Source organism: Erythrobacter sp. (genome assembly GCF_036351135.1).
Taxonomy (GTDB): domain Bacteria; phylum Pseudomonadota; class Alphaproteobacteria; order Sphingomonadales; family Sphingomonadaceae; genus Erythrobacter.
Genome location: NZ_JAZBON010000025.1, coordinates 115,344 through 172,218 on the forward strand (window position 1 = coordinate 115,344; position 56,875 = coordinate 172,218).

At 64.4% G+C, this 56,875-nt stretch carries 53 protein-coding genes and 1 tRNA gene (2 of these 54 only partly in view); 22 read left to right on the forward strand and 32 right to left on the reverse strand.

Annotated elements, in window-relative coordinates; all coding sequences use genetic code 11:
* The 3 genes in view from V2I30_RS07530 to V2I30_RS07540 are tightly spaced (at most 58 nt apart) and all read right to left on the reverse strand, a layout consistent with a single transcriptional unit that may run on beyond the window.
* Positions 1 to 786: the 5' portion of an MFS transporter gene (locus V2I30_RS07530; protein WP_330661499.1), read on the reverse strand. It extends 423 nt beyond the left edge of the window; the window shows 786 of its 1,209 coding nt (coding positions 1-786); its start codon is at positions 784 to 786; its stop codon lies beyond the left edge, outside the window.
* 11 nt (positions 787 to 797) lie between these two features.
* Positions 798 to 1,709: a haloalkane dehalogenase gene (locus tag V2I30_RS07535; RefSeq protein ID WP_330661500.1), complete on the reverse strand. Its 912-nt coding sequence runs from the start codon at positions 1,707 to 1,709 to the stop codon at positions 798 to 800.
* 58 nt (positions 1,710 to 1,767) lie between these two features.
* The gene (locus V2I30_RS07540; RefSeq protein WP_330661501.1) at positions 1,768 to 2,631 is read right to left on the reverse strand and encodes a mechanosensitive ion channel family protein; all 864 of its coding nucleotides are present in this window, start codon (positions 2,629 to 2,631) and stop codon (positions 1,768 to 1,770) included.
* A 125-nt stretch (positions 2,632 to 2,756) separates the two neighbouring features.
* Here V2I30_RS07540 and V2I30_RS07545 point away from each other — a divergent pair, with 125 nt between their 5' ends.
* The 9 genes from V2I30_RS07545 to V2I30_RS07585 all read left to right on the forward strand — a co-directional run bounded on the left by V2I30_RS07545 (position 2,757) and on the right by V2I30_RS07585 (position 11,533).
* Positions 2,757 to 3,929: an acyl-CoA dehydrogenase family protein gene (locus tag V2I30_RS07545; RefSeq protein ID WP_330661502.1), complete on the forward strand. Its 1,173-nt coding sequence runs from the start codon at positions 2,757 to 2,759 to the stop codon at positions 3,927 to 3,929.
* A 101-nt stretch (positions 3,930 to 4,030) separates the two neighbouring features.
* The gene (locus V2I30_RS07550) at positions 4,031 to 4,330 is read left to right on the forward strand and encodes an FtsB family cell division protein (protein ID WP_330661503.1); all 300 of its coding nucleotides are present in this window, start codon (positions 4,031 to 4,033) and stop codon (positions 4,328 to 4,330) included.
* Positions 4,331 to 4,516: 186 nt separating this feature from the next.
* Entirely contained in the window at positions 4,517 to 5,677 is a 1,161-nt protein-coding gene (gene pdhA / locus V2I30_RS07555) for a pyruvate dehydrogenase (acetyl-transferring) E1 component subunit alpha (protein WP_330661504.1), read from the forward strand.
* The gene (locus tag V2I30_RS07560; RefSeq protein ID WP_330661505.1) at positions 5,677 to 7,062 is read left to right on the forward strand and encodes a pyruvate dehydrogenase complex E1 component subunit beta; all 1,386 of its coding nucleotides are present in this window, start codon (positions 5,677 to 5,679) and stop codon (positions 7,060 to 7,062) included. Before pdhA ends, V2I30_RS07560 begins: the two co-directional genes overlap by 1 nt.
* Before the next feature lie 153 nt (positions 7,063 to 7,215).
* A complete protein-coding gene (locus V2I30_RS07565) occupies positions 7,216 to 8,988 on the forward strand; it encodes a pilus assembly protein TadG-related protein (RefSeq protein ID WP_330661506.1) in 1,773 nt (590 codons plus the stop codon).
* 5 nt (positions 8,989 to 8,993) lie between these two features.
* Positions 8,994 to 9,572 carry a TadE/TadG family type IV pilus assembly protein gene (locus tag V2I30_RS07570; RefSeq protein ID WP_330661507.1) on the forward strand — a complete coding sequence of 193 codons (579 nt, stop codon included), beginning with the start codon at positions 8,994 to 8,996 and terminating at the stop codon, positions 9,570 to 9,572.
* An 89-nt stretch (positions 9,573 to 9,661) separates the two neighbouring features.
* A complete protein-coding gene (locus V2I30_RS07575) occupies positions 9,662 to 10,258 on the forward strand; it encodes a TadE/TadG family type IV pilus assembly protein (protein ID WP_330661508.1) in 597 nt (198 codons plus the stop codon).
* A gap of 87 nt (positions 10,259 to 10,345) precedes the next feature.
* Positions 10,346 to 11,023 carry a hypothetical protein gene (locus V2I30_RS07580; RefSeq protein ID WP_330661509.1) on the forward strand — a complete coding sequence of 226 codons (678 nt, stop codon included), beginning with the start codon at positions 10,346 to 10,348 and terminating at the stop codon, positions 11,021 to 11,023.
* A 45-nt stretch (positions 11,024 to 11,068) separates the two neighbouring features.
* The gene (locus V2I30_RS07585; protein ID WP_330661510.1) at positions 11,069 to 11,533 is read left to right on the forward strand and encodes a hypothetical protein; all 465 of its coding nucleotides are present in this window, start codon (positions 11,069 to 11,071) and stop codon (positions 11,531 to 11,533) included.
* A gap of 69 nt (positions 11,534 to 11,602) precedes the next feature.
* Here V2I30_RS07585 and trmFO read toward each other — a convergent pair whose 3' ends face one another.
* Positions 11,603 to 13,003, reverse strand: a complete 1,401-nt coding sequence (trmFO, locus tag V2I30_RS07590) for a methylenetetrahydrofolate--tRNA-(uracil(54)-C(5))-methyltransferase (FADH(2)-oxidizing) TrmFO (protein ID WP_330661511.1) — start codon at positions 13,001 to 13,003, stop codon at positions 11,603 to 11,605.
* A gap of 68 nt (positions 13,004 to 13,071) precedes the next feature.
* On the opposite strand from trmFO, the gene V2I30_RS07595 reads away from it, so the two are divergent.
* Entirely contained in the window at positions 13,072 to 13,728 is a 657-nt protein-coding gene (locus tag V2I30_RS07595; RefSeq protein ID WP_330661512.1) for a lysoplasmalogenase family protein, read from the forward strand.
* Here V2I30_RS07595 and gyrA read toward each other — a convergent pair whose 3' ends face one another.
* On the reverse strand, positions 13,729 to 16,449 hold the full coding sequence (gene gyrA / locus V2I30_RS07600) for a DNA gyrase subunit A (protein WP_442896916.1): 2,721 nt from the start codon (positions 16,447 to 16,449) through the stop codon (positions 13,729 to 13,731).
* 432 nt (positions 16,450 to 16,881) lie between these two features.
* Here gyrA and V2I30_RS07605 point away from each other — a divergent pair, with 432 nt between their 5' ends.
* Positions 16,882 to 18,261, forward strand: a complete 1,380-nt coding sequence (locus V2I30_RS07605) for a hypothetical protein (protein WP_330661514.1) — start codon at positions 16,882 to 16,884, stop codon at positions 18,259 to 18,261.
* A gap of 72 nt (positions 18,262 to 18,333) precedes the next feature.
* On the opposite strand, the gene V2I30_RS07610 is transcribed toward V2I30_RS07605, so the two are convergent.
* From V2I30_RS07610 to V2I30_RS07625, 4 genes are read right to left on the reverse strand one after another with little or no spacing between them, the layout of a single operon-like run.
* Entirely contained in the window at positions 18,334 to 19,056 is a 723-nt protein-coding gene (locus tag V2I30_RS07610) for an NYN domain-containing protein (protein WP_330661515.1), read from the reverse strand.
* A 55-nt stretch (positions 19,057 to 19,111) separates the two neighbouring features.
* Positions 19,112 to 19,753 carry a carbonic anhydrase gene (locus V2I30_RS07615; protein WP_330661516.1) on the reverse strand — a complete coding sequence of 214 codons (642 nt, stop codon included), beginning with the start codon at positions 19,751 to 19,753 and terminating at the stop codon, positions 19,112 to 19,114.
* Between the two features lie 30 nt (positions 19,754 to 19,783).
* On the reverse strand, positions 19,784 to 20,095 hold the full coding sequence (locus V2I30_RS07620; RefSeq protein ID WP_330661517.1) for a P-II family nitrogen regulator: 312 nt from the start codon (positions 20,093 to 20,095) through the stop codon (positions 19,784 to 19,786).
* Positions 20,092 to 21,078: a sodium-dependent bicarbonate transport family permease gene (locus V2I30_RS07625; RefSeq protein WP_330661518.1), complete on the reverse strand. Its 987-nt coding sequence runs from the start codon at positions 21,076 to 21,078 to the stop codon at positions 20,092 to 20,094. The genes V2I30_RS07620 and V2I30_RS07625 overlap by 4 nt, the downstream gene beginning before the upstream one ends.
* Before the next feature lie 183 nt (positions 21,079 to 21,261).
* Between V2I30_RS07625 and lipA the strand changes: the two genes are divergently transcribed.
* Together lipA and V2I30_RS07635 are read left to right on the forward strand one after the other, a co-directional pair.
* A complete protein-coding gene (lipA, locus tag V2I30_RS07630) occupies positions 21,262 to 22,218 on the forward strand; it encodes a lipoyl synthase (RefSeq protein WP_330661519.1) in 957 nt (318 codons plus the stop codon).
* Complete coding sequence (locus tag V2I30_RS07635; RefSeq protein ID WP_330661520.1) at positions 22,218 to 22,679, forward strand: type II toxin-antitoxin system RatA family toxin; 462 nt, start codon at positions 22,218 to 22,220, stop codon at positions 22,677 to 22,679. Before lipA ends, V2I30_RS07635 begins: the two co-directional genes overlap by 1 nt.
* Here V2I30_RS07635 and V2I30_RS07640 read toward each other — a convergent pair.
* The 3 genes from V2I30_RS07640 to V2I30_RS07650 are packed head-to-tail and all read right to left on the reverse strand — an operon-like array spanning position 22,640 to position 24,890.
* Positions 22,640 to 23,152, reverse strand: coding sequence for a CinA family protein (locus V2I30_RS07640; protein WP_330661521.1), 513 nt, complete (start codon positions 23,150 to 23,152; stop codon positions 22,640 to 22,642). The genes V2I30_RS07635 and V2I30_RS07640 overlap by 40 nt on opposite strands.
* Positions 23,149 to 23,712, reverse strand: a complete 564-nt coding sequence (locus tag V2I30_RS07645; RefSeq protein WP_330661522.1) for a hypothetical protein — start codon at positions 23,710 to 23,712, stop codon at positions 23,149 to 23,151. Before V2I30_RS07645 ends, V2I30_RS07640 begins: the two co-directional genes overlap by 4 nt.
* Positions 23,709 to 24,890: a bifunctional 2-C-methyl-D-erythritol 4-phosphate cytidylyltransferase/2-C-methyl-D-erythritol 2,4-cyclodiphosphate synthase gene (locus V2I30_RS07650; protein WP_330661523.1), complete on the reverse strand. Its 1,182-nt coding sequence runs from the start codon at positions 24,888 to 24,890 to the stop codon at positions 23,709 to 23,711. Before V2I30_RS07650 ends, V2I30_RS07645 begins: the two co-directional genes overlap by 4 nt.
* 105 nt (positions 24,891 to 24,995) lie before the next feature.
* Here V2I30_RS07650 and dusB point away from each other — a divergent pair, with 105 nt between their 5' ends.
* The 7 genes from dusB to hflX all read left to right on the forward strand — a co-directional run bounded on the left by dusB (position 24,996) and on the right by hflX (position 34,608).
* Positions 24,996 to 26,018 (forward strand): tRNA dihydrouridine synthase DusB, encoded by a 1,023-nt coding sequence (gene dusB / locus V2I30_RS07655; RefSeq protein ID WP_330661524.1) that lies wholly within the window; start codon positions 24,996 to 24,998, stop codon positions 26,016 to 26,018.
* A gap of 2 nt (positions 26,019 to 26,020) precedes the next feature.
* On the forward strand, positions 26,021 to 27,136 hold the full coding sequence (locus V2I30_RS07660; RefSeq protein ID WP_330661525.1) for a two-component system sensor histidine kinase NtrB: 1,116 nt from the start codon (positions 26,021 to 26,023) through the stop codon (positions 27,134 to 27,136).
* A 12-nt stretch (positions 27,137 to 27,148) separates the two neighbouring features.
* Entirely contained in the window at positions 27,149 to 28,573 is a 1,425-nt protein-coding gene (locus V2I30_RS07665; RefSeq protein WP_330661526.1) for a sigma-54-dependent transcriptional regulator, read from the forward strand.
* 186 nt (positions 28,574 to 28,759) lie between these two features.
* Positions 28,760 to 30,967, forward strand: a complete 2,208-nt coding sequence (locus tag V2I30_RS07670) for a sensor histidine kinase (RefSeq protein WP_330661643.1) — start codon at positions 28,760 to 28,762, stop codon at positions 30,965 to 30,967.
* A gap of 70 nt (positions 30,968 to 31,037) precedes the next feature.
* On the forward strand, positions 31,038 to 32,426 hold the full coding sequence (gene ntrX, locus V2I30_RS07675; RefSeq protein ID WP_330661527.1) for a nitrogen assimilation response regulator NtrX: 1,389 nt from the start codon (positions 31,038 to 31,040) through the stop codon (positions 32,424 to 32,426).
* Positions 32,427 to 32,614: 188 nt separating this feature from the next.
* Positions 32,615 to 33,292 carry an RNA chaperone Hfq gene (gene hfq / locus V2I30_RS07680; protein ID WP_330661528.1) on the forward strand — a complete coding sequence of 226 codons (678 nt, stop codon included), beginning with the start codon at positions 32,615 to 32,617 and terminating at the stop codon, positions 33,290 to 33,292.
* A 17-nt stretch (positions 33,293 to 33,309) separates the two neighbouring features.
* Complete coding sequence (gene hflX / locus V2I30_RS07685) at positions 33,310 to 34,608, forward strand: GTPase HflX (RefSeq protein ID WP_330661529.1); 1,299 nt, start codon at positions 33,310 to 33,312, stop codon at positions 34,606 to 34,608.
* A 13-nt stretch (positions 34,609 to 34,621) separates the two neighbouring features.
* On the opposite strand, the gene mazG is transcribed toward hflX, so the two are convergent.
* From mazG to V2I30_RS07730, 9 genes are all read right to left on the reverse strand, one after another.
* Positions 34,622 to 35,410, reverse strand: a complete 789-nt coding sequence (gene mazG, locus V2I30_RS07690) for a nucleoside triphosphate pyrophosphohydrolase (protein WP_330661530.1) — start codon at positions 35,408 to 35,410, stop codon at positions 34,622 to 34,624.
* Between the two features lie 89 nt (positions 35,411 to 35,499).
* Entirely contained in the window at positions 35,500 to 35,682 is a 183-nt protein-coding gene (locus V2I30_RS07695) for a hypothetical protein (RefSeq protein WP_330661531.1), read from the reverse strand.
* Positions 35,679 to 36,461, reverse strand: coding sequence for an MBL fold metallo-hydrolase (locus V2I30_RS07700; protein WP_330661532.1), 783 nt, complete (start codon positions 36,459 to 36,461; stop codon positions 35,679 to 35,681). The genes V2I30_RS07695 and V2I30_RS07700 overlap by 4 nt, the downstream gene beginning before the upstream one ends.
* Positions 36,458 to 37,234 (reverse strand): TatD family hydrolase, encoded by a 777-nt coding sequence (locus tag V2I30_RS07705; RefSeq protein ID WP_330661533.1) that lies wholly within the window; start codon positions 37,232 to 37,234, stop codon positions 36,458 to 36,460. The genes V2I30_RS07700 and V2I30_RS07705 overlap by 4 nt, the downstream gene beginning before the upstream one ends.
* Positions 37,234 to 38,805: a methionine--tRNA ligase gene (metG, locus tag V2I30_RS07710; protein ID WP_330661535.1), complete on the reverse strand. Its 1,572-nt coding sequence runs from the start codon at positions 38,803 to 38,805 to the stop codon at positions 37,234 to 37,236. The genes V2I30_RS07705 and metG overlap by 1 nt, the downstream gene beginning before the upstream one ends.
* Positions 38,795 to 39,790: a DNA polymerase III subunit delta' gene (locus V2I30_RS07715; RefSeq protein WP_330661536.1), complete on the reverse strand. Its 996-nt coding sequence runs from the start codon at positions 39,788 to 39,790 to the stop codon at positions 38,795 to 38,797. Before V2I30_RS07715 ends, metG begins: the two co-directional genes overlap by 11 nt.
* Positions 39,787 to 40,440 (reverse strand): dTMP kinase, encoded by a 654-nt coding sequence (gene tmk / locus V2I30_RS07720; RefSeq protein ID WP_330661644.1) that lies wholly within the window; start codon positions 40,438 to 40,440, stop codon positions 39,787 to 39,789. Before tmk ends, V2I30_RS07715 begins: the two co-directional genes overlap by 4 nt.
* Positions 40,437 to 41,558 carry a D-alanyl-D-alanine carboxypeptidase family protein gene (locus V2I30_RS07725; RefSeq protein ID WP_442896912.1) on the reverse strand — a complete coding sequence of 374 codons (1,122 nt, stop codon included), beginning with the start codon at positions 41,556 to 41,558 and terminating at the stop codon, positions 40,437 to 40,439. The genes tmk and V2I30_RS07725 overlap by 4 nt, the downstream gene beginning before the upstream one ends.
* A 125-nt stretch (positions 41,559 to 41,683) precedes the next feature.
* Positions 41,684 to 42,736 (reverse strand): lytic murein transglycosylase, encoded by a 1,053-nt coding sequence (locus V2I30_RS07730; RefSeq protein WP_330661538.1) that lies wholly within the window; start codon positions 42,734 to 42,736, stop codon positions 41,684 to 41,686.
* Positions 42,737 to 42,880: 144 nt separating this feature from the next.
* On the opposite strand from V2I30_RS07730, the gene V2I30_RS07735 reads away from it, so the two are divergent.
* A tRNA-Ser gene (locus V2I30_RS07735) sits at positions 42,881 to 42,970 on the forward strand.
* 21 nt (positions 42,971 to 42,991) lie between these two features.
* Here the strand turns inward: V2I30_RS07735 and lpdA are convergent.
* Positions 42,992 to 44,425, reverse strand: coding sequence for a dihydrolipoyl dehydrogenase (gene lpdA, locus V2I30_RS07740; RefSeq protein WP_330661539.1), 1,434 nt, complete (start codon positions 44,423 to 44,425; stop codon positions 42,992 to 42,994).
* A 298-nt stretch (positions 44,426 to 44,723) separates the two neighbouring features.
* The gene (locus V2I30_RS07745) at positions 44,724 to 46,223 is read right to left on the reverse strand and encodes a 2-oxo acid dehydrogenase subunit E2 (RefSeq protein WP_330661540.1); all 1,500 of its coding nucleotides are present in this window, start codon (positions 46,221 to 46,223) and stop codon (positions 44,724 to 44,726) included.
* A 189-nt stretch (positions 46,224 to 46,412) separates the two neighbouring features.
* Between V2I30_RS07745 and V2I30_RS07750 the strand changes: the two genes are divergently transcribed.
* Positions 46,413 to 46,865: a universal stress protein gene (locus V2I30_RS07750; RefSeq protein WP_330661541.1), complete on the forward strand. Its 453-nt coding sequence runs from the start codon at positions 46,413 to 46,415 to the stop codon at positions 46,863 to 46,865.
* A gap of 24 nt (positions 46,866 to 46,889) precedes the next feature.
* Here V2I30_RS07750 and V2I30_RS07755 read toward each other — a convergent pair whose 3' ends face one another.
* The 9 genes from V2I30_RS07755 to radA all read right to left on the reverse strand — a co-directional run.
* Entirely contained in the window at positions 46,890 to 47,405 is a 516-nt protein-coding gene (locus V2I30_RS07755) for a peroxiredoxin-like family protein (RefSeq protein ID WP_330661542.1), read from the reverse strand.
* Positions 47,406 to 47,475: 70 nt separating this feature from the next.
* Positions 47,476 to 49,791: a ribonuclease R gene (gene rnr / locus V2I30_RS07760; protein WP_330661543.1), complete on the reverse strand. Its 2,316-nt coding sequence runs from the start codon at positions 49,789 to 49,791 to the stop codon at positions 47,476 to 47,478.
* A gap of 145 nt (positions 49,792 to 49,936) precedes the next feature.
* Positions 49,937 to 51,481 (reverse strand): proline--tRNA ligase, encoded by a 1,545-nt coding sequence (proS, locus tag V2I30_RS07765; RefSeq protein WP_330661544.1) that lies wholly within the window; start codon positions 51,479 to 51,481, stop codon positions 49,937 to 49,939.
* Positions 51,482 to 51,537: 56 nt separating this feature from the next.
* Entirely contained in the window at positions 51,538 to 52,122 is a 585-nt protein-coding gene (phaR, locus tag V2I30_RS07770; RefSeq protein WP_330661645.1) for a polyhydroxyalkanoate synthesis repressor PhaR, read from the reverse strand.
* A gap of 160 nt (positions 52,123 to 52,282) precedes the next feature.
* Positions 52,283 to 53,320: an alanine racemase gene (gene alr, locus V2I30_RS07775; protein WP_330661545.1), complete on the reverse strand. Its 1,038-nt coding sequence runs from the start codon at positions 53,318 to 53,320 to the stop codon at positions 52,283 to 52,285.
* Positions 53,307 to 54,971, reverse strand: a complete 1,665-nt coding sequence (locus tag V2I30_RS07780) for an MFS transporter (RefSeq protein ID WP_330661546.1) — start codon at positions 54,969 to 54,971, stop codon at positions 53,307 to 53,309. The genes alr and V2I30_RS07780 overlap by 14 nt, the downstream gene beginning before the upstream one ends.
* A 57-nt stretch (positions 54,972 to 55,028) precedes the next feature.
* Entirely contained in the window at positions 55,029 to 55,496 is a 468-nt protein-coding gene (locus tag V2I30_RS07785) for an iron-sulfur cluster assembly scaffold protein (protein WP_330661547.1), read from the reverse strand.
* Positions 55,493 to 56,026: a CvpA family protein gene (locus V2I30_RS07790; protein WP_330661548.1), complete on the reverse strand. Its 534-nt coding sequence runs from the start codon at positions 56,024 to 56,026 to the stop codon at positions 55,493 to 55,495. Before V2I30_RS07790 ends, V2I30_RS07785 begins: the two co-directional genes overlap by 4 nt.
* A gap of 14 nt (positions 56,027 to 56,040) precedes the next feature.
* On the reverse strand, positions 56,041 to 56,875 hold the 3' portion of the coding sequence (radA, locus tag V2I30_RS07795) for a DNA repair protein RadA (RefSeq protein ID WP_330661549.1). It continues 548 nt past the right edge of the window; the window shows 835 of its 1,383 coding nt (coding positions 549-1,383); its start codon lies off the right edge, out of view; the stop codon is at positions 56,041 to 56,043.

Here is a 56,875-nt window from a genome sequence, read left to right on the forward strand (position 1 = left end):
GCCGACCGTGTCGACCCCGTAGCCCAGCGCCGGGCTGGTCAGATGCAGCGCCAGCGCCAGCCATACGGCGGTGAAGCCGGCGAAATTGAGCCCCTGGATCACGCCAGAGATCAGCATATCGCGATTGGCTCTGGCGAGCGCGAAGACCGACACGAGCAGCGCGCCATAGCTCGCCTGCGCGCTTTTCGGCTCGGCCCGCTCCGCGCGCAGGCTGAGCGGCAGCAACAATGTCGCTCCCGCCATCAGCGCAAAGGCGCACCAGTAGACCGCGCGCCAGCCGAATTGCGCCGCGACGAAACCCGCCCCCAGGCGCGCCACCAGGATGCCGAGGATCACGCCCGCTGTGAGCAAAGCGGTAACCTGGCCCAGCCGCTCCGGCGCGACCCGCTTCGAGGCGAAGGCCGGGATCAGATAGGGCGCGATGGTGACGAAGCCGAGCAGCGTCGAAAACAGCGTGAACAGCGCGAAGCTTTCCGCCAGCGCCATGCCAAGCATGAAGAGCGTCTGCGCGGCGACGAAAAGGATGCACAGCGCCTTGTTCGAATAGCGATCGCCCAGCGGTAGGAGCAGGGAAATACCGAGCGCCAGCGCCAGTTGGTTGAGCGCCGGAACGATGCCGATCCGCGCATCGCCGACCGCGAAACTGTCGGCCACTTCGCCGATAATCGGGTGGATGTAGTATGCATTGGCGGTGACGACCGCGACCGTCACGGCAAGCGCGAGTTCCTGCGCCCGCGTGAGGGTGGAAGGGGTGGGGGCGGCTGCGGCCTGATCGGATGCTCGCAAGCCCGGCCTGCTCAGAAAACACCCGCCTTTTTCGCCGTATCGATCACGCCCTGCGCCAGTTCCGCCGGGCGGTCCTCCTGACAGAAATGGCCGCATTGGGGCAGTGTCGCATGCGGCATGTCCTTGGCGCCCGCGATGCGTTCGACAAGGTGCGGGGCAAGGCCGCCGGTGACCGGATCGTCCTCGCCGAAGAGGGTGAGGAACGGTTTGTCGAAGCTCTCCAGGCCCTTCCAGGCCGCCTTGTTCTGCTCGATGCCGTCCATCCCGTCCTCGACCGGCACCAGCGCGGGGAAAGCGCGCGCGCCCGCCTTGCTCGGCTCGTCGGGGAAGGGCGCGTCATAGGCGGCGATCTCGGCCTCGGTGCGCTCGGTTGCAGTGGCGCGCTGGAGCAGTTCGCCGATCTTGAAATCGGGCGAGGTCTTGGCGAATTCGCGCCAGGCGAGGAAGGCGGGCGACGGAGTGCCGCCGGTGGGCAGAAAGGTATTGCTCGCCACCACATAGTCGAACCGGTCGGGCTCCTCACCCACCATGCGCAGGCCGAGAAGTCCGCCCCAGTCCTGACAGAACAGGCCGGCATTTTGCGGGCAAACCGCATCGCGCCACTGTTTCAGCCAGCTTATGTGCCGGTCATAGGTGTAGAACGCGATGTCATTGGGCTTGTCGCTCTTGCCGAAGCCGATGAGGTCCGGCGCGAGACAGCGAAAGCCCGCCTCGAGCAATGGCCGGATCATCTTGCGATAGAGGAAGCTCCAGCTCGGCTCGCCGTGGAACAGCAGCACGACAGGCGCGTCGCGCGGCCCCTCGTCGACATAATGCATCCGTCCCGAACGCCCTTCGCCAAGGTCGACCGTAGTCCAGTGCTCGGCGAAATCGTAGTCGGGAAGGTTCGCGAAGCGGGCGGGATCGGAAGTCAGTATTTTCACGGGGCCGATTCTCCTCTCGTCGAGGCGGCGGTAGCATGAATGCGCCTATGCGAGCGCGCTAAACTTCCTCGCCCGGTGTCTCGCCCAGCGGCACCTTCTCCTTGAAGGTATGCGTGACGTAGGGGAACGGGATTTCGATCCCCGCATCGTCCAGTCCCCGCTTGATCGCGCGTACCACCTTGTCCTTCGATTCCCAGCCGGCGCGCGGGGTCGATCCCGACCACCAGCGCACCAGGAAATCGACCGAGGACGAGTTGAATTCCTGCGCGAAGATATCGAGCCCCTTCTCGGTATCGACGTCTTCCACCGCAGAGACCGCCTTGCGGATCACCTCGGCGGCCTCGTCGAGATCGGTGTCGTAGGAAACCCCTATCACGACATCGTGGCGGCGCTTTTCGGTATCGGTGAGAATCTCGACCGGGTTCTTGAACAGGATCGAATTGGGCACCACCGTCAGCTCGCCCGACAGCGCGCGGATGTGCGTTTCGCGCAAGGTGATGTGTTCGACCTTGCCGATGATTTCCTGGCATTCGATGACGTCGCCGATGCGCATCTTGTCGCGGATCATGATGAGGACGCCGGCGAGAAAGTTCTCGAAGATGTCCTGAAAGGCGAAGCCGATCGCGACCGCGCCGATACCGAGCCCGGCGACGAGCGAGCCGACCGTGAGGCCGGGGAACACCACAATCATCGCGATGAGGATGCCGAGCAGCCATACCGCGAGCTTGACCAGCGTCTCGATCAGATTGCGAAGGCTGGGGCGCAGGGTCGTTTTGCCGACAATCGCATCGGCGATCTTCACCGCGAAGCCCGCAATGATCGCGGTGATGATGAGGATGACGAGAGCGATGCCGAGCGAGGGCAGGGCGCGGACGAATTCCGAACCCATGTCGTTCAATTGATCGGTGAGTGTGCGAAGCATGCGCGGCCCTTATTCCGGTTTTCGTGCGCTTGGCAAATGTCGTTTTCCACCGCCGGTTCCCGCGATTGCCGCTCGGTCCGTGAGCGCGGTGGACTTCGCACGCCGCCCACGGCACACAGCGCGCCATGCGAAACGAAAGCGAAGAACTGGGCGAAATTCGCCGCGCGGTGCGCAATCTGTGCGCGGACTTCCCCGGCGAATACTGGCGGGCGAAGGATGCGAGCCGCGAATATCCATCTGAATTCGTCGACGCGCTGACCAAAGCGGGCTTTCTCGCGGCGCTCATTCCGGAAGAATATGGCGGCAGCGGCCTCAGCCTCCAGGCAGCCTGCGTGATCATGGAGGAGATCCAGGCCTCGGGCTCGAACGGCAGTTCGGCGCACGCGCAAATGTACATCATGAATACGTTGCTGCGTTACGGGTCTAAGGCGCAGAAGGCGGAATACTTGCCGCGCATTGCCAATGGCGAATTGCGGCTGCAGGCTTTCGGCGTTTCCGAACCTACCAGCGGCACCGACACGCTCAGCCTGAAGACCCGCGCGGTGCGAGATGGCGACGAGTATGTCGTCACCGGACAGAAGATCTGGACCAGCCGCGCCGAGCATTCGGACCTGATGCTGCTGCTGGCGCGGACCACACCGCGCGAGGAAGTCGAGAAGAAAACCGATGGCCTGTCGATCTTCCTGGTCGACATGCAGGCGGCGCTCGCAAACGGCATGAGCATCAAGCCGATCCGCACGATGATGAACCACTCCTCCTGCGAGGTCTTCTTCGACGATCTGCGCATTCCGGCCAGCGCGCTGGTGGGCGAGGAGGGGAAGGGCTTTCGCTACATCCTGTCGGGCATGAATGCCGAACGCATCCTGATCGCGGCGGAATGTATCGGCGATGCGAAATGGTTCATCCAGCAGGCGAAGGACTATGCCAGCGATCGCAGCGTGTTCGCTCGGCCCATCGGGCAGAACCAGGGCGTCCAGTTCCCGATCGCGCGCTGCTATGCGCAGATGTGCGCCGCCGAGCTTATGGTTTATCATGCGGCGCAGGTCTACGACGAAGGCGGCTCCGGATCGGCGTCCGGGGGCGCGGAGGCGAACATGGCGAAGCTGCTCGCCTCGGAGGCAAGCTGGGCGGCGGCGGATATGTGCGTGCAGACCTTCGGCGGGTTCGGCTTTGCCGAGGAATACGATGTCGAGCGCAAGTTTCGCGAAGCGCGGCTCTACACCGTGGCGCCGATCTCGACCAATCTCATCCTGTCCTATCTCGCCGAACATGTTCTCGGTCTCCCGCGATCCTATTGACGGCGGCGCGCCCCGCAAAACCGCGTAGAAAGCGCATTTTCCTTGCAACCGGCGCGCCTGTGTGATTCTGTGAGGGTGAGACGAGAGATCGCGGGGACACGATGCGCAAGCCGATGCGGGAACAGGTGAGACAAGGCGCGGCGCTTGCGCTGCTCGTCGCCCTTACGCTCGCCGCCATCGCCGGGCCGACCGGGCTGCTCGCCTGGGCCGAAAGCAGCGAAGTGCTCGAACAGCGCGAGGCGCGCATCGCGGTGCTGACCGAGAAACGCGATGCTCTCGCCAACCGGGTCGAGCTGCTCGATCCCGAGGGCGCCGATCCCGATCTGGTGACCGAACTGGTGCGCCAGGAACTGGGCGTGCTCCATCCCGACGAGATCGTCGTCGTGATCGAGGACGAGTGACGCACCACTCGCTCGGTAAGCGGTTTCCCAATATCTCTCCATTCCGGTTAAAAGCGCCGCGCCGCGCGGCTTGACGTTGCGTCGCTGCGGGCTGCGTGCCTATAGGCGCCTTCGAGAGTTGTGACCGGCCGGTTCGTCCACCTCCGGACGTTGGCGGCCCGTCCGATCGGAGAGGATCGAACGCCCGTGGCCAGAAAACCCGCCGCCAAGAAAGCCCCCGCCGGAAAGGCGCCTGCCAACAAAGCCGGTGCGAAGAAAACGCCCGCCGCCAAGCGAGGCTCGAACAAGGTCCCGGCCAGCCCCGCGAGCGCTCCGTCGGACGACCCCGATTTCACCCTTCATTCGCTTCAGGACGAATTCGAGAAGAGCAAGCGTTTCGACGCCAGCGACGATCAGATGCTCGAATTCTACCGCCAGATGCTTCTCATCCGCCGGTTCGAGGAGAAGGCGGGCCAGCTTTACGGTCTCGGCCTGATCGGCGGCTTCTGCCACCTCTATATCGGTCAGGAAGCGGTCGCGATCGGGCTGCAATCGGCGCTCGACAACGACAAGGACAGCGTCATCACCGGTTACCGCGATCATGGTCACATGCTCGCCTACGGCATCGATCCCAAGGTCATCATGGCGGAGCTGACAGGCCGCGAAGCCGGCATTTCGAAGGGCAAGGGCGGGTCGATGCACATGTTCTCGACCGAGCGCAAATTCTACGGCGGCCACGGTATCGTTGGCGCGCAGGTGGCGCTTGGCGGCGGGCTCGCGCTGGCGCATCAGTATAACGAGGATGGCGGCGTGTGCCTTGCCTATTTCGGCGACGGTGCGGCCAACCAGGGGCAGGTTTACGAGACCTTCAACATGGCCTCGCTCTGGAACCTGCCGATCGTTTTCGTGGTCGAGGACAACCAATACGCCATGGGCACCGCGACCAAGCGGTCCTCCGCCGAAACGCGTTTCTATCGCCGCGGCACCGCCTTCCGCATTCCGGGCATGGAGGTCGACGGCATGAACGTCCTCGAAGTTCGCGCCGCCGCCGAGGTCGCGTTCCAGCATGTGCGCGACGGGAAAGGCCCGGTGCTGATGGAGTGCAACACCTATCGCTATCGCGGCCATTCCATGTCCGACCCTGCCAAGTATCGCACGCGCGAGGAAGTGCAGGAGCAGCGCGAGCAGAAAGACCCGATCGAGCGCCTCAAGAAGGCCCTGATCGAAGCCGGACACAGCGAGGACGATCTGAAAGCCATCGACAAGGAAATTCGCAAGATCGTCGCCGAAGCGGCTGATTTCGCGGAGAATTCGCCCGAGCCGGACCCGTCCGAACTCTACACCGACGTGCTGGTGGAGGACTATTGATGGCGATTGAACTCAAGATGCCCGCGCTTTCGCCGACGATGGAGGAGGGCACGCTTGCCAAGTGGCTCAAATCTGAGGGCGATGTGATCGAGCCGGGCGACATCATCGCCGAGATCGAAACAGACAAGGCGACGATGGAATTCGAGGCTATCGACGAAGGCACGCTCGCCAAGATAATGGTCGAGGAAGGCACGGAGAATGTCGCCGTTGGCGCCGTCATCGCCATGATGGCGGGCGAGGGCGAAGATGCGGGTGATGTCGAAGCGCCTGCCGAAAAGGACGAGGCGCCGGTCGACGACAAGCCGGGCGAGGGCAAGGACGAAGGCCGTGACGAGCCAGGCGGCGTGAGCGCCCCAAAGGCCGCGCCGCGCTCCGATGATCCCGAGATACCCGAAGGCACCAGCTTCACTTCGATCACTGTGCGCGAAGCCCTGCGCGATGCGATGGCCGAGGAAATGCGCGCCGACAAACGCGTCTTCGTCATGGGCGAGGAAGTCGCCGAGTATCAGGGCGCCTACAAGGTGACGCAGGGCCTGCTCGACGAATTCGGATCGAAGCGCGTGATCGATACGCCGATCACCGAATATGGCTTTGCCGGGATCGGGACGGGCGCGGCGATGGGCGGTCTGCGCCCCATCGTCGAATTCATGACCTTCAACTTCGCGATGCAGGCGATCGACCATATCGTGAACTCGGCAGCGAAGACGAACTACATGAGCGGCGGCCAGATGCGCTGCCCGGTCGTCTTCCGCGGACCCAATGGCGCTGCGAGCCGCGTGGGCGCGCAGCACTCGCAGAATTACGGACCGTGGTATGCGAGCGTACCCGGCCTCATCGTCATCGCGCCCTATGACAGCGCCGATGCCAAGGGCCTGATGAAAGCCGCGATCCGCACCGAGGATCCGGTCGTCTTCCTTGAGAACGAGCTGGTCTATGGCCGCAGCTTCGAGGTGCCCGATCTCGACGACCATATCCTTCCGATCGGCAAGGCGCGGATCGTGCGCGAGGGCAAGGATGCGACCATCGTCACCTATTCGATCGGCGTCGGCTTCGCGCTCGAAGCGGCGGAGAAGCTCGCGGAAGAGGGGATCGATGCCGAGGTGATCGACCTTCGCACCCTGCGCCCGCTCGACAAGGAAGCTGTGCTCACCAGCCTTGCCAAGACCAACCGCCTGGTGGTCGCCGAAGAGGGCTGGCCGACCTGTTCGATCGCGTCGGAAATCATCGCGATCTGCATGGAGGAAGGCTTCGACGATCTCGACGCGCCGGTCCTGCGCGTCTGCAACGAAGACGTGCCGCTGCCCTATGCCGCGAACCTCGAAGCACTCGCGCTGATCGATGCCGAACGGATCGTCCGCGCGGTGAAGAAGGTGTGCTACGCCTGACAGTGCGCGAACGTCGCTTTTCCGCGCGCTGCGAACCGGCACAGCGCCGGTTCCGCACCCGCGGCGGGACCCCGTTATTAACCATGTCACTTTAGGCGATAGTAAAGGAATCCGCGCTAGCTGACGCTCTACCTCTACCGTGGAGCTACGTACATGCTGGGACCGTACCAGACTACTCAGGCAGAAAGCCATCGCCCCACGGGGCTCGCGCGCGCTATCTCGCACCTTCGTCGCAGTACACGTGCCAGCGTGCTGCCAATCATGGCCGGCGCGCTCATCCCCACCATGGCGATGATCGGCAGCAGCATCGATTTCGGCCGCGCTTATCTCGCGCAGTCGAAGCTCCAGGGCGCCGTCGACGCAGGCGCGCTCGCCGCCGTCCGAGCCAAGCAATTGTCAAGCAATTCGATCAACGCATCCGAGAATATCGGACAGGACTATATCGTCGCCAACTTCCCGGTCGGCTATGTCGGCGCGACGATCACGACTAGCGACGTTACCGTAACCGCGGAAGACGATACGATCGTCGTCGATGTCGACGCCAGCGGGACGGTCGACACGACGCTTTTGCGCGTCATCGGTATCGATACTCTGCCATTCGCCGCATCCGCGACCGCGCAGGCGTCCGAAACGCTACCCAATTCGGTCGAGGCTTTGCTGGTGCTCGACAATACCGGCTCGATGCGCGGCTCGCGCATGTCCTCACTTAAGACCGCGGCAAAGAACTTTATCGACACGATCTATGGCGACAGCAACACGCGCGAGGGCTTCGCCGTCGGCATCTTGCCTTACAACACCATGGTCAATGTCGGGCGCCTGGTGCGCATGCACGATGCCAGCATGGTCCAGTCCTATCCCGGTTTCACCGACAAGCCGGTGACCGACACGCTGGGTTGGAAAGGCTGTGTCTTCGCCGATGAGACGATCCGCGACATTTCGTCCGATCCCCTCACGATCGACACCGGCGCCTACGATATCGGTGACGAGATGCCGGGCGATCCAGGCAGCTCGATGCCCAAGATTGAGCCGTTTGTCTATCCGCCGATCTACGTCGATTCGTTCCAGGACGTGAACAATCGCTACAACGTGCCGAGCGGCTATGAAGGTATCCTCGAGATACCCACCGTGCGCAACGCGCTGATCCGGCTGCACGGCGACGACATCTGCGTTCACAAGAGCAGCGGCAATGATCGCAACTGCTCGCAGCCAAATTCGCGGATTTCAATCGCCCGACTGCCCGATTCGGGCGATTTCGTGAATGCCCGCTATTACAGCCACCATTCGGGCGAGAGCACTTCGGCGAGCCCCAACAACATTTGGGGTGCATCGCCGAATTACCAGTGCCCGGCGCAGGCGCTACCCTTGTCCTATTCTAACACGCGCAACGGGCTTAGGAATTACATCGACGACGAAAACTATGCGCTGCGCCCCGGCACCGGCACGTTCCATAATGCGGCAATGACCTGGGCTTACCGCCTGATAAGCCGCGATGACGTCTTCCCACGTGCACGGCCCTCTGGCATCCCGGTGAAGAAAGTCGTGATCTTCATGACCGACGGAAACTTCGACAGTAAAGATGATGGTCGTAGTGGTCCGGGTGGCACGGTTCTCGACACCGCCTACACCGCCTACAAGACTTACGAAGACAAGATCATCATCGATACGACCGATCGCGACGATACAATCACCAACCTGGCCTATCGCTTCGCCAAGTCGTGCGAAGCTATGAAAGGTGATGGCATCGAGATCTACACGATTGCTTTCGCGCTCAACAACAACGCCGAAGGCAATGCGACGCGCGATATGTTCCGCAATTGTGCAACCGATCGCAACACCCACTTCTTCTCGGCAGCCAACGGGGCGCAGTTGAACGAGGCTTTCGTCACCATCGCGGCGGAACTCGTGAATTTGCGGTTGACCAACTGATGGCAATGTTCCGACAGCTCCGACGCCGCGAGGACGGCGTGACGATCGTTGAATTTGCCTTCGTCGCTCCGGTCCTGATCCTATTCGTTACCGGCCTGCTCGAGATCGGCTACATCCTGTTCGCGCGCTCGACGCTCGAAAGCGCGGTGCTCGCCGCCTCGCGCGAAGCGCGGGTGTCGCCCTGTCCAAATGATGTTGCGAGTGCGGTGGAAACTCGGCTGCAGGACCGCATGTCGGTCATCATGAGCGTCGATGACGAGCCCGCTGCGCTAACGGTCGAATCCTATTCGAGCAATTTTGGCGATGTCGGCAATCCCGAACCCTTCGACGACGTCAACGACAACGGGACACGCGATCCAGGCGAGAGCTACACCGACACGAACGGCAACGGTGAATGGGACGAGGACATGGGCCTGTCGGGCGATTTCGGCGGGTTCGGTGACGTCGTGCGATTCACCGCGTCGCAGGACGTTCCCTCGCTGTTTCCCTTCTTCGCCAATACCGTCACAGACGGGCAGCCGCATTATACGCTGACAGCGGTGACGGTGGTGCGCAATGAACCTTTTACGGATGAGACATGCTGAGACTGCGCCGAGATAATCGATCCAGGGCCGGCGGGCCGGACTGGGGCATTCGCGGTTTCCTCCGGCGACTGCGCCGAGACCGGCGAGGCATGGCGCTGATCGAGTTCGCCTACACGCTACCCATCTTTCTCGGTTTCGGGCTGATCGGCATTGAGTTCACCAATGTCGTCCTTGCGCACCAGAAGAGCGAGCGCATCGCCTCGACCATCGCCGACCAGGTCGCGAGCAACCAGATCGCACCCAACGAACGGCAGATGGGCGACATGTTCGAGGCGGTTGAGCTAATCGCTGCCCCCTTCGCCTTCGATCCCGCCGGGACGGTCATTGTCACCGCGGTAGTGGGCATTTACGACGAGGACGACGACGAGGTGCAGAACAAGGTCGCCTGGCAGCGCTGTTCGGCGGAAGACAGCTTCGAGAGTACTATCGGCACCGAGTGGACGGACACCGGCGATATTGCCGACGGTCCCGAAGTGGACCTTCCCAACGATGTCGCGCTGGGACAGAACCAGATGGTGATCATCTCGGAAATCTTCTTTCCCTATAGCGAAATCATCAGTGAGGCGCTGGTCGAGGGGATGCTGCCCGGCGACGGCATATTCTACGAACGTGCGATGTTCCGCACCCGTGGCGCTGCCCTCATGAATATCACGCCGGTGACGGGGGTGGCAACGCACGTCTGCTGATCGCGCAGTGGCCGCGACCGTGGAGACTGGACGCCCGAGGAATGCGCTCGGTTGACACGCGGGGAAACCGGCGCGCTTAGCTGAGCAATGCCGCCGCCCTCCGCATCACTCGCCGAACCACTGCCGCCCGAAGTCGAACTCGCGCTGGCTCATACGCCGGCCGGTCGGCGTGCGGCGTTAAGGATAGTGTTCGAGCTCGACCAGCGGCTTGGCCGGATCGTTGCCGGGACGAGCGAACCGATGCTCGGCCAGATGCGGCTTGCCTGGTGGCGCGAGATGCTGGGCAAGCCGGCTGCCGAGCGACCGCGGGGCGATGCGGTGCTCGATGCGATCGGCGAATATTGGCGCGAGGGCGCGAGGGGCTTGGTGCCGCTCGTCGATGGCTGGGAACATATTCTAGGCGGCGATCGCCTGGGTGAGGCGGCGATCGACGCATTTGCGGAAGGGCGGGCCGCCGCGCTGCTTGATCCTTTCGGCGGAACGGCGGGACTGGCTGATAAGACTATGCAGAGCGCGCGCAGTGCCGCGGAGCAATGGGCGCTTGCCGACCTCGCCTCCAATGTGAGCGATGCGGATGAGCGCGCGATAGTGATCCGCCGCGGTCTTGCGAAGCGCGTGCCCGCCAAACGTTTGCCGCGCGAGCTGCGTGGGCTCGCCGTGCTTGGTGCGCTCGCCCGGCGCGCACTGGAGCGGGGAGGGCGGCCGCTGCTGGAGGGGCGCGGCGCTGCGTTGATCGCCGCACGCGCCGCTTTGTTCGGGCGGTGATCGCATGCTAACGAAGCCGAAATTAGGGACGCAGGGGGTCGCAGGATGCGTGAAGGAATATTGGGGGTTTTCATGGGGCTGATCTTTGCGGGGGTCGGCGTGTTCTGGTGGCAGGGCCGCGCCGAGGTCGAAGCCAACGCCCCGCCGCCACCCGAGGTCGAAGAGGTGGAAATGGTCGATCCCGACATTCTGCCCGAAGTCGATCCGGGCGACATGGTCGGCCCCGCGCCGCCCGAGGTGAGCGAACTCACCCGCGAAGAGCGCCGCTTCTACCGCTACGATCGCAATCGCGACCGGATCATTACCCGCAACGAGATGCTGTCCTCGCGCTCCGACGCCTTCCGCAAGCTCGATGTGGACGGCAACAATCTGCTGACCTTCGAGGAATGGGCGGTGACGACGTCGGACCGCTTTGCCGGCATGGACGCGAACGGCAATGAAGAGCTGACGCAGGCGGAGTTCGCGACGTCTGCGCCGAAGCCGAAAAAGCGGACCTCTTGTAGGTGCTGACCACGTTGCAAGTCCCGGCGAAGGCTGGGACCTTGTCGAATATCGCGCGAACTTGATGGAGGTCCCCGCCTACGCGGGGACTCGCTCGATGTGTTCAGCGATCCATTTAGCCAAATCCGCCTTCGCCCGGCTCGTATAGGCTTCCTTGCGCTGCTTCTTCTTGACCTCGTGAAGCGGCGGGAACAGCCCGAAATTGACGTTCATCGGCTGAAAGCTCGCCGCTTCGGCATCGCCGGTGACATGCGCAAGCAGCGCGCCCAGCGCCGTCGTGCGCGGTAGGCTTCGCCATTCGCGCCCGGCGATCTCGGCCGCCGTCATCATTCCGGCAACGAGCCCGACGGCGGCGCTTTCGACATAGCCCTCGCAGCCCGTCACCTGCCCGGCGAAGCGGATATGCGGTGCTGCCTTCAGTCGCAGCTGGCGATCGAGCACCTGCGGCGAATTGAGAAAGGTATTGCGATGGAGCCCCCCGAGCCTTGCGAATTCCGCATTCTCCAGGCCCGGAATGGTGCGGAACAGCTCCACCTGCGCGCCATATTTGAGCTTCGTCTGAAAGCCGACCATGTTCCATAGGGTGCCGAGCTTGTTGTCCTGGCGCAGCTGCACGACGGCGTAGGGCCAGCGGCCCTGCGGATGCTCTTCGGTGGTGTCGTAGGGATTGTCGAGGCCGACGCCCTTCATCGGGCCGTAGCGCAAAGTCTCGACCCCGCGCTCGGCCATCACCTCGATCGGCATGCAGCCGTCGAAATAGGGCGTGTCCTTCTCCCAATCCTTGAAGTCGGTCTTCTCGCCATCGACCAGGGCCTGGACGAAGGTCTCGTATTGCGCCTTCGTCATCGGGCAATTGATGTAGTCGCCCTCTTCGTTCGAGGCTTCGGTGCGCTTGTTCCAGCGCGACTGGATCCAGCATTTCGACATATCGATGCTGTCGCGGTGGACGATCGGGGCTATCGCATCGAAGAAGGCGAGGCGATCTTCGCCGGTCGCGCCGACGATGCTCTGCGCAAGCGACTGCGCAGTGAGCGGGCCGGTGGCGACGATGGTTAGGCCGTCTGCGGGCAGGGTGTCGATGCGTTCTCGCACGATCTCGATCAGGGGATGTTGGGCGAGGGCCTTTTGCACTTCATCGGAAAAGACATCGCGGTCGACAGCCATCGCGCTTCCGGCAGGCACGCGCGCCACTTCGCCTGCGCGCATGACGATACTGTCGAGCGCGCGCATCTCGTGATGCAGCAGGCCGACCGCGTTCTTGGTGTCGTCGTCGGAGCGGAAGGAGTTGGAGCATACCAGTTCGGCGAGCCCATCGGTCTGATGGGCGGGCGTCATCTCGCCCCCCTTTTCTTCGGGAGCGCCGCGCATTTCGGACAGACGCACTCGCACGCCGCGCTGCGCCAGCTGCCAGGCGGCTTCGGAGCCGGCGAGGCCGCCGCCGATAATTTGCACATCGTGGGACTTGTGGGAAGAGGTCATGGCGAGGCAGGTAATTGCGTGGTAGCGCGCATGCAAGCATGGCCGGCGAAGAGGGGGAGGGGAGCGACGTGGCAAAGGCAAAGCGCGCGCTGGTCGAACACCGGCCCTGGTTGCTGGCCGGCATCGCGGCGGCGCTCGCCTTCTATTTCCTCTGGAACAATCCGATTGGCGGGCTCTGGCTCATCGCGATCAAGGGCGCGGCGGTTGGCTCGCTCGTCATCTATACCTGGCGCTGGTCGGTCGGCACCGACGGGACGATCCTGGCGATCGTTCTCGCGCTGGCGGCAGCAGCGGACATGGCGATCGAGCTGTGGTTCGAGGTGGGCGGGGCGCTGTTTGCGCTCTCGCATGCGGTCGCCATCGTCCTCTACCTCAGAAACCGCCGCGAACGTCTGGTGCTCAGTCAGAAATTGCTCGCCGTCGCCCTGTTCGCGGTCACGCCGGCGGTGTCCTACCTGCTTAGCGGCGATCTTCTCATCCTCGTTTATGGGACAGCTCTCGGGGCGATGGCGGCGGCCGCATGGACCAGCCGCTTTCCGCGCTACCGGGTCGGGATCGGCGCGGTGCTGTTCGTCGTCAGCGACTGGCTGATCTTCAGCCGGATGGGCGCGTTCGACCTCGGCGTATTGCCCGATGTGCTTGTCTGGCCGCTCTACTTCGCAGGCCAGCTGATGATCGCGACCGGGGTGGTCCAGACCCTGCGCGGCGAGAAGACTGCCCGTTAACTAGTCGGGCGGGCCCTCGCCGATATTCTCGTCCGAATGCAGCGTCGTCGATGGCTTCGTCTCGTCGCCGCCGCCACGCCGCTCGACCATTTCTTCGACGATGCTTTCCTCGGCTTCGTTCTCGGGCTCTTCGGTTTCGTCGATCTTCACCGCGCTGACGATGTGCTCGCCCTTGCCGACATCGAACAGGCGCACGCCTGCGGTGTTGCGACCCATGATCCGCAGCGAATCGAGCCCGATCCGGATGAGCTTCGCCTGATCGGTCACCAGCATCAGCTGGTCGCCCCTGGTCACCGGAAAGCTCGCGACCACCGGGCCATTGCGCGCGATATTGTCGATATTGACGACGCCCTGACCGCCGCGTCCGATCCGCCGATATTCGTAGGCGCTCGAGACCTTGCCATAGCCGTTGGCGCAGACGGTAAGAATATATTGCTCGCGTTCGCCTAGCTCTTCGAAACGCTCGGGTGCCAGATCGGGCTCGCCCTCGCGTTCCGCCTTGTAGGGCGCGAATTTGAGATATTGCTCGCGCTCTTCGGGCGTCGTGCCGGTTGCGCCGAGCGTCGAGAGCGACACCACCGCATCGCCCTCGCCGAGCTTCATGCCGCGCACACCGGTTGAGGTCCGCGAGGTGAATTCACGCACGTCCTCTGCGGCAAAGCGGATCGCCTTGCCCGACTTCGAGGCCAGCATCACGTCGTCGCCCGCCGAAACCAGTCGCACGCCGATCAGCTTGTCCTCGCTGTCCTCGTCGAAGCGCATCGCGAACTTGCCGTTGGAAGGGATGTTCGTGAAGGCGTCCATCGAGTTGCGGCGAACGTTGCCCCTGGCCGTGGCGAACACGACCGAAAGCGCGCCCCAGTCGCCCTCGTCTTCGGGCAGGGGCAGGACGGTGCGGATCGTTTCATCCGCATCGAGCGCGGGAAGCAGGTTGACGATCGGCCGCCCACGGGTCGCAGGACCGCCTTCGGGCAATTTCCAGACCTTGAGGCGATAAACCTTGCCCGCGGTCGAGAAGAACAGCACCGGATTGTGCGTCGAGGTGACGAACATTTCGGCGATGGCGTCCTCGTCCTTGGTGCTCATCCCTGCGCGGCCCTTGCCGCCGCGGTTCTGCGCGCGGAAGGTCGAGAGCGGGGTGCGCTTGATGTAGCCATCGAGCGTCACGGTCACGACCATGTCGTCGCGCTCGATCAGGTCCTCGTCATCGAGCCCATCCCAAGCCGGCGCGATCTCGGAAACGCGCGGCGTGGCATAGGTGGCGCGGATTTCCTCGAGCTCCTCGCGCATGACTTCGTAGAGTTTCGCGCGGTCGGCGAGAATGGCGAGGTACTCCTCGATTTTCTCGGCGAGTTCCGCGAGCTCGTCGCCGATCTCGTCGCGGCCCAACGCGGTGAGGCGGTGGAGGCGCAGGTCGAGGATCGCCTTCACCTGGCGGGTGGAGAGGCGATAGGTGCCGCCCTCCTGATCCGCGCTCGGCTCGATCGCTTCGACGAGGCGGATATATTGCGCGATGTCGCCGATCGGCCATTCCTTCGCCAGTAGCTTGGCGCGCGCATCGGCGGGGTTGGACGCGCCGCGAATGATGGCGACCACCTCGTCGAGGTTCGACACCGCGACCACCAGGCCGAGCAAGATGTGCGCCCGGTCGCGCGCCTTGCCGAGCTCGTATTTGGTGCGCCTGGTGATGACCTCTTCGCGAAAGGCGATGAAGGACTGGATGAAGTCGCGCAGCATGAGCGTTTCGGGACGCCCGCCGCGGATCGCCAGCATGTTCGCGGGGAAGGAGGATTGCGCCGGCGTGTGCCGCCAGATCTGGTTGAGCACCACCTCTGCCGTCGCATCGCGCTTCAAGTCGATGACGACACGCACTCCGGTGCGCGAGCTTTCATCGCGAATGTCGCTGACGCCTTCGATCCGCTTGTCCTTGGCGGCTTCCGCAATCTTCTCGACAAGACCCGCCTTGCCGACCTGATAGGGGATCGAGGTGAAGACGATGCTCTCGCGGTCGCCGCGCGCGGTCTCGATCTCGTGGCGACAGCGCATCAGGATCGAGCCTCGCCCGGTCGTGTAGGCGGATTTCGCGCCGCTCGTGCCGAGGATCAGGGGAGCGGTCGGGAAATCCGGGCCGGGGATATGCTCGATCAGCTCTTCCGAGGTGATCGCCGGATCGTCCATAAAGGCGAGGCAGCCATCGATCACTTCGCCCAAATTGTGCGGCGGAACATTCGTCGCCATGCCGACCGCGATGCCGCCCGCGCCGTTGACCAGCAGGTTGGGAAAACGCGCCGGGAGGACCGAAGGCTCCTGCTTGCGGCCATCGTAATTGTCGACAAAATCGACCGTATCCTTGTCGAGATCGCCCAGCAGCGTATCCGCGACGCGCGCCAGCCGCGCCTCAGTGTAGCGCATGGAGGCGGGCGGATCGGGATCCATCGAGCCGAAATTGCCCTGACCATCGATCAGCGGAACGCGCATCGACCACGGCTGCGTCAAGCGGGCGAGTGCATCGTAGATCGCGCTGTCGCCGTGAGGGTGGAAATCACCCATCACGTCGCCGACGATTTTGGCGCTCTTCACATAAGGGCGCCCGGCGACGAAATTTCCTAGCCGCGAAGCGTAGAGAATACGGCGGTGGACCGGCTTCAGCCCGTCGCGCACATCCGGCAGCGCGCGCGCCACGATCACGCTCATCGCGTAATCGAGATAGCTCGTCTTCATCTCATCGACGATGTCGATGCGTTCGTAATCGTGGCCGGGGGAGGGGGCGGCGGGATCGAGAATGTCGTTGCTGTCGCTCAAGGCGTAAAGGGCCGTTCTATCGTTATCTGAAACGCGCTTATCCGCGCAGCTTCCAATCTAGGCATTGCCTGGCGCATTCGCCACTCGTTGGGGGGAACAAAGCGGGGGCTGCGCGGCCTTTTTCCACACCTCGCTCCATCCGCCCGACCCGATGCGCGTCTGGTCGCGCCATACGAACCATTCTTGCGTGGCAACGCACCGATCTTGCTATTATTCAAACGGCGTTCAGCACGTCTCGTCTAGGACCATTTGCAAATGTCGTGCGTTGAGTTCAGTGATCCGTCATGCATTTCGACCGCCGTAGGATGGCGAAATCCACGGCCCCGTTACCCCCACCAGAGGAAGCCTTCGATGACATTCCTTAGCACTCGTAAAACCCGTTCTAACCTTGCCCTCGCGATTGCCCTCGCGACCGGCACCGCCGTCACCGCGACGGCGATCTTCCCGGCCGAGGCGAATGCCCAGCGCCGCGATCGCGACCGAGATCGCGACAGCGAGCAGGAACAGGATGGCGGCGGCTATGGCGACGAATTTCGCGCCGTTTACACGCCGCTCGATGAAAAGCTTAAAGCCGAAGGCGCCGACCTCACAGGCATCGAGGGCGAACTTCGCCAGCTCTCCGGCCTGCTCAACACCAATGACGAGAAGCTTGCGGGCGGCTCGCTGATCTTCAATGCGGCGAGCAAGATCGAGAACCCAGAGCTCCAGCTCCTCGGCATGGAAATGATGCTTTCCAGCGGAATGGTGCCGGCCGATCAGGTCGGGCGTTACAACTTCATCGCCTACCAACTTGCCGCCCAGCAGGATGATTACGCCAAGAGCCGTACCTATCTGCAGAATGCGATCGATGCGAATTTCACCACCGAGCAGATCGACGCCGCAGGGCTCCAGATCACGATGGCGGAAAGCTATTTCGCGGAAAATCGATATGCCGAGGGCTTCGATTATCTCAAGGACGCAATCGCAGCGCGCAAGGCCTCGGGCCAGCCGATCGACGAGCAGTGGTATCGCCGCGGTGTGACTGTCGCATACGAGAACGAAATCGAGCCGACCGTCTACGAGTTTGCGACGATGTGGATCGCGGACTTCCCCTCCGAAACCAATTGGCGTGACGCGGTCAACCTAACGCGCAACCTCAACACCTTCGAGCGCGGCGAAATGCTCGATCTGTTCCGCCTCTCGCGTCGCACCGGCGCGCTGCAGGATGCCTCGGACTACGATTATTACATCGAAGCCGCCGATCCGCGCCGCCTGCCGCGCGAGGTCAAGGACGTGATCGATGAGGGCAAGGCATCGGGCGTCATCTCCGAGAGCAATTTGTTCGTGAGCGAAGCGCTCGACACCGCCGAGGGCCGGATCGCAGCAGACCAGGCGGAGCTGCCCGATCTCGAACGCGATGCCGGCGCCGACGGCGCGGCCTTGCGCACGGTGGTCGCCGCGGGCGACGCCTTCCTGAGCTATGGCGAATACGCCAAGGCGGCGCGCTTCTACGAGCGGTCGCTAAGCATGCCGGGGGTCTCGATGGACGAGGAACTGACACGGCTCGGCATCGCGCAGATCGGCATGGGCGACTATGCCGCCGCGCGCGAGACGCTGGGCAAGGTGAGCGGCAATCGCATGCCCATCGCCCAGCTCTGGATCGCCTACGCAAACCAGCTTGCCGGCGGCACGAGTGCTGCCGAAGCCGCGGCCACCGCGGTCAGCGCGACGCCGGAAATGACCGGCACCTGAGCACCGCCAAGCCAAACATAAAGGGCGCCCGGACCTCGCAAAGTTCGGGCGCCCTTTTGTGTGGCTGGCCGTTCAGCGTTCGCGTTTGACGTAGACCTGATTGTCGTCGCGATATTCGAGGCGGAAATTGCCGAGGCTTTCGACCAGTTCTTTCAGGCTCTGGAACCCGTAATTGCGCACATCGAAGCTAGACCGGTTGCCGGCAATCTGGCCGACCTGCGAGAGTCGGGCGAAGCCTTCTTCCTTCTTCGCCTCGGAATAGGCCGAGGTGATCAGCTCGTGCAGATCGTCGTCGACTGCTTCCTTCGGCTTCGGTGCGCGCCGGTTCGCATTCGATTGATCGGCTTCATTGGTCGCGATCAACTTCTTGATGTCGATGAAGCGGGTGCAGGCGGCCTTGAATGCCTGCGGGGTCTTCGCCTCGCCGAAGCCGTAGACGATCAGACCATCCTGGCGCAGGCGGGTGACGAGCGGGGTGAAGTCGCTGTCCGAGGTCATGATGCCGAAGCCGTCGACCTTGCCCTGGTAGAGAAGGTCGATCGCATCGATCACCATCGCCATGTCGGTCGCGTTCTTGCCCTTGGAGACGTCGAATTGCTGTTGCGGGCGGATGCCGTATTTGTTCGAGATCGCCGCCCAGGGCGACAGATTGTCCTTCGCGAAGTTGCCGTAGGCGCGGCGGATATTGACCTGGCCGAGCTCGGCCATGACGGTCAGCACGGGGTCGATCCCCTGGTGCATCGTATTGTCCGCATCGATCAGCAGCGCGATATTTTTGAGTTCGCTTTCAGGCATGGCCGCTCCTTGGACGCGGGCGCGTTTCGGGGCAAGGGCGCAAGGGCAAGAGCATTCAATCCTCGGGCAGAAACTCGCCGGTTTCCTCGTCGAGCGAATAGAGCACGCCTTCGCGAATCGAGAAATGCGCCCCGCGCAGCTTGAGCACGCCGCCGGCCTCCTTGTCGGCGACCCAGGGGAAGCTGCGCAGGTTGGTAAGGCTCTGGCGGATGGCGGCGAATTCCATCGCCAGCTCCGCCTTGCGCCCGCTCGTCCCATGCTTGCGCGCCACCGGTTCGCGCGCTTCGCCCAGCAGGTCGATCCAGTTGGCGATGAAGCCGCCTTCGCCCGGCGCCATGCCCATGTAATTGCCCGTCAGCGCCGCCTTGCAGCCGCCGCAACGGCCATGGCCCATAACGAGAATTTGCTTCACCTCCAGCATCTGCACCGCGAACTCGACCGCGGCGGAGACGCCGTGAAGACCGGGCTTGCGCTCGAAAGGCGGAACCAGCGCGGCGACGTTGCGCACGACGAAAATCTCGCCCGGATCGACGTCGAAAATCTGCGCAGGATCGACGCGGCTGTCGGAGCAACCGATGATCATCAGCTTTGGATGCTGGCCCTCGGCCGCGCCCATGTCGAAGCGCGCCTTTTGCCGCGGATAGGTCTCTTCGCGAAAGCGGCGATAGCCTTTCAAGAGTTCGGCAAATTCCGGCACGTTTCCTGTCCTCCCAGCAGGGGGCGGAAATCAGTCGAACCGCTCTCCCCGGATCACCTCGACGTCCCACATCGTGAGGATGAAACCCAGATCGGTGAGCATGGGAGCGAGGTCTTCGGCAAGAGCCATCGCCTTCTCTTCCGCAGCAATCGTGAGGACGAAAACCTTGTCCGTGCCCATTACGCTTTCCTCGCGCCAAAGCCCCTCGCGCCCCTTGCCGCTGGTGACCGGCACGATCGTCCACCCGGTGATCCCGGCGCGGTCCACGGCGGCGGTGACGCGTTTCTGAAGCGCCTTGTCGCACAGGATCTCAATGCGTTTGCGGATGACGGTTTCGATCATGGCACTGCTCCACTGCCGCCCGCGAGCAAGACCGCAAAGGCGCTGATCAGTCCGATATTGATGAGCACGTTGAATGGGAAGGTGATGGAAAGCGACATGGTGAGATAGATACCCGGATCGGCCTCTGGCAGCGCCAGGCGCATGGCCGCGGGTACCGCGATATAGCTGGCACTCGCGCACAGCACGCCGAGCGCCGCGGCGGAACCCGCATCGAGGCCGATGACCGTGCCCAGCGCCGTACCGACCGCGCCATTCACCAGCGGCAGAAAGATCGCGATCAGCGTCAGCCGCCAGGTGATTGCGCGCGCATCCATGATGCGCCGCATGGCGATCAGCCCCATGTCGAGCAGGAAGATGCAAAGAACGCCCTTGAAGCCCGCTTCGAAGAAAGGCGCGACATCGGTAAAGCCAAGCGGCCCGCCGATCAACCCGACGACGAACGCGCCGAGCAGCAGCATGATCGAAGAATTGGTGAACACCTCGTGCAGCATTTCGCCGGAGGACTGCGTTCCGCTCCCGCTGCCCGCGCCGCGTGCCAGCAGCAGGCCGGAAAGGATGGCGGGCGCTTCCATCGCAGCCATCACGGCAACCATATAGCCGCCCGGCTCACGCGCCTGACCGGTCAGGATTTCGACTGCGGTGACGAAAGTGACGACGCTGATCGAGCCGTAATGCGCCGCGACCGCGCCCGAATTCAAGCGATCGAGCCGGCCGAAGGATTTGAGCACGGCAAAGGCGAAGAAGGGAAGGATGAAGCCCGCCGCGATCCCCGCGCCCAGCGCCGAAAGCACGGTCGCATCGATCCCCGACTTGGCAACCGCGACGCCGCCCTTGAGGCCGATCGCGGCCATCAGATAAAGCGACATCGCCTTGGCGATCGGTTCGGGAATGGCGAGGTCGGACCGGACGAAGGCGGCGAACAGACCGAGGACGAAGAACAACACTACGGGCGAGGTAAAGGTCTGGATCGCCGTTTCGAGCATCGCGCTGTTTCCCCCGGTAAGTAGACGCGCCCTAAGCACGATCTGCGCGAGTTGCAAATAATTCCACTCGCGTGAGGAGCCAGTTTCTAAACGCGCATCATCTCCGGCGGACCTCGCAAATTGGGGAGGGCGCTTCTCGGCCTGCGGCTTGCGGGGCAGGGGCGCAATCTCTAGATGGATGGCATGAACGACCTCTCCAATCCGCCGCAGTCCCAACCCGAAGGCGATCGGCCCGCGCGCCAGCGCAAGCCCGACTGGATCCGGGTGCGCGCCCCGGTGAGCGAAGGATATAATGAGACGCGCCGACTGATGCGCGAGCTTAACCTCAACACTGTGTGCGAAGAGGCCGCGTGCCCCAATATCGGCGAATGCTGGTCGAAAAAGCACGCAACCGTTATGATCCTCGGCGATGTGTGCACCCGCGCCTGCGCGTTCTGCAACGTCAAGACCGGGATGCCGCGCGCCGTCGATCCGATGGAGCCGGAGAATACGGCGGTCGCCGCGGCCAAACTCGGCCTCGAACATATCGTCATTACCAGCGTCGACCGCGACGATCTGCCCGATGGCGGGGCGGGGCAGTTCGTCAAGGTGATCGAGGCGCTGCGCCGCAACACGCCGGACACGACGATCGAGATCCTCACCCCCGACTTCCGCGGCAAGATGCGCCCCGCGGTCGAGGCGATCTGCGAAGCGGGGCCGGACGTCTACAACCACAATCTGGAAACCGTGCCGCGGCTCTATCCCACGATCCGCCCCGGCGCGCGCTATTACGCCTCGCTGCGCCTGCTGGAGGAAGTGAAAGCGCACAATCCGCTGATCTTCACCAAGTCGGGCATCATGTTGGGCCTCGGCGAAGAACGCCTGGAGGTCCATCAGGTGATGGACGACATGCGCAGCGCCGATGTCGATTTTCTGACTATGGGGCAATATCTCCAGCCGACGCCCAAACATGCGAAAGTGGAGGAATTCGTGACGCCCAAGGCCTTTGCCGCCTTCGGTTCGATCGGGCGGGCCAAGGGCTTCCTGCAGGTCGCCTCCAGCCCGCTGACCCGTTCGAGCTACCACGCGGGCGAGGATTTCGCCGAGATGAAGCAGCGCCGCGAAGAACGGTTGCGCAAAGTGGACCGCGTAGAGGTCTGATGGTCGGCATCCGCGAAACCCGAAGGCTGCCTTACAGCGCCGAGCAGATGTTCGATCTCGTCGCCGACGTTAAACGCTACCGCGAATTCCTGCCCTGGGTGATCGCGACACGCGTGCGCTCGGACAGCGAGACCGAAATGGTCGCCGACATGGTCGTGGGCTTCAAGTCGATCCGCGAAACCTTCACTTCGCGCGTGAGCAAGGACCGTCCGCGCGAGATCGCGGTTCATTACGTCGATGGGCCGTTGTCCGATCTCGACAATGTCTGGATTTTTCGTCCGGTAGACGAGAACACCTGCGAGATCGATTTCGCGGTCGATTTCGAGTTCAAGAACCGCGTGTTCCAGGCGCTTGCGGGGCAATATTTCGACCGTGCGTTCCGCAAGATGGTCGCCGCCTTCGAGGCGCGCGCGCACGAGCTTTACGGCAACAGCAGTTCGAGCGCGCAGATCGTCGCCTGATGGCGAATGCGGGCGCGGGCGTCCTTGCCGTTGCCGCCATCGAAATGCTTCATTTCCCCTTCGGGTTCGCCGGTTTGATTGCGAAAGGCGCGTGCGAAGACGACTGTGCCAACAGGCTTTAGCTGCGTTCCGCCACCCGGGCCCGCCACCCCGCTAATCGCCACCGCGACATCGGCTTTGGATCGTTCGAGCGCGCCCTGCGCCATTGCCCAGACGCAGGCGATCGAAACCGCGCCGAAGGTTTCGATGATATCCTGCGCGACGCCGAGCGCTTCCATCTTGGCTTCGTTCGAATAGGTGACAAAACCGCGATCGAAGACGCTCGAGGAACCGGCGATCTCGGTAATCGCGCCTGCCACGAGCCCGCCGGTGCAGCTTTCCGCGGTGGCCAGCATGCGGCCCGCCGCCTCGTTCTCGGCGACCACGCGCCGCGCCAGATCGGTGACATCCTCGGGAAGCAGCATCGCGCTCACTCGGCCGCCGCTTCCAGCGTGACGGTACCGCAAATGGGCGGATTGTCGACATCGGCAAGTTCGGCGATGAAGGTTGCCAGCCCCGCAACATTCTGCGCCGGCAGCGGCGAGAGCAATTCCATACCGCGCTCGATCGCGCCGCAGCTATCGGGCTTGATCTCGCCGCCGATCATCTGGACCACCAGCCCATCGACGAAGGGGCGCAGATTTTCCTCGGGAAGGGTGGCGATCATCGCGTTGATGGCTGGGTCACCACCGCTGGCTTCGGCGGCCATGAAAGTGCGGAGGAAGCGGAAGGTGCCGGGCCAGCTATCGTCCTGCAGCGCGCGAAAGCCCTCGACGAAAGCCGGCGCGCCGGTGCGCATGAAGCTGTCCGCACCGTAGGAAGCGGCGCAGCTGCGCATGGCCGCATCGTAGGCGAGCGGCAAGGCGTAGGTCACGGTATCGCTGAGATCGGCGGACTGGACGCAGATCGGCTGCTGCGCCTGCGCCGGCTGTGCTCCGGCAAGAGCGACGAGGCCTGCTAGGGCGAGGGCATTGGCGCGGAGGGATGGTTTCAAGATAGGTCTCCTGTCTTGGTAAGCAGAACGATGGCCTGCGCCGCGATACCTTCGCCGCGGCCGGTAAAGCCCAGGCCCTCGGTGGTGGTCGCCTTGATGCTGACCACGTCGGCAGCAAGGCCGGTGATTTGCGCGAGACTGTCGCGCATCGCCTTACGGTGCGGCCCGATCTTTGGCGCTTCGCAGATGAGGGTCAGGTCGATATTGCCGATCGTATAGCCGACCCGCTGCGCAAGGGCGACCGCATGTTCGAGAAATCGATGGGAGCGCGCCCCGCGCCATTGTGGGTCGCTGGGCGGGAAATGGGTGCCGATATCGCCTTCGCCGATTGCGCCGAGCACCGCATCGGTAACCGCGTGAAGCGCGACGTCGGCGTCGGAATGACCGGCGAGGCCATGCGTATGCTTGATCCGGATCCCGCCCAGCCACAATTCCTCGCCCGCAACCAGGCGGTGCACGTCGTAGCCCTGTCCGATACGGAAGGCGGGGGATGGGGTGTGCGGCATGAAGTCCTCGGCAAACGTGATTTTCGCAAGGCGCTCATCGCCCTGAACGAGCGCGACTGAACCGCCGCTTGCCCGCAGGACTTGCGCATCGTCGCCGGCATCCGCTGCTCCGTCCCAGCTTTCGTGTGCCGCCCGGATCGCCTCGAAGCGGAAGGCTTGCGGGGTCTGTACCCGGCGCAGGTCCTCGCGGTTTGCCGATCCCGTCATCGTCGCGCTCTCGCTTGCCACCGCAAGGCTGTCGACCACGGGCAGGACCGGGATCGCGCCCGGATGCTCGTTCAGCGCCGCGAGCAAGCGGGCGATCACCTCGCGCGGCAGGTCCGGACGGGCGGCATCATGTATCAGGACATGCTGTGGCTCGGCTTCGGCGAGCGCGTCGATCCCCGCGTGCACAGAAGCCTGTCGGGTAGCGCCGCCTGTGATCCACTCGTAGCCTGAAAGTCCGTCAAGCGCGGTCTTGGCATCGCGCTGCGCATCTTCGGCGATTACCACGATCAGCGGCGCGGCGCCCGCATCGAGCAAACGCTCGACCGAATGGCGCAGCAGCGGTTTGCCGCGCCAGTTACGGAATTGCTTGGGAACCTCGCCGCCGACGCGCAGCCCCTTACCGGCGGCCACCACGATTGCGGCGAAAGGGGGCAGGGCCGTGTCGGAAGGGGGAGGGCCGTCCATCGCGCGGCAGCGCTTAGGGTCTGGACGGGCTTTTCGCAATCCACTAAGCGGTGCACAAAATTTAAGCACAAGCCCCCGTAAACACACGAAGACCTCTTCCCCGTCATGGCCACGCCCCCCCTTCCTCCCGCCCTGAAGCCGATCCGCATCGGCCCGGTCCAGATCGACGAGCCCGTCCTGCTCGCGCCGATGACGGGCGTCACCGACATGCCGTTCCGCACGCTCGTGCGCCGCTATGGCTCGGGTCTCAACGTTACCGAGATGATCGCCAGCGAAGCCGCGATCCGCGAGACGCGCCAGTCGGTGCAGAAAGCGGAGTGGGACAAGACCGAGGAGCCCGTCTCGATGCAGCTGGTCGGCTGCGATCCGGCAAGCATGGCGGAGGCCGCCAAACTCCAGGAAGGGAACGGCGCGGCGATCATCGACATCAATTTCGGCTGTCCGGTGCGTAAGGTCGTCGGCCAGCTCGCCGGCAGCGCCCTGATGCGCGAGGTGCCGCTGGCGACGAAGCTAATGCAGGCGACGGTCGAGGCGGTCGACCTGCCGGTGACGGTCAAGATGCGGATGGGCTGGGACCATGCCAGCCTCAACGCCCCCGAACTCGCGCGGATCGCGGAAGGCCTGGGCGTGAAGATGATCACCGTCCACGGGCGCACGCGCAACCAGATGTATAAAGGCGAGGCCGACTGGTCCTTTATTCGCAAGGTGAAGGAAGCGGTCGATATCCCCGTCATCGTCAATGGCGATATCTCCACGATCGAGGATGCGGCGAAAGCGCTCGAACAATCGGGCGCCGACGGGCTGATGATCGGGCGCGGCGCCTATGGCAAGCCGTGGCTGCTGGGCCAGGTCATGCATTGGTGGCGCACCGGGCAAACGATCCCCACGCCCAGCTTCGATGAACAGCACGCGGTCCTCGTCGAGCATTACCACCGCATGCTCGACCATTACGGGCGCGATGTCGGGATCAAGATCGCGCGCAAGCATCTGGGCTGGTACACCAAGGGGATGCACGGTTCGGCCGAGTTCCGTAACCGCGCCAATTTCATCGACGATGCGGACGAGGTGCTTGGCGAGATCGACCGGTTCTACGAGCCTTTTCTCGGCCGCACCGCCAGGGCGGCGTGAGCATGGAGGGGGCTGGGGGGCCAGGCGCTTCCACGCAGGCAAAGCGCTTCACCGACCCCGCCCGCCCCGGCGCCGAAAGCCAGATCGCCGGGCTTATCTTCGCGTTGCTAGTCATCGATCCCGAAGGCCGGATCGCCGAGGCGAACCAGGCGGCGGAAAACTTGCTCGGCCTCGGCGTCAGACGGATGGTCGGACGCGGCCTCACCGAGATTGTCGGCCCGCTCGATGCCCGGGTCGAATATCGGCTCGGCGACAACGAGGCGGCGCTGGTCGCCCGCGACATTGCCATCGCCGCAGCGGGCGCGGAAAAGCGCATCAACATGACCGTCTCCGCGCTCGGCACGCATCCAGGCTGGCGAGTTGTCACCCTGTCCGACACGGGGCACGGCGAGGCCGGCGGGGACGACGACGCCACATCCTCGCGCGGCGCACCCTCGATCCTCGCGCATGAGATCAAGAACCCGCTCGCCGCGATCCGCGGAGCGGCGCAGCTGGCGGCGCGCAAGCTGCCGCTCGCCGACAAGAAACTCGCGCGCATGATCACCGACGAGGTGGATCGGATCGCGCGCCTGATCGATCGGATGCAGCAGCTGGGCGCGCGTGGCAGCGAGGCGTGCGAGCCGTGCAACCCGCATGAGGCGATCCGCTCCGCCATCGCCACCCTGCGGGCCGGGAACGGACCGGACGTACCGATCTGCGAGGAATTCGACCCCTCGCTCCCGCCCGTGCTCGCCAATCGCGACGCGCTCGAACAGGTGCTGCTCAACCTTATCGCCAATGCGCGCGAGGCGGCGTCGGGCGAGCCCGAGGCGCGGGTGAGTGTGCAGACTCGCTTCGTCAGCGGCTTCGCCTTCAGCGCCGTGCGGCTCGGCCGCGCGGTGCGCCTGCCGATCGAAATCACCGTCAGTGACAATGGCGCGGGGATCGATCCGGCGCTGCGCGACCATATCTTCGACCCCTTCGTCTCGTCCAAACCGTCCGGGCAGGGGCTCGGCCTCGCGCTCGTGCGCAAGCTGGTGCGCGACATGAACGGTTCGATCAGCCACGAGCGCGATGGCCGTGCGGGCCTCACCCATTTCCGCCTGCACCTGCCGCTCGCCGAATCCCCAAGGTCGTAAGGAAGCGCAACAATGCCCGGTTCGATACTCCTGGTGGAAGACGACAGCGCCATCGCCACCGTCATCACCGCCGCGCTCGAGGACGAGGGGTTCGAGCTGGCGCGCTGTGCTTCGATAAAGGAGCGCGATGCGCTGCTCGCATCGCAGGAATTCGACTTGATGCTGAGCGACGTGGTGCTCGAGGACGGCGACGGGCTCGAAAGCCTAGCCGCGGTGCGCGAGGTGGCGTCCGATATGCCCGTCATCGTGCTGAGCGCGCAGAACACGCTCGACACGGCGGTGCGCGCGAGCGAGCGCGAGGCCTTCGAATATTTTCCCAAACCCTTCGATCTCGACGAACTGGTGCGCGCGGTGTGGCAGGCGGTGGGGCCACGGAGCGAGGACGAGGCCGCTGGCGGACCGCGCGAGGGCGACGGCATGCCGCTGGTCGGGCGCAGTCCGGCGATGCAGGGTGTCTACCGGATGATCACGCGGGTCCTGCGCAACGATCTGACCGTGCTCGTCACCGGCGAAAGCGGCACCGGCAAGGAGCTGGTCGCAGAGGCCATCCATCAACTCGGCAGCCGCCGCACGGGTCCCTTCGTGCCCGTAAACACCGCCGCCATCCCGCACGACCTGATCGAAAGCGAGCTGTTCGGACACGAGAAAGGCGCCTTCACCGGAGCGGTCGCGCAGGCGATCGGCAAGTTCGAGCAGGCCAATGGCGGCACCCTGTTTCTGGACGAGATCGGCGACATGCCCGCCGAAGCGCAGACCCGGCTGCTGCGCGCGCTGCAATCGGGGCGTATCCGGCGCGTGGGTGGACGCCAGGAGATCGCGGTCGACGTGCGCATCATCGCGGCGACCAATCGCGATCTCGTCCCGATGATCGAGGCAGGCGGGTTTCGCGAAGACCTCTATTACCGGCTGAACGTTGTCCCGATCGAGCTTCCGCCGCTGCGCGATCGCCGCGAGGACATTGAGGTGCTGGCCCAGCATTTCTTGGGCCTCGCGGCGGAGGATGGCCTGCCGCGCCGGCAATTGTCGCAGGGCGCACTTGCCGCTCTGGAAAACCGTTACTGGCGCGGGAATGTGCGCGAGCTAAAAAACGTGATCTACCGGCTCGCCTTGATGAGCCGCGATGACGTGATCGATGAGGACAGCCTCGGCGACGCGCTCGGCGACGAGCGTCCGCTGGCCGGGGAGGGTGAGGGCGAAGCGAAGAATCAGATCGCGCTGGCGCTGGAAAGCTGGATCGCACGCGAAGAGCCGGCGGCCGGCGCGCTTTATGCGGGCGCGATCGCCGCATTCGAAAAGCCGCTGCTCGAACATGCGTTGGGCCGGACGGGCGGCAACCAGCTGCGCGCGGCCAAGCTGCTCGGCATCAATCGCAACACTTTGCGCAAGCGGATTACCGACCTCAAGATCGAACCTGACCGCTTTGCCAGACCAGTCTGACGCACAATCGCGACTTTAATGTCACTTTTGACTTGCACGTTTGCAACAGGCTGGCTGTAACGGGCAAGAATGGAGAGTTCGATCGCCCCGACAGGTGCGACGCCGATGGCGTCCGGCGAGATTGCGTCGCCCGACAGGCGCGAACATACGCCCGCGCCATCAACCTCTCCGCCCGGCGAAAGCGACATGTCCGATATAAGGCACTCGCCACGCTGGCGCCGACGCTTCGCCGTTATCGCGCGCCGCGCGAATGTCATCCGCCTGCTCGAAATCGCTGCGCTGATCGCGCTGATCGCGGCGGTTATCGGCAATTATATCGCCTATTCGGGCGAACCGGAGAAGGAGGGCGCGCTGCCCTCCCTTCAGGTTTCGCTGCTACTGGTCGCGGTGTTGGTGCCCGCTATGACCATCCTCGTATTAATCGGGCGCCGCCTCGCCATGAGCCGCGCAGCGGGCAGCACGGCGCGGCTGCATGTCCGGCTCGTCTTCTTCTTCTCGGTGCTCGCCGCGGTTCCCACGCTGCTTGTCGCGGGCTTCGCCGCCTTCCTGTTCCAGACCGGGGTCGCCTTCTGGTTTTCCGACGATTCGCGCGGGCTCCTCGAGAACGCCAATCAGCTCGCCCAGAGCTATTACGATTCGAACCAGCGCGACGTCGAGCAGCACACCATCACCATGGCGGTCGATATGGGCGACATCCTGCGCCGCGTTCCGCTCAGCGATCCCGACTTCCCCGATTTCTATGCCTTCCAGGCGCAGGGCCGCGAGATTAGCGAAAGCGCGATCCTCCAGCGCCTGCCTGACGGCAGCCTTCGCACCGCGGCGATCATAAATCTGATGGAGGACAACAGCCCGCTCGCATTCAGTGCCGCCGCATTACCTGAGCTCGATCAAGGGCAATTCGTGGTCGTCGAAGGCAGCGCCGAGCGCATCGCGGCGATCGCGCCGATCGACCGGGAGAGCGGCATCTACCTCTATAACGCCCGCACCACCGAGGAGACGATGTTCAATTCCTGGGAGCGGGCGCAGGCGATCGGCACCGCTTACGAAACCCTCACCCGCGAGGCTCGCACCTTGCAGCTGCGCTTCAACGTCGCGCTGGTCGCGGTGAGCCTGCTGCTGGTCGGCATGGCGGTGTGGTTCGCGCTGCGCTTCGCCGATCGGCAGGTCGAGCCGCTGACCGATCTGGTCGGCGCGGCGCGCAAGGTGGGGCAGGGCAATTTCGCGCTGCGGGTCGAAGGGCGCACCGGCTCTGACGAGATCGGCCTGTTGAACCGCGCCTTCAACCGCATGACCGCGCAGCTCGAAAAACAGACCGACGCGCTGGTCAGCGCCAACCGCCAGATCGACGATCGGCGCGCCTTCATGGAAGCGGTGCTGCAATCGGTGACGGCCGGGGTGATCTCGGTCGACGACGAAAACCGCGTGCTGCTGGTCAACGGATCGGCGCAGGCGCTGCTGTCGCAAGGGGACGAGGGGCCGCTGGAAGGGCAGTCGCTTGGCGCGCTTTCGCCCGAGATCGACCAGATGGTGCGCGATTCCCGCGAACGCGCGATAGTCACTCATGCCAAGAATGGCGAACTCTCAACCCTCGCGGTCAAGGTCGCGCCCGGCACCAGCGGCAGCGTGATTACCTTCGAGGACATTACCCGCCAGTTGCTCGATCAGCGCCAGGCCGCCTGGTCGGACGTCGCGCGGCGGATCGCGCATGAGATCAAGAACCCGCTGACCCCGATCCAGCTGGCGACCGAGCGTTTGAAGCGCCGCTATCGCAAGCAGATCGAGCCCGAGGACGAGGCCCTGTTCGACGAGCTGACCAGCACGATCGTGCGCCAGGTCGGCGATCTCAGGAAAATGGTCGACGAATTTTCCTCCTTCGCGCGGCTGCCCAAGCCCGTCTTCCGCGCCGAGGACGCGCTCGACCTGGTGCGTCAGGCGGTGTTCCTGCAGGAGGTCGCGCATCCCGCCATCGCCTTCGCGATCTCGCCAGACGAGTTGAGCGAACGCGAGATCCATTGCGATCGCCATCAGCTCGGTCAGGCGATGACCAACGTCCTCAAGAATGCCGTCGAAGCGGTGGAGGCGCGCGCGGAGCGAGAGGCGCACGACGAGAGTGCCGATTACCGGGGCGCGATCGGGGTCACGATGCGTGACGATGGCCCGCGCATCGCGATCGTCGTCGAGGATAACGGCATCGGCCTGCCGCAAGATCGCGAGCGGATCGTCGAACCCTATGTCACCACGCGCGAAAAAGGCACCGGCCTCGGCCTCGCCATCGTTCGCAAGATCGTCGAAGAACATGGCGGGGACATGAGCTTTGCCAGCGCCGAGAACGGCGGCACGCGCGTGACCTTGCGCTTCGCCCGCAATCCCGAACCTGACGTGGAGCACAGTTGATGCACCGTCACGGCCTCGTCCCCCGCGCACACCGCCCATTCGAAACACCACTGCCCGATAGGAGACGCCGATGGCGCTCGATATTCTAATTGTCGACGACGAACGCGATATTCGCGAATTGGTGGCAGGCGTTCTCGGCGACGAAGGTTACGAATGCCGCACCGCCGCCGATTCAACCAGCGCGCTGGCCGCGGTTGACGAACGCCGGCCCAGCCTCGTCCTGCTCGACGTGTGGCTGCACGGCAGCGATATGGACGGGCTCGAAACGCTCGATGCGATCAAGGTCCGCGAGCCCGATCTGCCGGTCATCATCTTTTCGGGCCATGGCAATATCGACACCGCCGTCTCTGCTGTGGGGCGCGGGGCGATGGACTTCATCGAGAAGCCGTTCGAGGCCGAACGCTTGCTGCTGCTGGTCGAACGGGCGACCGAAACCGAGCGGCTGCGGCGCGAGAACAGCCAGCTGCGTGGATCGAGCTGGAATAGCGGCGATTTCACCGGCAATTCGCCCGCGATCAACACGGTGCGGGCCACGCTCAAGCGAGTAGCCAACACCGGCAGCCGGGTGCTCATTTCCGGCCCCGCTGGCGCCGGGAAGGAAGTCGCCGCGCGGATGTTGCATGGCTGGAGCAACCGGGCGCAGGGGGCGTTCGTGCTGGTCAATTCGGCGCGTATCACACCCGAACGCTTCGAGCAGGAGCTGTTCGGCGAGGAAGCGGGCGGCAAACAGGTGCGCCCGGGCCTGCTCGAAATGGCCGACGGCGGCACGCTCTATCTCGATGAGGTCGCCGACATGCCCCTGTCGACCCAGGCGCGCATATTGCGCGTACTGACCGAGCAGAGCTTCGTGCGCGTCGGCGGCATTCGCCAGATCGGGGTCGACGTGCGCGTCGTATCCTCGACTTCGCGCGATCTCGCGGTCGAGATGGAGGAGAAGCGCTTTCGCGAAGACCTGTTCTACCGGCTCAATGTCGTGCCGGTGGCAATCCCTTCGCTCGCTGATCGGCGCGACGATATCCCTGCGCTCGCCGAACATTTCTTCACCCGTTATTCGAGCGATCAGGGTATTGCCCCGCCCGAAATCAGCGAAGAGGCGATGGCCGCGCTCCAGGCCTATGACTGGCCGGGCAATGTGCGCCAGCTGCGCAACGTCGTCGAGCGCACAATCATCATGACCCCGCGCGAGCGGCTGACCGTGGTCGAGACCGACATGTTGCCGAGCGAGATCACCGGCGGGCGGCTTGCAGGGCAGGGCGCGGGCCTCACGACCATGATGGGGGTGCCCCTGCGCGAGGCGCGCGAGAGTTTCGAGCGAGAATATCTCTCGATCCAGATCCGCCGCTTTTCAGGCAACATCTCCAAGACGGCGACCTTCATCGGCATGGAACGCTCGGCCCTGCATCGCAAGCTGAAGCTGCTCGGCATGGCCGAACGGCGCGAGGCGCATCGCAAGGGATAGATCCGCTCTTTCCCGCGGTGCCCGTCATCGAACCGCAATGGCGCTGCGCTCAATAGAAGCGTTGCGCCCCTTCGCTGGGTTCGGCATGATGTCGGATGAATTGCGACTGGACAACCTATACGTAGGGCGGTCCAGCGCGATGCCGCCCGCGGACCGTAAGGACGGCCGCCAAGAACAGGAGCACTGCAATGCCCACCTCCCGAACCCTCTCACCGCGCCCCCGCCCGAACCGTTCCGAGGGGGAGGGCGGCGCGCCGCAGCGTGGCAGCGGCGGTGGTAGCGGTGGCGGTGGCGGCGGGAAGGCGCAGGGGAGCCTGCAGGACGCCTTCCTCAATCTCCTGCGCAAGAACAAGGTCCCGGTGACGATGTTCCTCGTCAAGGGTGTGAAGCTTCAGGGGATCGTCACCTGGTTCGACAATTTCTCGATCCTGCTGCGCCGCGACGGACAGTCGCAGCTCGTCTACAAGCATGCGGTCTCCACCATCATGCCCAGCGGGGCCGTTGATGCTGGGCAGTTCGAAAACCGCACGGCATCCGGCAAGCACCGCCTGCTGCAGGATGTGTTCCTCAGCCGAGTGAGCGAGGCGCATGTCCAGGTGACGATGTTCCTCGTCAACGGCGTTATGCTCCAGGGGCGGATCGCTGCCTACGATCTGTTCTGCATGCTGCTCGAACGCGACGGCGCGGTTCAGCTCGCCTACAAGCACGCCGTCTCCACCATCCAGCCGGCCAGCCCGGTCGATCTTTCTGAAGGGGGAGGCGAGAAGGCCGGGGCGGAAGCGGACGATTTCGACGGTGACGACGCCTATGATGATGACGGCGACGATGGCGACGATGGCGACGGCGAATATGGGGCCGACTACTGAGCTTCGATGAAACCTTGATGGACGAGGTGACGCGCGGAGCGCGCTGCCTCGTCGTGTGCCCGGATATCCGCAGCGCCAGCTACGATCTCGATGCCGCCGAACGGCTCGCCGAGGCCGAGGGATTGGCGCTCGCGATCGGCGTGGTCATCGCCCATTCGATGATTCTTCCCATCCGCCAGATGCAGCCAAACACGCTGTTCGGATCGGGCCAGGTCGAGAATATCGCGGTGCTGTGCGAACAGCATGAGTGCGAACTCGTCATCGTCGACGGCGCGCTGAGTCCGATCCAGCAGCGCAATCTCGAAGACAGGCTGAAGCGCAAGGTGATCGACCGCACCGGACTGATCCTCGAGATCTTCGGTGAACGCGCAGCTACCGCGGAAGGGCGCCTGCAGGTCGAGCTGGCGCATCTCGATTACCAGCAAAGCCGCCTGGTGCGCAGCTGGACCCACCTTGAGCGGCAACGCGGTGGCTTCGGCTTTCTCGGCGGACCCGGCGAAACCCAGATCGAGGCCGACCGCCGGATGATCCGGCAGCGCATGGCGCGCCTTCGCCGCGAACTCGAACAGGTCCGCAAGACCCGGGCGCTCCACCGCGAACGTCGCGGGCGAGCGCCCTGGCCGGTGATCGCGTTGGTCGGATATACCAATGCGGGCAAATCGACGCTCTTCAATCGGTTGACCGGCGCCGAAGTGATGGCCGAGGATCTGCTCTTCGCAACGCTCGATCCCACGATGCGCGCGATCGGCCTGCCCGGCGTTGAAAAGGCGATCCTTTCGGACACCGTGGGCTTCATCTCCGACCTGCCGACCCAGCTCGTCGCCGCCTTTCGCGCGACGCTCGAGGAGGTAACGGGCGCCGACGTCATCTGTCACGTGCGCGACATGGCAAATCCTGCATATGCGGCGCAGAAGAAGCAGGTGATGGACGTGCTCGCCGATCTCGAAGTCGTCGACCGTGAGACCGGCGAGAGCGCGGTGCCGATCCTCGAAGTTTGGAACAAGGCGGACCTCCTGGACGAGGATCGCCACGCTGCGTTGCGCGATGCTGCCGATGCTCAGGACGCCGTGCTGGTTTCGGCGGCGAGCGGGGCCGGCATGGAGGAGTTCGAGGCCGCGATCGCCGAATTGCTGACCGAGCAAGCGAAAGAAGTGACGCTGACCGTGCCCCTTTCCGACGGACGCAAGATTGCCTGGCTGCATGCGCATGGCGACGTCCTGGACGAGGCCGATGCCGGGGAAGGGGAGGAGGGCCCTCTGCGGCGGATGATCGTGCGGCTGAACCCTAAGGAATTGGGTCAATTCGCAAGCCTATAGCACTGTAAGAAGCTTATTTTTCCGAACGCTTGACGGCCTGCCAATAGCCTTCCTGCGCTTCGAGGCTCAGCGCGCCGAAGTCCGCGCCATCGGCCCGTGCGAAGGCTTCCATCGCGCGAAAACGGCGCTCGAACTTGGCGTTGGACGCCTTAAGCGCGCTTTCCGCATCGACGCCGTAGCGCCGGACGATGTTGACCGCCACGAACAGGACGTCGCCGGCTTCGACAAGGCGTTCGTCGGGGCTCGCCGCATCCAATTCCTCAAGTTCTTCAGCGAGTTTATCACGCGGCCCCTTCTGGTCGTGCCATTCGAAGCCTACGCGTGCTGCCCGCTTTTGCAGCTTCTCGGATCGCATCAGGGCGGGAAGCGCCTTGGCAACACCGTCCATCGCGCTGCTCGCGCCATCATCTTCACGCTCGGCCGCCTTGATATCCTCCCAGCGCGCATTGTCCATCACGCCGGTCTCGTCGCCGAAGATATGCGGATGGCGCGCTTCCATTTTGTCGGAGATGGCGCGGGCGACATCGGCGAAACCGAAATGCCCGGCTTCTTCCGCCATTCGGGCATGAAAGACGACCTGGAGTAGCAGGTCGCCCAGTTCCGACTTGAGATCGGCCATATCGCGGCGCTCGATCGCGTCTGCGACTTCGTAGGCTTCCTCGATCGTGTAAGGCGCAATCGTGTCGAAGTCCTGCGCCACATCCCATTCGCAGCCGGTTTGCGGATCGCGCAGTCGCGCCATGATCGCCAGCAATCGCTCGATCTCGCTCGGGGGACTGGCCGTGGGCGTCGCGTCGTTCATAGATATGAGTCTTCCGTGGCCCGGTCCGCTAGATTGATAATATATATTATGTAAAATAATAGCATGGTGGTGTGTGGCCGGTGGCAGCCCTAGTTCGGCAGCGTTGCCCCCATCAGATCGGCGATGACGAACATTCCGGCGAAGATCGCCAGCCATACCAGTCCCAGTCGCACGATCTTGCTCCAGCCGAGGCGGAAGCTCGCCAGCGCGCCGCCCGCCAGGATCAGCCAGCCGAGCAGCGCCACAATCGAAACGATCGCGCCTTCGTTCATGCCTTCATCTCCAATCCGTCATAGCCCACGGTGACATGTTCGGGCACCTCGTCGCAAAGGCTGCGATAGTCCATGCTTTTGTCGAGATGGCTTAGCACAAGCCGACCGGCATTCGCGCGTTCCGCCAGCTCGATTGCCATTGCGAGATGCGCGTGGGTGGGATGCGGATCGCGGCGCAGGCAGTCACTGACCAGGATGTCGACGCTGCCAAATGTTTCAACCATCTCCTCGGAAATCTCCGAGAAATCCGTTGCATAGGCGATGGATTTACCATCGGCTTCGAAGCGGAAACCGGTCGTTTCGCCCGGGCCGTGCGCCATCTGACACCATTCGACTCCGAAGCCGGCGACGATGCGCAAACGCTCGAGCGTGTCGATGCTGCAGATGGTGGGATAACCGTCCTGTCCGGCGAAGACATAGCCGAAGCGCTGGCGCAGGCGGCGCACGGTTTCGCTCGAGGCGTATCCGGGAATAGGCCCACCACGGCCATATCGCATGACGCGCAGGTCATCGATCCCGTGGCAGTGATCGGCGTGGTCGTGCGTCCAGAAGACCGCGTCTACGCTGCCGATACGGTTCGCAAGCAATTGCGCGCGGCAGTCGGAAGAGGTGTCGATCAGAAGCCGGGCGCCCGCCTCGCTCTCGACCACTATCGAGACGCGCGTGCGTCGATTGCGCGGCTCCTCCGGATCGCAATTGCCCCAGTCGCCTCTGCCATCCTCTCCGCCCACGCGCGGCACGCCGGTCGACGTGCCCGAACCAAGCATGACGAGCTTCACAGCTTCGCTTTCGAAAACAGTTTCTTGAAGTTTGCCGTGGTTTGATCCGCAAGCTTTTCGGGTTCCGTCCCGCGCAGTTCCGCCACGAACCGCGCAGTGTCGGCGACATAGGCCGGTTCGCACACTTTTCCGCGATTGGGCACGGGCGCTAGAAACGGGCTGTCGGTTTCGACCAGCAGGCGATCTTCGGGTATTTCCTGCGCTGCGGCCTGTAAGTCCTTGGCATTCTTGAATGTTACGATCCCGGAAAGCGAGATCGTGAGACCCAGATCGAGCACCTTGCGCCCGAATTTGGCCGACGCGGTGAAGCAGTGAATGAGCGCCGGGAATGCCCCTTTCTGCATCTCGTCGCGGAGAATCTCGAAGGTGTCGTCCTCGGCATCGCGCGTGTGGATGATGATCGGAAGCCCGGTCTCGCGCGCCACGTCGATATGCATGCGAAAGAGTTTGGCCTGGGTGTCGCGGTCCGAATGCTCGTAGAAATAGTCGAGCCCGGTTTCCCCGATCGCGATGACGCGCGGGCTTTCGGTCGTGGCAAGCAGCACGTCGCGGCCCAGGTCCTCGTGCGGATCGGCCTCGTGTGGGTGGATGCCGACGCTTGCGAACACGTCGGGCTCGCGGGTCGCGGTGGCGACGACCTGTTCCCATTCGGCGCGCTTGGTCGAGATGTTGAGGAAGGCCCCAACCCCAGCCTCTCGCGCCCGCGCAAGGACGCCCGCCTGGTCTTCGACGAGGCCCTTATATTCGAGGTGGCAGTGGCTATCGACCAGCATCAGGCCGCCTCCTCTTCCGGCAATTCGAGCCGCGGGAAGATCGGGGTGGGTTTGCCGACCGTGAAGCCGCGCTCGACAAGGCGATTGTACCAGTCGGGATCGCGAATATTGGTGAAACCCCGCTCGTTTTCGGGGATACCGAGCTGGTCAAGCAGCAAAGCCGCCTTCATCGGCACGACGGGCTGGATGACGATGGCAAGGTCGCGCAAAGTCGCGAAAAGCGTCTGCAGCACCACCTTCATCCGCTCAGGATCGGTCTTTTTGAGCGCCCACGGTGCCTGTTCGTCGACATACTGGTTGCAGGCATAGACCGCCTTGATCCACGCCTCGATACCGACCGAAAAGGCGAGCTTCTCGAACTGTTCCGGCAATTCCTCCGCGCAAGCCTTGCGCACCATGCCGAGCAAATCCCAATCCGCCTCGGTCGGTTTGAATGTTGCAATTGCGCCGTCCATATTCTTGTGGATCATCGAGAGCGTGCGCTGCGCCAGATTACCGAAGCTGTTGGCCAGCTCCGCATTTGCGCGCGTGACGATGGCTTCGGCGGAATAGCTGCCGTCCTGCCCGAATGCGACTTCGCGCATCAGGAAATAGCGCAGCGCATCCACCCCGAACTCATCCGCGAGATCGAGCGGGTCGGTGACGTTGCCGAGCGACTTCGATTCCTTTTGCCCGCGATTGAGCAGAAATCCGTGGCCGAACACCGCCTTGGGTACGGGCAGCTTCGCGCTCATCAGGAACGCGGGCCAGTAGATCGTGTGAAACCGCACGATATCCTTGCCGATGAGGTGCAGATCGGCGGGCCAGAATGTGCGCATGTCCTCGGTGTCGTCGGGAAAGCCCAAGCCGGTGAGGTAATTGGTGAGCGCATCGACCCAGACATACATGACATGGTTGTCTGAACCGGGCACCTTCACGCCCCAATCGAAGCTGGTGCGGCTGACCGAAAGATCACGCAGACCCTGTTCAACGAAGGCAATCATCTCGTTGCGACGGCTTGCGGGCTCGAGGAAGCCGGGGCGTCTCAGCAGCTCCAGCAACGGCTTTTCGTATTTCGACAGGCGGAAGAACCAGCTTTCCTCGACCGTCCATTCGACCGGCGTGCCCTGCGGCGAGAGCTTTTCGCCGCCCTCGCCCTGCTCAAGCTCGCTTTCATCGTAATAGGCCTCGTCGCGCACCGAGTACCAGCCTTCGTAACGATCGAGATAGAGATCGCCGGTGTCTTCCATGCGGCGCCAGATTTCCTGGCTCGCGCGGTGGTGATCGTCCTCGACGGTGCGGATGAAACGATCATACGAGATGTTCAGTTTCTCGCCCATCTCCCGGAAATATCCCGACATTTCGTCGGCGAGGTCTCGCGGTGTCCGGCCCTGCTCTTCGGCCTTGCGCGCCATCTTCAGGCCATGTTCGTCGGTGCCGGTCTGAAAGCGCACCTCGCGCCCGCGCAGCCGCTGGAACCGGGCGATAACGTCGGCGGCGATCGCTTCGTAGGCGTGTCCGACATGCGGCCGGCCGTTGGGATAGTTGATCGCGGTGGTGACGTAATAGGGGGCGGTGTCGCTATCGGCCATGGGCAGGCTCGCTAGCCGGGGCGGCCCGCGCGAGCAAGCCGCCGATTTCGAGCGTCAGCAGCCCAGTGTCGAAATTGTAGGTCGGCGCCTTGGCCGCGAGCGTGCCAAGTTCGCCGTAGAGATCGGCGAGCTGCGCGCGATGAGCATGGCTGGCGGTGCTGCGCGCGGCGTCGGCGACAATGCGCTGAGCGAGGTCGAGCACCGCCTGCAACCGTTCGCGATCGGGGCGTGGGCCGATCATGCGCGCCAGGTCTGCGCGCTGGGAAAGGTCGCGGTCGCCGGCGGAGAGAATGTTGCGGATCAACCCCCCCATCGGCGCGAGCTCCTGCTCGGCGAAACGGATCGCGGCGCCAAGCGAACCGTCCGCCGCCTCGACTGCGGCGCGCCTGGCCTCGGGCGTCGCGGTGATCTCAGCCGCATCGAGCATTGCCGCAAGCTCTTGGTCACGTAGAACGGGGAAGCGCAGCATGCGGCAGCGCGAGCGGATCGTGGGCAGGAGTCGCGACGGACTGTGGGTGACGAGCAGGAAGAAAGTACCCGCGGGCGGTTCCTCGAGGCTCTTGAGCAGCGCGTTGGCGGCGCTTACTTCGAGGTCGTCCGCCGGGTCGATGACGATGGCGCGGCGTTCGCCGAGGGTCGGGCGGGTGGTCAGGCGCTTTTGCATGGTACGCACCTGGTCGACGCGGATGGAGCGCGCGCGTTCGTAGGGTTTACCCTCGGCGGCCGCGCGCGCTTCCTTGTCGTTGCGCGGGCCGTGCGTGAGCGTGATGATGTCGGGATGCGCGTCCGGTGATGGCGCGCCTTCGCTCGCAACCAGTTCGCGTGCGGCGGCGGCGGAGAAGGCGCGCTTGCCTAGCCCGCTCTTGCCGGCAAGGATCCAGCCGTGATGCATCCGCGTTCCGGCGAGCGCTGCGCGCCATTCGCGCCAGGCGGCGGCGTGGTTGGGCCATTCGAGCGGCAGCGCAGGGGTCTCGGGCGCGCTCATGCGGATGCCCGTTCGAGCAGTGGGGCGAGCGCGGTCATGACGCGCGCATGAACCTCGCCGGGCGATCCACCCCCGTCGATGCGCCGCACGCGGTCCGGGTCTTGCTCGGCGAAGCTGCGAAAGGCGCGCGCGACCTCGGCGTGATAGGCGGCGCTGCGTCCACCGATCGCATCGCTTACCTTGCCATCGCGCGCGGCAAGGCGGGCGGTCCGCACATCGTCATCCACTTCCAGTAGCAGCGTCAGGTCGGGTCTGAGATCGGCGCTGCCAAATTGGTGCAGGTGAAGGATGTCGGCATCGGCAAGTCCGCCCGCCCCGCCCTGATAGGCGCGACTCGAATCCAGGAAGCGATCGCTCAGCACCAAGTCGCCCCGCTCAAGCGCCGGCAGGATCAGCTGGTCCACGTGATCGGCGCGGGCGGCGGCGAAGAGCAGTGCTTCGGCCTCTCGCGTCCAGCCCTCGCCCGGCGGATCGAGCAACAGCGAACGGATCGCCTCGGCACCGGGAGTGCCGCCCGGTTCGCGCGTGGTGTTGACCGTGTGCCCCTGCGACCTCAGGGAATCGGCAAGCATGCGAACCTGCGTCGACTTGCCCGTCCCCTCCCCACCCTCGAAAGCGATGAAAATCCCCCGCGATCCGCCGGACTTCATGCGAACCACCCGGCGAGACCGTTCCACAGCCGTGCGAGCACACCCGCTTCGCCGACGCTTTCTTGGGCTTGCAGCATGATGCGCGCAGGCTCCATACCCGGCACTTCGACCACCAATGTTGCCACCTCGTCCCCGGCGGCAATCGGCGCGCGCAGGGGGCCGTCATAAACAATGCGGGCGGTGAGCTCTCCCGCCCGCCCCTTAGGCACGCTGACCGCGACGCTGCTATCCGCCGCCAGGGGCACCGAGCGCGCACTGCCGCGCTGGACCTGCGCCCTCGCGACGATCTCGCCTGCGTCAAACAGGGTCTTGCGTTCAAAGGCGCTGAAACCCCATTCGATGTAGTCGCGCGCCGCACGGGCCCGGACCGCGCTGCGATCGGCGCCGGCGACCACCAGAACGAGGCGCTGGCCATCGCGCGCAGCGGTGCCAAGGTAGCCGAAGCCCGCTTCGTTCGTGTAGCCGGTCTTGATCCCGTCCGCTCCGCGCACCCGCCCGATCAGCGGGTCGTGATTGTTTTGCGCGATGCCGTTATAGCCAAAGCCAGGTTTGCCGATGTAGCGCGCGAATTTGCGCGGGTGGCGGGCGATCATGGCGGTGGCGAGCGTCACCAGGTCGCGCGCGCTGGTAAAGGTCGCGCCTTCGTCGGGCCAGCCATTGGGCGTGCCAAAATGGCTGTCCTCCATTCCGAGCTCGCGCGTCCGCGCATTCATGCCCGCAAGCCAGCCCTCGAGCGATCCCGCCTGCCCTTCGGCGAGCATGATCGAGGCATCGTTTGCCGAGACATTGGCGATCCCCATCATCAGGATCTCCACCGGAATGCGATCCTTGGCGCCGATCCATAGGGTCGAGCCGCGCCCGTTCCATTCGCGCCACGCCTCGGGCCGCATCGTCATGACCTGGCGCGGATCGAGCGCGCCCTCCTCGATCAGTTCGAAGGCGTGGTAAAGCGTCATCACCTTGGTGATCGAGGCGGGGACGAAGCGCCTGTCCGCGGCGCGTTCGTGCAATATCTGCCCGCTCGTCACATCGACCAGCATCGCGATTGGCGCCTCCTCGGCAGAGGGAACGCGCGGGGTGCTGTCGTCCTGCGCGCGGACAGGTGCTGCCACGAGCATCGCAGCGAACGCGATCGTTATGATCGCCCAGACACCTCCCTGGACATCTCGCTGTGCTTGTATCGGTCTGGCCACCGAGCCAGCCATACAGAATGCGTGGCGGCAGGGCGAGAGCGGCATACCTCTCAGTTCGCGATTTCGTCGGCAAGCAGGCCGACGCTCATCGCGTAATAGTTCGAGCAATTGTATTCGAGGATGACGCGGTAATTGCCGGTCAGAAGCCAGGCTGGGGTGCCGGGTCCGTCGGGTTGGAACAGGCTGACGAGCGTGTCGCCGGGCAGAGGGCGCTGGGGTTGCACGCCCAATGCGCGCCATTCGTCGACGGTCTTCCACTGACTGTGACGTTCGTGCACGCGGCTGCAGACCGGCGCCTCGATCTCGGTGCGATAGGCATCGACATCGAATCCGCGCGGCACCCCGGCGCGCACGCCCCAGGGCTGGCCCGTCCGCCAGCCGGCATCGCGGAAGTAGTTCGCGATCGAGGCGAACGTGTCGGCACGATTGGTGAAGATGTTGGCGCGCCCATCGCCATCGCCATCAGTCGCAAGGCGCAGATAGACCGAAGGCAGGAACTGCGGATTGCCGAAGGCACCCGCATAACTGCCGATCAGCTGATCGCGGCTGTAGCCACGGTCCGCCACCTTCATCAGCGCCACCCATTCGCCTTCAAAAAGCTCGCGCCGGCGCCCTTCCCAGGCGAGCGAAGCAAGGCTGCGCGACAGGTCGAAGCCGCCCTTGATCCTGCCATAGCTGGTTTCGTGACCGAAGATTGCGACGATGATCTCGCCCGGCACGCCATATTCGCGCTCGACCGCGGCAAGGGTGGAGCGGTTGCCCTGATAAACGCTGCGCCCGCCCGCAATGCGCGTCGAATTGACATGGGTGGCGATATAGGGAGCTAGCGCCGGGTAGCCACGGCGGGTCGGGCTGCCCGGCTGCCCGCGATCGAGCTCGATGACGCGCGCGTTCGGTGTGAGACCGCGCGTCATGTTCTGGATGGTCCGCTCGCTCACCCCTTCGGCCCTCGCGCGGGCCTTCAATAGCTCGACATAGGCATCGAAGGCGATGCCATCGCGCGCGGCGACCTGCGCGGCGGCAGGGGCGGCGGGCGTGGTCGCACCGATAGCCTGCGTCGCCAGGGCGAGCGAAGCGGCGGAAAGAAGGCGATTGGGGAACATCAGTAGCGGTCTCTTGTCAGTTGTGGCGGCAGGAGGTGGGACGCCCCTGACATGTTATCGCGCAATCTCATAGCCTTGACCTGAACGCGCCCTCGTAATTGGTGACAAGTCCCGCGCGGCCCGCTAGCGAGCGCGAGGCATTGCGGACAGGTGGCAGAGCGGTTGAATGCACCGGTCTTGAAAACCGGCAAGGGTGCAAGCCCTTCGTGGGTTCGAATCCCACCCTGTCCGCCATTCCGCTTGCCTGCCGCGCCATCAGAAATGCAGCGCGCGGCCATAGGCGTCGAGCACGCTTTCATGCATCATCTCCGACAAAGTGGGATGCGGGAACACCGTGTTCATCAACTCCGCCTCGGTCGTCTCCAGCGTCTTGCCGACCGTGTAACCCTGGATCAGTTCGGTGACCTCTGCGCCGACCATGTGCGCGCCGAGCAATTCGCCTGTCTCCGCGTCGAACACCGTCTTGATGAAGCCCTCCGCCTCGCCGAGCGCGATCGCCTTGCCGTTGCCGATGAAGGGGAAGCGGCCGACCTTGACCTCGTAGCCCGCCTCGCGCGCCTTCGCCTCGGTGAGCCCGACGCTCGCGACCTGGGGGTGGCAATAGGTGCAGCCCGGAATGCCCTGCCGGTCGAGCGGGTGGGGGTGGACCTCACCGTTGCCGAGCTCGCGCGCGATCGCTTCGGCGCAGGCGACGCCTTCGTGGCTGGCCTTGTGCGCAAGCCACGGTCCCGGCGTGCAGTCGCCGATCGCCCATAGGCCCTCGGTGCCGGTGCGCCCGAAACCGTCGATTGCGATGAAGCCGCGATCCATCGTCACGTAGTCGTCGATGCCGATGTCTTCTGTGTTGGGGACGATGCCGATCGCAGTGATGACGTGGCTGTAATCGGCGCTCATCGTCTTGCCGCTCTTGTCCTTGATGGTGGCCGTGACGCCCTTCTCGCCGACCTTCACATCCTCGACGCTGGCGCCGGTGTGGATGGTGATGCCCTGTTTGGCGAGGTTCTTCTCGAGGAAGGCGGAGACCTCCTCGTCCTCGACGGGCACGATCCGATCGAGCATTTCGACCACCGTCACATCGACACCGATGTCGTTGTAGAAGCTCGCGAACTCGATCCCGATCGCGCCCGATCCGATCACCAGCAGCTTGGTCGGCTGTTCGGGCGGGGTCATGGCATGGCGATAGGTCCACACCCGCTTGCCGTCCGCCGACGCGGAAGGCAGGTCGCGCGCCCGCGCGCCGGTGGCGACGATGACGTGTTTCGCCTCGAGCTCCTCCTCACCCTTCCCTGCCCCGGACTTCGATCCGGGGTCGCCCTTGACCGTAAGCGAAGTCGGCCCGGTCAGGGTGCCCTCGCCCATATGCACGGCGATCTTGTTCTTCTTCATCAGATGCGTGACGCCCTGATTGAGCTGGCTCGCCACCCCGCGGCTGCGCTTGACGATGGCGGCGAGGTCGGCCTCGATCTCCTTCGCCGCGAGCCCGTAATCGCCCGCGTTCTGCATCATGTGGAAGACCTCGGCCGAACGCAGCATCGCCTTGGTCGGGATACAGCCCCAGTTGAGGCAGATCCCGCCAAGCAACTCGCGCTCGACGATGGCGACCTTCAGCCCCAGCTGCGCAGCCCGGATCGCGGCGACATAGCCCCCGGGGCCACTGCCCAGCACGATGACGTCGTATTGGTCAGCCATTCAGCTTAAACCTTTCGAACCTGAAGGGTGGAACACATGGAACACAGTCCTGAGAGAGAAAAATCGGGGCGGTTGTCAGGCAGAGACTCGAGAATTGGAGCGAAAGGGCAAGCGGGGTTCATCATGTCGCTCCTTTGGCGGAATTGCGCCTTGTAGGACAGGTTTCTGCTTCCTGGGCACCCCTCCAACCACCGTTCGCCCTGAGCTTGTCGAAGGGCCGTCCTTTTCTTTCTCCGTAACGCCAAAGTGAAATGCGGTCCTTCGACAAGCTCAGGACGAGCGGAGTTTCTTGCTGGAATTAGACCACCAGTCCCATCGGCGCCTCGATCAGCTGCTTGATCGTTTCCATCAGTTGCGCGCCGTCGGCGCCGTCGATGGCGCGGTGGTCGAAGCTGCCGCTGGCGTGGAGGACGGTGGCGGGTTTGATCTCGCCGTCGATCACATGAGGAACCTGCTGCCCTGCCCCGACCGCGAGGATCATGCCCTGCGGGGGATTGATAACCGCGTCGAACTGTTTGATCCCGAACATGCCCAAATTGGACAGGCTCGCCGTGCCGCCCTGATATTCGTGCGGTTGCAGTTTGCCCTCGCGCGCCTTGCCGGCAAGCTCCTTCATCTCGCGGCTGATCTGCGCCAGACCCTTTGTGTTCGCCTCGGTGATGACCGGGGTGATCAGGCCCGAAGGCGCGGCGACCGCCACCGAAATATCGGCGCGGCTATATTTTCGCATGGTGTCGCCGTGGAAGCTGACATTGCATTGCGGCACGCGGATGAGCGCGCGGGCGAGCGCCTTGATCAGCAGATCGTTGACCGACAGTTTGACCCCATCGGGCTCGAGGCTTTCGTTCAATTGCTTGCGCAAGGCCAGCAGCGGATCGAGCACGATGTCCATCGTCAGATAGTAATGCGGGACGGTCTGCTTGCTCTCGGTCAGGCGGCGGGCGATGACCTTACGGACATTGGAGAGCTTTTCCTCCTCGAACGGCGCGCCATGATCGGGAGCTTGCGCGCCTTGTTGAGCACCTGCGGAGGCAGGTGGCTCCTTCGGTTTTGCGCCGTCGCCCGAGGTCTCCGGCTGCGCGGGGGCTGGCTGGGCAGAGGGATCAAAGCTCTCGATATCGGCCTTGACGATGCGACCGTTCGGGCCGGTGCCGGTGATCTGCGCGAGATCGTAGCCCTTCTCCACCGCCATTTTCTTGGCCAGCGGCGAGGCGATGATGCGCTCGTCCGTGCCGCGAGGCCCTGCGGCGGCAGGGGCCTCCTGCGGTTGCGTGCTGCCGTTCGAGGTCGCAGCCCGCGCTGTCTTTCCCCCGGACCCGCTCGCCGCTTCGATATCGGCCTTGACGATCCGTCCGCCCGGGCCGGTGCCCTCGATCGTCGCGAGGTCAACCCCGGCCTGCGCCGCCAGGCGCTTGGCCAGCGGGCTCGCCTTGGGCTCACTGCTTTCTCCGCGCGGCTCCGCCGGCTTGTCCTCGCTGGTCTCCTTGGGGGCATTGTCCGGCTCCGGCGATGCTGCGCCGTTGGCGGCCGGCGCCTCGATCTCGCTCGCATCCTCGCCCTCTTCGGCGAGCATCGCGATCACCGTGCCGACCGCGACATTCTCCACGCCCTCGTCGACCACGATAGCGGCCAGAGTGCCTTCGTCGACCGCCTCGAATTCCATCGTCGCCTTGTCGGTCTCGATCTCGGCCATGATGTCGCCGGAGCTGATCGTGTCGCCGACCTTGACCAGCCATTTCGCGAGCGTGCCCTCCTCCATCGTCGGGGACAGCGCGGGCATCTTGAGTTCGATCGCCATGGTCGTTCAGGGGCCCTCGGATTTCCATTTCACATTGCGACAATATGCGTTGCCATCGGGGGTTTAGCCAGACCAGCGCGCGGAGCAAGGCCCCTTTCCGATAGGTGCGGGCGGAGCCCGGCTTGCCACGCGCGGTTCCCGGCCATAGACCCGCTGGCTGAAACGTGGCGGAGCGAGGGGCAAGAGCGTTTGCGCACATTCCTGGTGATCATGGATGAAAGCGACGAGGCGCGCGCCGCCTTGCGCTTTGCCGCGCGGCGCGCGGTGCAGGTGGAGGGCGCGGTGCATATCCTGGCGCTGGTCGCACAGCAGAACTTCAACGCCTTCGGCACGGTTCAGGCGACGATCGAAGAGGAAGCGCGCGACCGGGCCGAGATGCTCGCGCATGGCGTTGCCGGAAACCTGCTCGCCGAAAGCGGGATCATGCCGACAATCTCGGTCAAGACCGGCAACGGAACGACTTTGGTCAGCGAGTTTCTCGCCAACCATGAAGAGGTCGCCGCCCTGGTGCTCGGGGCGGCGCCGGGAGGACAGCCGGGGCCGCTCGTCACGCATTTCGCCGCGCAGGCCGGCTCGCTGCCCTGCCCGCTCTATATCATTCCGGGCGACTATGACGAGAAGGACAGCCAGCACGAGGCGTGAGCCGCCCCGCGGCCCGCACGCGCCTCAGGTGGCCGTGCCGCGCACCGGGTAATCGTTCTTGAGTACGTAATCGATGCCCTGCAGCAGCTGGTCCAGCGGCGGGCGGGTGAAGGGCGCGTTCTGCACGCTGGCGAAATAGAGCGTGCCGTCCGGGCGGACCAGGAACATGCCGGGCTCGCTGAACATATCGGGCTCGTCGCTGCCCTCGCGCCCCGTGGAGATATAGAGGCCCCATTCGCGCGCTTTCTCCTCGCTCATGCCATAGGCGAGCGGAACGTCGCCGGTCTTCCATTCCCGGTCCACCACCATCGCGCGCTCTTTCGTGTCCATCGACACTGCGACCGTGTTGATGCCGCGCTCGGTGAACTTGTCTAGCTTGCTGCCGAGTTCTTCGAGCTGGCTCTTGCAGATCGGGCAGTGCTTGCCGCGATACATCACCACCAAGGTGAAGTTTTCCGGCTCCTGCTTCGACAGATCGTATTGCGCGTCGATCGTCAGTTCGAGGTCGAGATTAGGGACTTTGGTTTTCGGCTTGATCAATGGGCGTCTCCTTTGCCAATCCAATCCCCCGGCCCCCGCGCTTGTTCCGGGACGCGCTTGTTACGGGGCGCTATTTCCGCCGGCGACCCTGGTGGCGGATATTGCCCGGGCGGCCGCGCTTGCCGGCGGCGTATTGGCCGGCCTTGCGCGAGGCTCCCCCTTCCCGCCGGCGATCGCGCGGGCGGCGATTGCCGCTGGCATCCTGCCGGTTGCCATCCTCGTCGACGGGAACGAATTTGAGCGCGCCGGTGAGCGCGTTGGCCTCGTCCAGCATCAGTTTCAACCGGTCGCCGGGGGCATAGCGCGTGCCGCTCTCTTCGCCGATCAGCGCCTGCGCGGCCTCGTCGTGGCGGAAATGTTCTTCGCCCAGCGTCGAGACCGGGACCAGCCCGTCCCCGCCCAGCCCGACGATCGTTGCGAAGAAGCCGAAGCCCTGAACTCCCGTTATCCGGGTGTCGAACACCTCGCCCACCCGGCCCGAGAGCCAGGCGGCGACGTAGCGGTCGATCGTGTCTCGCTCGGCCTCCATCGCGCGGCGCTCGGCCTGGCTGATGGCGTCGGAGACTTCCTGCAGGCTTGCGCGGTCCTTGTCCGAAAGGCCGGTGCCCCGCGGCAGATCGCTCTTCTTCGGTGCCGGCTGTTCGAGCTTGTAGGCATCGACCAGTGTGCGGTGCACCAGCAGGTCGGCATAGCGGCGAATGGGCGAGGTGAAATGCGCATAGGAGCCGAGCGCAAGCCCGAAATGCCCGGCATTGGCGGGGCCGTAATAAGCCTGCATCTGGCTGCGTAGCACCGCCTCCATGACCTGAGCCTTCTCACTTTCGTCGGTGACGTCCTTCAGCATCCGGTTGAACAGGCCCGGCGTCACGACCTGACCGAGCGCCAGCTTGGTGCCGAGCGTCGCCATGTAATCGCGCAGAGCGATCAGTTTCTCGCGGCTCGGCGGTTCATGGACGCGGTAGACGACGGGCGAAGTCTTGGCCTCCAATGCCTTGGCCGCGGCGACGTTGGCGGCGATCATGAAATCCTCGACCACCCGGTGCGCGTCGAGCCGTTCGCGCACGGCGATCTCTTCGATCTGGCCCGCCTCGTTCAGCACCACGCGGCGCTCCGGCAGTTCGAGCTCGAGCGGATCGCGCTTCGCCCGCGCTTCGGCGAGCAGCCCCCATGCGCCCCAGAGATGCGTCAGATAGTCCGGCGTGTCCTCGCCATCTACGGCGGCTTGCGCGTCCTCATAGGCGATGTTGTGATGAATGCACACGATCGCGCGGGTGAAGCCGCGATTTTCGACCTTCCCCGCGCCGTCGATATGGATGTGGCAGACCATCGCCGCACGGTCCTCGCCTTCGCGCAAGGAGCAGACATCGGCGGAGAGCACTTCGGGCAGCATCGGCACGACACGGTCGGGGAAATAGACCGAATTGCCGCGCTTTCGCGCTTCCTTGTCGAGCGCCGAGCCGGGGCGGACGTAGTAGGAGACGTCGGCGATGGCGATGAGCGCATTGTAGCCGCCCTTGCCATCGGGCTCGGCCCAGATCGCATCGTCATGGTCGCGCGCATCGGCGGGATCGATGGCGACGATCGGCACATCGCGCAAATCTTCGCGCGCATCGTGCGACAGCGACAGGTCGGCGGCCGCCTGCGCCTCCTCGATCACGTTCTTGGGGAAGACATGCGGGATGCCATGCTTGGCGATGGCGATCAGGCTGAAGCTCTTGGGCGCCAGCGGATCGCCCACCACTTCGGTGACTTTGACCCCCGCGCGCTCCGACCGGCCGGCCCGTTCGGCGAGGACCAGCTGGCCCTCCTCCGCCCCGCCGAGGTCGCTGATCGGGGACGAGCGGCGCACGCGCTTGTCGACCGGCGCGAGCCAGGGTTTCCCGCTCCCGTCCAGCTCGACCACGCCCATCAGGCCGTCCGTGCGCGCGGGCAGCTTCTTCATCGGGAAGGCGATCCAGCCTTTCGCGGTCTCCTCGGTGCGCGAAAGCACACGGTCGCCACGCTTGAGGGCGGGCATCGGGCGCTTGCCCCTACCCTTGGTGTCGCGCCCTTTCCTTTCCTGCATGACGAGGCGCGGCGGATCGTCCGGTGCATCGGGCGCCCAGCTATCGGGCACCGCGATCGCCTCACCATCCTCGATCTCGACGACCCGCAGCACCGTCACCTTGGGCACCCCACCCATGCGGTGATAGGCGCTTTTCTTGCCGTCGATCAGGCCCTCTTCGGCCATGTCCTTGAGCAAGCGCTTGAGCGCGATCTTCTCCTGCCCCTTGAGCCCGAACGCCTTCGCGATTTCGCGCTTTCCGGCGGGGGTGTCGGAGGACTGGATGAAATCGAGAACCTGCGACTTGGAGGGGAGGCCCTGGGGGTGTGTCTTATGCGCCATGTTCAAGAACCGTTCGTGCTGAGAGGTGCCTGTGCCCGCGCAATGCGGGTATCGAAGCACCGTTCTTGCTTCGGACCTACCGCTAAAGAAAAGTGCGGCCCTTCGACAAGCTCAGGGCGAACGGAAGAGGGGGAGTATGCCCCGGTCAATAAGCGCGCGCCACCAGGATGCGTTCCACCGCAGGGTCGCCGGTGAAGATGCAGGTTCCGTCAGCGGCCTCGCCATCGCGCGGGACGTTGCGGATGGTGAGCTTCTCGGCCTTCAGCTGCTCGACCACCGCGTCCAGCGCCGCGCCGGTGGGCCGCGCCCATTGCACCTCCACCCATCCAGGATATTTGCCGCCCTCGGCGAAGAAGCGCGTGACCTCGGCCCATTCGTTCAGCCCGTGCAGGATGTTCGCATCGCGGCGCTCGCGCGCTTCGTCGAACAGGGATTGCTGGATCTCTTCGAGCAATTCGCCCACCCGCCGCGCGAACTCGCCGCGCGGGGTGAACTGCATGTTCGGCTTGCCGTTCTCCGTATTCCACAATCGGTCGCGGCGCAGCACGGCCACCTTGCCGCCCTCCATGTCGCGTGGGCCGACCTCGACGATGACTGGCGCGCCCTTGCGTACCCAGTCCCAACGCTTGGCGCTCGCCTTGCCCGGGCTCTTGTCGAGCAGCACGCGCAGTTTCTCGCCCAGCGCCGACTGATCCGCCAGCGATGCGCGGACCTCCTCGCAATAGATGAGCACCGCCTCGTCCTCGGGCTTATCGCGCAGCATCGGCAAGATCACGACTTGATGCGGCGCGATCCGCGGCGGCACGCGCAGGCCATCGTCGTCGCCATGCGTCATGATCACCCCGCCGACGAGCCGGGTGGACGTGCCCCAGCTGGTCGTATGGCACAGCTGCTGCGTGCCCTCGGCGTCCTGATAGCGGATGCCGGCGGCCTCGGAGAAACTGGTGCCGAGATAGTGCGACGTACCCGCCTGCAGCGCTTTGCCGTCCTGCATCATCGCCTCGATCGACCAGGTCTCGTCCGCACCCGGAAACCGCTCGTTCTCCGGCTTTTCACCCGCGATGACGGGCAGCGCCAGATCCTCCTCGGCACAGGCGCGATACATTTCCAGCGCGCGGTGCGTTTCCTCCAGCGCTTCCTCGCGCGTCGTATGGGCGGTATGCCCTTCCTGCCAGAGGAATTCGCTGGTTCGCAGGAACATGCGGGTGCGCATCTCCCAGCGCACGACATTGGCCCATTGATTGAGCATCAGCGGCAGGTCGCGCCAGCTCTGCACCCAGCGCGCCATCGCATCGCCGATAATCGTCTCGGAGGTCGGGCGCACCACCAGTGGCTCTTCGAGCTTCGCCTCGGGATCGGGCACCAGCCCGCCCGCGCCATCGGCAATCAGGCGGTGATGGGTGACGACCGCCATTTCCTTGGCAAAGCCGTCGACATGATCGGCCTCGCGCTCGAAATTGGCGAGCGGGATGAAGATCGGGAAATAGGCATTTTGGACGCCCGCCGCCTTGATGCGATCGTCCATCAGGCGCTGGATGCGCTCCCAGATGCCGTAGCCCCACGGCTTGATCACCATGCAGCCGCGCACGCCCGATTCCTCGGCCATGTCGGCGGAAGCGATGACCGCCTGGTACCATTTGGCGAAATCGTCGTCGCGCCGGACATCGAGCGCGTGGCGGATCTTGGACAAGAGCGAGATTCCCGAAAGAAGCTGGAAGGCGGGCGGCGAAGCGCGCAGCGCTGACGCTATTTGGAGAGCGCGTCCAGCTTCTTCTGCATCGCCGCCATCTGTTCGCGCAGAGCGGCGAGTTCGGTGTCGGCGGGATTGGCGGCCTGTTTGGCGGCGGGCGCGGCAGTGCGGGATGGCTTCGCGCTGCCGGCAACGCCGGGCATGAAGGTCTCCGCCGCGGCGCGCATCATCGCCATATTGGTCTCGTGAATGGCCGTTAGCGGATTGTTCGCGATGCCCTTTTCGAAAGCCTCGCGGATCTTCGACTGGTTCTGGCGGAAATTGTCCATGCTCGCCTCGAGATAGGACGGCATCAGCGATTGCATCGAATTGCCGTACATCGCGATCAACTCGCGCAGAAAGCTGACCGGCAGCATCTGTTCACCATTGGCCTCTTCGTCCATGATGATCTGAGTCAGGATGGAATGGGTGATCTCCTCGCCCGACTTCGCATCGTAGACCGCGAAGTCGACGTTCTCGCGCACCATCTTCGCCAGATCGTCGAGCGTGATGTAGCTCGAGCTCGCCGTGTTGTAGAGGCGGCGATTGGCGTATTTCTTGATGACGACCTTGTCGCCCCCGCCCTTCATCTCGCCAGCCATTTTGCCCTTGCCGGCCTTGCCCGACGGACGCGCATCCGCCTTGTCTGAGTCGTTCGTCATGTGAGTATCCCGCTCTCGAATAAGCGCCGATCTTAGCATTCGCACAATGTGCGGCGCAATATAATATGACTGCCTTTCGCGGGTGCGAAAAGTGGGGTTTTCAACGGCGCAGGCGGGGGCCGAGCGTCGTCAGCAATTCATATTGTGAAACAGAGGTTTGCCGCGCAACATCGGGGAGCGCAAAAGGCACGTCGAGCCAGTCCCCTTCGCCCAGCTCCGGCGCATTAGCGAGGTCGGCGACGATCATGTCCATCGAGACCTTGCCGAGGATCGGGAGCGCGCGTCCTTCGTGCAGCAAAGTTGCGCCCGCCCCGCGAACCCGCAGGAAGCCATCGGCATAGCCGAGCGATATTGTCGCGACCTTCATCTTCGCAGGCGCGGTAAATTCCCCGTTGTAGCCGACCGCATCGCCCGCTTCGATGTCGCGCGTCTGCAGGATTGCGGCCTGGAGATGCGCGACCTGGCGCACCGTGTCAGAAAGTTCCCTGCGCGGGACGCCGCCATAGAGCGCAAGGCCGGGGCGGGTCAGGTCGAAATGGTAGGCGGGGCCGAGCGCGATACCGGCACCATTGGCAAGACTTGCGCGTTTGTGCGCGACCTTCGGCAGACATTCGCGAAATCGCGCCAATTGCGCCGCGTTGCGCGCGCTGTCTTCATCAGCGCAGGCGAGGTGGCTCATGGCGACATCGATCTCGAGCGCGGCGATCGCCGGGTCGGCGATTTCGGCAGGCGCGATGCCGAGCCGGTTGATGCCGGTGTCGATCATCAGGTGGCAGGTCCCCCCGCCCCCCTCGCTCCAGCGGCGCGCCTGCTCCAGCGAATTGATGATCGGAACCGCGCCCGTCGCGCGTGCATAGGCGACGTCTTCGCTGCGCACCGGCCCGTGCAGTACCGCGATTTGCTCTGTGGGTACATGCCGGGCGAGCGCCGCAACCTCGCTCCAATGCGCGACGAAGAATGCGTCGCATCCCGCATCGCGCAAGGCGGGCACGCAGGTATCGACGCCAAGGCCGTAGCAATCCGCCTTCACCGCCGCGCCCGCGCTGGCATCGCCCGACATCGCATCGAGCGCGCGCCAGTTCGCGGCGAGCGCCCCGGCGTCGACCCGCAGCCTGAGCGTGGGTTCAGGTGCGCGCATCGTCCGCGAAGTCGCGCGGCGGTCCGCTGGGAATACCCCACCACAGCACCAGCACCCCGAAGGCGACTACGCCCCAGGTGTACCAGAGCCCGGCATAGATATCGCCGGTGCTGGCGACGATGACGCCCGAGATCAGCGGCAGGAAGCCGCCGAGATAACCCGCGCCGATATGGTAGGGGATCGACATTGAGGAATAGCGGATCTTGGGCGGAAACATCTCCGACAAAAGCGCCGCGACCGAACCGTAGGTCAGCGCCGAGAGCAGCCCCAGCCCGAGCAGGATCGCGACGATGCCGACAAGGTTGGCGAAGCCGGGCTGCTGGCGCGAAAAGTCGAAGCCGTATGCGCTGAGCGCCGCTTGCAGGCCGGCGGTGCGGGCCACGCCGCTTTCGAGCCAGGCGGGGGGTATCGCTATGCGCTCGCCCGCCGCTTCGAGCCGCAATGTGGCGCCTTCCTCGAGGGTGTAGCTGACGCCGGAGGCGGTCAGCGTGCCGAGGATCTTGCCGCAATCGGTCTGTTCGCGGTCGAACAATTCGGCGAAGGGATCGGTCGAACAATCGAGGCCGGCGACCACGATCGGGCTGCGCTCGGCGGCGGCGGCAAGTCCCGGATTGGCGAGCGAGCCCAGCCCCCAGAATGCTGGAAACAGCAGCACCAGCGTCGCCAACGCCCCGATCATGATCGGCAGCTTGCGTCCCACCCGGTCCGACCATTTCCCGACGAAGATGTAGAACGACATCGCGATCCCGCCCGAGATCAGCAGAATTAGCTCCACCGTCAAATCCTCGACATGCATCGGCCCGCGCAGGAAGCTCATGCCCGAGAAGAAGGCGGTGTACCAGATGGTCGTCAGAATGCCGGTGACGCCGAACAGCGCGACGAAGATGCGCTTCTTGTTGCCGGGATAGGTAAAACTTTCGACGAAGGGATTGCCGCTGGTTTCGCCCGCTTCCTTCATCGCCTGAAACACCGGGCTTTCCGACAGCATCAACCGCATCCACAGCGATATGGCGAGGAGGATGATCGAGAGCAGGAACGGGACGCGCCAGCCCCACTCGACGAAATCGTCCTGTGGGATAAGCGCGCGGCAGGCGAGGACAACGATGATCGAAAGCACGAAGCCGCCGGCAACGCTCGCCTGGATGAAACTGGTGTAATAGCCGCGCTTTTCAGGCGGTGCATGTTCGGCGACGTAGATCGCCGCGCCGCCATATTCGCCGCCCAGCGCCAAACCTTGCAGCACGCGCAGGAATATGACGATAATCGGCGCGACCACGCCCACCTGGTCGACCGTGGGGATGAAGCCCACCCCCGCCGTCGCGATGCCCATCAGCGTGACGGTGACGAGAAAGGTGTATTTGCGCCCCAACCGATCGCCGAGATAGCCGAACAGGATCGCCCCGATCGGGCGGAAGGCGAAACCAACCGCGAAGGTCGACCATACGAGCAGCAGCCCGAGTGTTGGGTCGTCGACGTCGTAGAACGCATCCTTCAGGATGTAGGCGAGCGTGCCGTAGATGAAGAAATCGTACCATTCGAAAATCGTGCCCGCCGAGGACGCGCCGACGACCAGGCGGATTTCCTTGGCCGAAGGCTCGCGCTGAGCCAATGCGGCGCTTTCGGAGGACGCTTGCGGTATCGTGGTTGCCATGGTGCCCCGTGGGTTGGCTTGTCGTTCGGTTGTCGTGGCGGTCTAGCTGGGCCAGCCTTACGAGGAAAGCGCGCGTGTCAGCGCCGTCCACGGCGCGAGCAGCGCCCCGTGCCGTCCGGCATGCGCCCGCGCAGGTTCGAGTGCGGCAAAGCCGGGCCATTGCGGAAGCGGCGCGTCGCCCGCGAGCCAGGCCTCAATCGCACTCGCCGCTGTCTCGATATCCGCGCGCGCTTTGCCAGACGCGACCAGCGCCATGATCGCTGCCGAGCTTTGCCCGACCGCGCAGGCACTGACCTGCAAGCCGAGGCGCTCGATTGTGCCCGCTTCCGTCAAATCCACGCCCAGTTCGACGACGCTGCCGCAGGTGCGCGAGCGCGCTTCGCCGCGGTGGCTCCATGGTTCGGCGTCGTCGCCGGGCGAAAGCGGAAAGCGCGCCAGTTGCGATGCGAGGCCGAGCAGTTCGGGCGTGTAGAGCCGCCCCGCCCGCGTCGGTCGATCCTGCGCCTGCGCTTCGCCGCCGCTCAATTCCCCGCCTCCTCTTCCGCGTCCTCCTCGCTCGCAATCCGCGCGCGCTGTTCGGCGATCATCTGGACGAGTTCGCGCGAGAAAGCGTCGGCCGCGGGATAGGTGCGCGCCTGCGAAATCCAGTCGGGACGGCCCTTGAAACCCCAGATATTGTCGAAGCCCAGCACCAACACCGAAAAGGCGAAAACCACGATCAGAGCGCCCTTGATCGCGCCGAAGCCAAAGCCCAGCACACGGTCGATCGGCCCGAGGATCGAATTGCGCGATGCGCCGCTCACGTTGTTGGCGATCAGCTTCATCGAGGCATAGGGTATGAGCAACAGCAGCGCGAAGGCGAGGATCGCGGCGCCCGGTTCGATGGTGTCGAACTCCAGCAGGAACTCGGTCAGATCGTCGTGGAGATAATAGACTGCGAAGGCGGCGAAGATCCAGGAAGTGAGGCTCAGCACCTCCTGCACCAGTCCGCGCATGAAGCCGCCGATCGCCGCCACCGCGACGATCAAAAGCACAATGAAATCGAACCCCGTCATAGCCGTTGCGGCGATTATGGTTTGCCCATGACGTGGTCAACGAGGTTGGCCAACTGGTTCACCCCTTCGTAACCGAGCGTCGACGAAGCGAGACGTGCGTCCGATGGACCGAAACCCTTGGCAAAGCCGAGCTTGGCCGCCTCGCGCATTCGCAGACCCGCATGGGCGACCGCGCGCACCTCGCCCGCGAGCGACACTTCGCCGAACCAGGCGGATTTCTCGGGCAGCGGCTTGTCCGCGAGCGCGGAAACGAGCGCAGCGGCAACCGCTAGATCGGCGCCCGGATCGGACAGCCGGTATCCCCCGGCGATATTGAGATAGACCTCAGCGCTGGAAAAATTGAGCCCGCAGCGCGACTCGAGCACCGCCAGCAGCATGGCGAGCCGGCCATTGTCCCAGCCCACCACCGCGCGCCGCGGCGTCGCGCCCGATTGCAGCCGGACGATCAGCGCCTGGATTTCGACCAGCACCGGCCGCGTTCCCTCCAAGGCCGGGAATACTGCGCTGCCTGCCAAGGGCTGATCGCGGCCGGAAAGGAACAGCATCGAAGGGTTCGAAACCTCCTCCAGCCCCTCATTCGCCATAGAGAAGACGCCGATCTCGTCGACCGCACCGAAACGGTTCTTGAGCGCGCGCAGGATGCGATATTGATGGCTGCGCTCGCCCTCGAAACTCATGACCACGTCGACCATGTGTTCGAGCACCCGTGGCCCAGCAATCGTGCCATCCTTCGTGACGTGTCCGACCAGCATGAGCGCGCAACCGCTCGCTTTCGCATAGCGGATCAGTTCAAGCGCGCAGCCGCGCACCTGGCTGACCGTACCGGGCGCGCCCTCGATAGTGTCGGAA

Coding starts and splice junctions, on each gene's coding strand:
- V2I30_RS07540 (WP_330661501.1), bottom strand. CDS start 2,631: ATGCTTCGCACACTCACCGATCAATTGAACGACATGGGTTCGGAATTC.
- V2I30_RS07545 (WP_330661502.1), top strand. CDS start 2,757: ATGCGAAACGAAAGCGAAGAACTGGGCGAAATTCGCCGCGCGGTGCGC.
- V2I30_RS07550 (WP_330661503.1), top strand. CDS start 4,031: ATGCGCAAGCCGATGCGGGAACAGGTGAGACAAGGCGCGGCGCTTGCG.
- V2I30_RS07560 (WP_330661505.1), top strand. CDS start 5,677: ATGGCGATTGAACTCAAGATGCCCGCGCTTTCGCCGACGATGGAGGAG.
- V2I30_RS07565 (WP_330661506.1), top strand. CDS start 7,216: ATGCTGGGACCGTACCAGACTACTCAGGCAGAAAGCCATCGCCCCACG.
- V2I30_RS07570 (WP_330661507.1), top strand. CDS start 8,994: ATGTTCCGACAGCTCCGACGCCGCGAGGACGGCGTGACGATCGTTGAA.
- V2I30_RS07575 (WP_330661508.1), top strand. CDS start 9,662: ATGGCGCTGATCGAGTTCGCCTACACGCTACCCATCTTTCTCGGTTTC.
- V2I30_RS07580 (WP_330661509.1), top strand. CDS start 10,346: ATGCCGCCGCCCTCCGCATCACTCGCCGAACCACTGCCGCCCGAAGTC.
- V2I30_RS07585 (WP_330661510.1), top strand. CDS start 11,069: ATGCGTGAAGGAATATTGGGGGTTTTCATGGGGCTGATCTTTGCGGGG.
- trmFO (WP_330661511.1), bottom strand. CDS start 13,003: ATGACCTCTTCCCACAAGTCCCACGATGTGCAAATTATCGGCGGCGGC.
- gyrA (WP_442896916.1), bottom strand. CDS start 16,449: ATGAAGACGAGCTATCTCGATTACGCGATGAGCGTGATCGTGGCGCGC.
- V2I30_RS07605 (WP_330661514.1), top strand. CDS start 16,882: ATGACATTCCTTAGCACTCGTAAAACCCGTTCTAACCTTGCCCTCGCG.
- V2I30_RS07610 (WP_330661515.1), bottom strand. CDS start 19,056: ATGCCTGAAAGCGAACTCAAAAATATCGCGCTGCTGATCGATGCGGAC.
- V2I30_RS07620 (WP_330661517.1), bottom strand. CDS start 20,095: ATGATCGAAACCGTCATCCGCAAACGCATTGAGATCCTGTGCGACAAG.
- V2I30_RS07625 (WP_330661518.1), bottom strand. CDS start 21,078: ATGCTCGAAACGGCGATCCAGACCTTTACCTCGCCCGTAGTGTTGTTC.
- lipA (WP_330661519.1), top strand. CDS start 21,262: ATGAACGACCTCTCCAATCCGCCGCAGTCCCAACCCGAAGGCGATCGG.
- V2I30_RS07635 (WP_330661520.1), top strand. CDS start 22,218: ATGGTCGGCATCCGCGAAACCCGAAGGCTGCCTTACAGCGCCGAGCAG.
- V2I30_RS07650 (WP_330661523.1), bottom strand. CDS start 24,890: ATGGACGGCCCTCCCCCTTCCGACACGGCCCTGCCCCCTTTCGCCGCA.
- dusB (WP_330661524.1), top strand. CDS start 24,996: ATGGCCACGCCCCCCCTTCCTCCCGCCCTGAAGCCGATCCGCATCGGC.
- V2I30_RS07660 (WP_330661525.1), top strand. CDS start 26,021: ATGGAGGGGGCTGGGGGGCCAGGCGCTTCCACGCAGGCAAAGCGCTTC.
- V2I30_RS07665 (WP_330661526.1), top strand. CDS start 27,149: ATGCCCGGTTCGATACTCCTGGTGGAAGACGACAGCGCCATCGCCACC.
- V2I30_RS07670 (WP_330661643.1), top strand. CDS start 28,760: ATGTCCGATATAAGGCACTCGCCACGCTGGCGCCGACGCTTCGCCGTT.
- ntrX (WP_330661527.1), top strand. CDS start 31,038: ATGGCGCTCGATATTCTAATTGTCGACGACGAACGCGATATTCGCGAA.
- hfq (WP_330661528.1), top strand. CDS start 32,615: ATGCCCACCTCCCGAACCCTCTCACCGCGCCCCCGCCCGAACCGTTCC.
- hflX (WP_330661529.1), top strand. CDS start 33,310: ATGGACGAGGTGACGCGCGGAGCGCGCTGCCTCGTCGTGTGCCCGGAT.
- mazG (WP_330661530.1), bottom strand. CDS start 35,410: ATGAACGACGCGACGCCCACGGCCAGTCCCCCGAGCGAGATCGAGCGA.
- V2I30_RS07695 (WP_330661531.1), bottom strand. CDS start 35,682: ATGAACGAAGGCGCGATCGTTTCGATTGTGGCGCTGCTCGGCTGGCTG.
- V2I30_RS07705 (WP_330661533.1), bottom strand. CDS start 37,234: ATGCTGGTCGATAGCCACTGCCACCTCGAATATAAGGGCCTCGTCGAA.
- metG (WP_330661535.1), bottom strand. CDS start 38,805: ATGGCCGATAGCGACACCGCCCCCTATTACGTCACCACCGCGATCAAC.
- V2I30_RS07715 (WP_330661536.1), bottom strand. CDS start 39,790: ATGAGCGCGCCCGAGACCCCTGCGCTGCCGCTCGAATGGCCCAACCAC.
- tmk (WP_330661644.1), bottom strand. CDS start 40,440: ATGAAGTCCGGCGGATCGCGGGGGATTTTCATCGCTTTCGAGGGTGGG.
- V2I30_RS07725 (WP_442896912.1), bottom strand. CDS start 41,558: ATGCTCGTGGCAGCACCTGTCCGCGCGCAGGACGACAGCACCCCGCGC.
- V2I30_RS07730 (WP_330661538.1), bottom strand. CDS start 42,736: ATGTTCCCCAATCGCCTTCTTTCCGCCGCTTCGCTCGCCCTGGCGACG.
- lpdA (WP_330661539.1), bottom strand. CDS start 44,425: ATGGCTGACCAATACGACGTCATCGTGCTGGGCAGTGGCCCCGGGGGC.
- V2I30_RS07745 (WP_330661540.1), bottom strand. CDS start 46,223: ATGGCGATCGAACTCAAGATGCCCGCGCTGTCCCCGACGATGGAGGAG.
- rnr (WP_330661543.1), bottom strand. CDS start 49,791: ATGGCGCATAAGACACACCCCCAGGGCCTCCCCTCCAAGTCGCAGGTT.
- phaR (WP_330661645.1), bottom strand. CDS start 52,122: ATGGCTGGCGAGATGAAGGGCGGGGGCGACAAGGTCGTCATCAAGAAA.
- alr (WP_330661545.1), bottom strand. CDS start 53,320: ATGCGCGCACCTGAACCCACGCTCAGGCTGCGGGTCGACGCCGGGGCG.
- V2I30_RS07780 (WP_330661546.1), bottom strand. CDS start 54,971: ATGGCAACCACGATACCGCAAGCGTCCTCCGAAAGCGCCGCATTGGCT.
- V2I30_RS07790 (WP_330661548.1), bottom strand. CDS start 56,026: ATGACGGGGTTCGATTTCATTGTGCTTTTGATCGTCGCGGTGGCGGCG.